Source organism: Streptomyces sp. NPDC058470, from assembly GCF_042721055.1.
Taxonomy (GTDB): Bacteria; Actinomycetota; Actinomycetes; order Streptomycetales; family Streptomycetaceae; genus Streptomyces.
The window spans coordinates 1-53,352 of record NZ_JBHXMF010000050.1 but is presented as its reverse complement, the minus strand read 5'-3'; the positions used below and the strand labels follow the sequence as shown (position 1 = coordinate 53,352).

General features: G+C 69.1%; 58 protein-coding genes and 12 pseudogenes (1 of these 70 only partly in view). 36 read left to right on the top strand and 34 right to left on the bottom strand.

Features of this window, described 5'->3' with window-relative positions:
- A protein-coding gene (locus ACFWP7_RS31130; protein ID WP_384388084.1) for an SRPBCC family protein crosses the window boundary here: on the bottom strand, positions 1 to 243 show its 5' portion. The gene continues 237 nt to the left of window position 1, outside the view; the window shows 243 of its 480 coding nt (coding positions 1-243); its start codon is at positions 241 to 243; the stop codon falls past the left edge of the window.
- Positions 244 to 422: 179 nt separating this feature from the next.
- On the opposite strand from ACFWP7_RS31130, the gene ACFWP7_RS31125 reads away from it, so the two are divergent.
- Positions 423 to 1,352: an SDR family oxidoreductase gene (locus ACFWP7_RS31125; RefSeq protein WP_384388081.1), complete on the top strand. Its 930-nt coding sequence runs from the start codon at positions 423 to 425 to the stop codon at positions 1,350 to 1,352.
- 377 nt (positions 1,353 to 1,729) lie between these two features.
- On the opposite strand, the gene ACFWP7_RS31120 is transcribed toward ACFWP7_RS31125, so the two are convergent.
- Positions 1,730 to 2,116 (bottom strand): DUF6479 family protein, encoded by a 387-nt coding sequence (locus tag ACFWP7_RS31120; RefSeq protein WP_384388078.1) that lies wholly within the window; start codon positions 2,114 to 2,116, stop codon positions 1,730 to 1,732.
- A gap of 225 nt (positions 2,117 to 2,341) precedes the next feature.
- Here ACFWP7_RS31120 and ctaD point away from each other — a divergent pair, with 225 nt between their 5' ends.
- Together ctaD and ACFWP7_RS31110 are read left to right on the top strand one after the other, a co-directional pair.
- The gene (ctaD, locus tag ACFWP7_RS31115) at positions 2,342 to 4,015 is read left to right on the top strand and encodes a cytochrome c oxidase subunit I (RefSeq protein ID WP_384388075.1); all 1,674 of its coding nucleotides are present in this window, start codon (positions 2,342 to 2,344) and stop codon (positions 4,013 to 4,015) included.
- A complete protein-coding gene (locus ACFWP7_RS31110; protein ID WP_384388071.1) occupies positions 4,012 to 4,413 on the top strand; it encodes a cytochrome c oxidase subunit 4 in 402 nt (133 codons plus the stop codon). Before ctaD ends, ACFWP7_RS31110 begins: the two co-directional genes overlap by 4 nt.
- Here the strand turns inward: ACFWP7_RS31110 and ACFWP7_RS31105 are convergent.
- The 4 genes and pseudogenes from ACFWP7_RS31105 to ACFWP7_RS31090 all read right to left on the bottom strand — a co-directional run.
- Positions 4,331 to 5,818 (bottom strand): cytochrome bc complex cytochrome b subunit, encoded by a 1,488-nt coding sequence (locus ACFWP7_RS31105; RefSeq protein ID WP_384388068.1) that lies wholly within the window; start codon positions 5,816 to 5,818, stop codon positions 4,331 to 4,333. The genes ACFWP7_RS31110 and ACFWP7_RS31105 overlap by 83 nt on opposite strands.
- Positions 5,819 to 6,210: 392 nt before the next feature.
- The gene (locus tag ACFWP7_RS31100; protein ID WP_384388065.1) at positions 6,211 to 7,062 is read right to left on the bottom strand and encodes a GAF and ANTAR domain-containing protein; all 852 of its coding nucleotides are present in this window, start codon (positions 7,060 to 7,062) and stop codon (positions 6,211 to 6,213) included.
- A gap of 93 nt (positions 7,063 to 7,155) precedes the next feature.
- Positions 7,156 to 7,509, bottom strand: coding sequence for a hypothetical protein (locus ACFWP7_RS31095; RefSeq protein ID WP_384388117.1), 354 nt, complete (start codon positions 7,507 to 7,509; stop codon positions 7,156 to 7,158).
- A 73-nt stretch (positions 7,510 to 7,582) separates the two neighbouring features.
- Positions 7,583 to 7,774: pseudogene (locus ACFWP7_RS31090) on the bottom strand (transcriptional regulator); the annotation flags it as partial.
- Positions 7,775 to 8,194: 420 nt separating this feature from the next.
- On the opposite strand from ACFWP7_RS31090, the gene ACFWP7_RS31085 reads away from it, so the two are divergent.
- Together ACFWP7_RS31085 and ACFWP7_RS31080 are read left to right on the top strand one after the other, a co-directional pair.
- Positions 8,195 to 8,671 carry an SRPBCC family protein gene (locus ACFWP7_RS31085; RefSeq protein WP_384388062.1) on the top strand — a complete coding sequence of 159 codons (477 nt, stop codon included), beginning with the start codon at positions 8,195 to 8,197 and terminating at the stop codon, positions 8,669 to 8,671.
- Between the two features lie 2,407 nt (positions 8,672 to 11,078).
- Positions 11,079 to 11,633, top strand: coding sequence for an isochorismatase family cysteine hydrolase (locus tag ACFWP7_RS31080; protein ID WP_384388058.1), 555 nt, complete (start codon positions 11,079 to 11,081; stop codon positions 11,631 to 11,633).
- Between the two features lie 34 nt (positions 11,634 to 11,667).
- Here ACFWP7_RS31080 and ACFWP7_RS31075 read toward each other — a convergent pair whose 3' ends face one another.
- The 3 genes from ACFWP7_RS31075 to ACFWP7_RS31065 all read right to left on the bottom strand — a co-directional run bounded on the left by ACFWP7_RS31075 (position 11,668) and on the right by ACFWP7_RS31065 (position 13,538).
- Complete coding sequence (locus ACFWP7_RS31075) at positions 11,668 to 11,880, bottom strand: hypothetical protein (RefSeq protein WP_384388055.1); 213 nt, start codon at positions 11,878 to 11,880, stop codon at positions 11,668 to 11,670.
- A gap of 572 nt (positions 11,881 to 12,452) precedes the next feature.
- On the bottom strand, positions 12,453 to 13,145 hold the full coding sequence (locus tag ACFWP7_RS31070) for a UdgX family uracil-DNA binding protein (RefSeq protein ID WP_384388052.1): 693 nt from the start codon (positions 13,143 to 13,145) through the stop codon (positions 12,453 to 12,455).
- A 12-nt stretch (positions 13,146 to 13,157) separates the two neighbouring features.
- The gene (locus ACFWP7_RS31065; RefSeq protein WP_384388049.1) at positions 13,158 to 13,538 is read right to left on the bottom strand and encodes a DUF6479 family protein; all 381 of its coding nucleotides are present in this window, start codon (positions 13,536 to 13,538) and stop codon (positions 13,158 to 13,160) included.
- Between the two features lie 290 nt (positions 13,539 to 13,828).
- Between ACFWP7_RS31065 and ACFWP7_RS31060 the strand changes: the two genes are divergently transcribed.
- The 6 genes and pseudogenes from ACFWP7_RS31060 (at position 13,829) to ACFWP7_RS31035 (ending at position 17,771) form a co-directional block, all read left to right on the top strand.
- On the top strand, positions 13,829 to 14,017 hold the full coding sequence (locus tag ACFWP7_RS31060; protein WP_384388046.1) for a malic enzyme-like NAD(P)-binding protein: 189 nt from the start codon (positions 13,829 to 13,831) through the stop codon (positions 14,015 to 14,017).
- A pseudogene (locus ACFWP7_RS31055) lies at positions 13,927 to 14,115 on the top strand (malic enzyme-like NAD(P)-binding protein); the annotation flags it as partial. The gene ACFWP7_RS31060 and the pseudogene ACFWP7_RS31055, both read left to right, overlap by 91 nt.
- Positions 14,116 to 14,248: 133 nt before the next feature.
- On the top strand, positions 14,249 to 14,488 hold the full coding sequence (locus ACFWP7_RS31050) for a hypothetical protein (protein WP_384388114.1): 240 nt from the start codon (positions 14,249 to 14,251) through the stop codon (positions 14,486 to 14,488).
- A gap of 314 nt (positions 14,489 to 14,802) precedes the next feature.
- Positions 14,803 to 15,915 carry an aromatic acid exporter family protein gene (locus ACFWP7_RS31045; RefSeq protein ID WP_384388043.1) on the top strand — a complete coding sequence of 371 codons (1,113 nt, stop codon included), beginning with the start codon at positions 14,803 to 14,805 and terminating at the stop codon, positions 15,913 to 15,915.
- Between the two features lie 630 nt (positions 15,916 to 16,545).
- Positions 16,546 to 16,956 carry a hypothetical protein gene (locus tag ACFWP7_RS31040; protein ID WP_384388040.1) on the top strand — a complete coding sequence of 137 codons (411 nt, stop codon included), beginning with the start codon at positions 16,546 to 16,548 and terminating at the stop codon, positions 16,954 to 16,956.
- Between the two features lie 86 nt (positions 16,957 to 17,042).
- Positions 17,043 to 17,771 carry a DUF6766 family protein gene (locus tag ACFWP7_RS31035; protein ID WP_384388037.1) on the top strand — a complete coding sequence of 243 codons (729 nt, stop codon included), beginning with the start codon at positions 17,043 to 17,045 and terminating at the stop codon, positions 17,769 to 17,771.
- On the opposite strand, the pseudogene ACFWP7_RS31030 reads toward ACFWP7_RS31035, so the two are convergent.
- The 3 genes and pseudogenes from ACFWP7_RS31030 to ACFWP7_RS31020 form a co-directional block, all read right to left on the bottom strand.
- Positions 17,693 to 18,169 (bottom strand): annotated as a pseudogene (locus tag ACFWP7_RS31030) (CocE/NonD family hydrolase C-terminal non-catalytic domain-containing protein); the annotation flags it as partial. The gene ACFWP7_RS31035 and the pseudogene ACFWP7_RS31030 overlap by 79 nt on opposite strands.
- Positions 18,170 to 18,725: 556 nt before the next feature.
- Positions 18,726 to 19,423: pseudogene (locus ACFWP7_RS31025) on the bottom strand (catalase); the annotation flags it as partial.
- A 213-nt stretch (positions 19,424 to 19,636) separates the two neighbouring features.
- Positions 19,637 to 20,008 (bottom strand): helix-turn-helix transcriptional regulator, encoded by a 372-nt coding sequence (locus ACFWP7_RS31020; protein WP_384388034.1) that lies wholly within the window; start codon positions 20,006 to 20,008, stop codon positions 19,637 to 19,639.
- Between the two features lie 134 nt (positions 20,009 to 20,142).
- Here ACFWP7_RS31020 and ACFWP7_RS31015 point away from each other — a divergent pair, with 134 nt between their 5' ends.
- From ACFWP7_RS31015 to ACFWP7_RS30995, 5 genes are all read left to right on the top strand, one after another.
- A complete protein-coding gene (locus ACFWP7_RS31015; protein ID WP_384388031.1) occupies positions 20,143 to 20,898 on the top strand; it encodes an STAS domain-containing protein in 756 nt (251 codons plus the stop codon).
- A 96-nt stretch (positions 20,899 to 20,994) separates the two neighbouring features.
- Entirely contained in the window at positions 20,995 to 21,756 is a 762-nt protein-coding gene (locus ACFWP7_RS31010; protein WP_384388028.1) for an LLM class flavin-dependent oxidoreductase, read from the top strand.
- Positions 21,757 to 21,802: 46 nt separating this feature from the next.
- Positions 21,803 to 22,084: a hypothetical protein gene (locus tag ACFWP7_RS31005; protein ID WP_384388024.1), complete on the top strand. Its 282-nt coding sequence runs from the start codon at positions 21,803 to 21,805 to the stop codon at positions 22,082 to 22,084.
- Positions 22,085 to 22,222: 138 nt separating this feature from the next.
- Positions 22,223 to 22,342, top strand: a complete 120-nt coding sequence (locus tag ACFWP7_RS31000; protein WP_384388021.1) for an LPFR motif small protein — start codon at positions 22,223 to 22,225, stop codon at positions 22,340 to 22,342.
- Between the two features lie 162 nt (positions 22,343 to 22,504).
- The gene (locus tag ACFWP7_RS30995) at positions 22,505 to 22,993 is read left to right on the top strand and encodes a flavin reductase family protein (RefSeq protein WP_384388018.1); all 489 of its coding nucleotides are present in this window, start codon (positions 22,505 to 22,507) and stop codon (positions 22,991 to 22,993) included.
- 558 nt (positions 22,994 to 23,551) lie between these two features.
- Here ACFWP7_RS30995 and ACFWP7_RS30990 read toward each other — a convergent pair.
- Complete coding sequence (locus ACFWP7_RS30990) at positions 23,552 to 23,788, bottom strand: hypothetical protein (protein ID WP_384388015.1); 237 nt, start codon at positions 23,786 to 23,788, stop codon at positions 23,552 to 23,554.
- A gap of 294 nt (positions 23,789 to 24,082) precedes the next feature.
- Here ACFWP7_RS30990 and ACFWP7_RS30985 point away from each other — a divergent pair.
- From ACFWP7_RS30985 to ACFWP7_RS30965, 5 genes and pseudogenes are all read left to right on the top strand, one after another.
- Positions 24,083 to 24,754, top strand: a pseudogene (locus ACFWP7_RS30985) (YihY/virulence factor BrkB family protein); the annotation flags it as partial.
- Positions 24,755 to 25,043: 289 nt separating this feature from the next.
- Positions 25,044 to 25,415: a phage holin family protein gene (locus tag ACFWP7_RS30980; RefSeq protein ID WP_384388013.1), complete on the top strand. Its 372-nt coding sequence runs from the start codon at positions 25,044 to 25,046 to the stop codon at positions 25,413 to 25,415.
- Positions 25,412 to 25,891, top strand: coding sequence for a DUF3618 domain-containing protein (locus ACFWP7_RS30975; protein WP_384388010.1), 480 nt, complete (start codon positions 25,412 to 25,414; stop codon positions 25,889 to 25,891). Before ACFWP7_RS30980 ends, ACFWP7_RS30975 begins: the two co-directional genes overlap by 4 nt.
- 5 nt (positions 25,892 to 25,896) lie before the next feature.
- The gene (locus ACFWP7_RS30970) at positions 25,897 to 26,163 is read left to right on the top strand and encodes a DUF4235 domain-containing protein (RefSeq protein ID WP_384388007.1); all 267 of its coding nucleotides are present in this window, start codon (positions 25,897 to 25,899) and stop codon (positions 26,161 to 26,163) included.
- A 241-nt stretch (positions 26,164 to 26,404) separates the two neighbouring features.
- Entirely contained in the window at positions 26,405 to 27,274 is an 870-nt protein-coding gene (locus ACFWP7_RS30965) for an alpha/beta fold hydrolase (protein WP_384388105.1), read from the top strand.
- 16 nt (positions 27,275 to 27,290) lie between these two features.
- On the opposite strand, the gene ACFWP7_RS30960 is transcribed toward ACFWP7_RS30965, so the two are convergent.
- Positions 27,291 to 27,599 carry a hypothetical protein gene (locus ACFWP7_RS30960; RefSeq protein WP_384388005.1) on the bottom strand — a complete coding sequence of 103 codons (309 nt, stop codon included), beginning with the start codon at positions 27,597 to 27,599 and terminating at the stop codon, positions 27,291 to 27,293.
- Positions 27,596 to 27,900, bottom strand: a pseudogene (locus ACFWP7_RS30955) (DUF6247 family protein). The gene ACFWP7_RS30960 and the pseudogene ACFWP7_RS30955 overlap by 4 nt, the downstream one beginning before the upstream one ends.
- A 137-nt stretch (positions 27,901 to 28,037) precedes the next feature.
- Between ACFWP7_RS30955 and ACFWP7_RS30950 the strand changes: the two are divergent.
- The gene (locus ACFWP7_RS30950) at positions 28,038 to 28,508 is read left to right on the top strand and encodes a hypothetical protein (protein ID WP_384388004.1); all 471 of its coding nucleotides are present in this window, start codon (positions 28,038 to 28,040) and stop codon (positions 28,506 to 28,508) included.
- A gap of 186 nt (positions 28,509 to 28,694) precedes the next feature.
- Here the strand turns inward: ACFWP7_RS30950 and ACFWP7_RS30945 are convergent, their stop codons facing one another.
- Entirely contained in the window at positions 28,695 to 29,423 is a 729-nt protein-coding gene (locus ACFWP7_RS30945) for a TetR/AcrR family transcriptional regulator (RefSeq protein WP_384388001.1), read from the bottom strand.
- 96 nt (positions 29,424 to 29,519) lie between these two features.
- Here ACFWP7_RS30945 and ACFWP7_RS30940 point away from each other — a divergent pair, with 96 nt between their 5' ends.
- A complete protein-coding gene (locus ACFWP7_RS30940) occupies positions 29,520 to 30,380 on the top strand; it encodes an SDR family oxidoreductase (protein ID WP_384387998.1) in 861 nt (286 codons plus the stop codon).
- Between the two features lie 25 nt (positions 30,381 to 30,405).
- On the opposite strand, the gene ACFWP7_RS30935 is transcribed toward ACFWP7_RS30940, so the two are convergent.
- From ACFWP7_RS30935 to ACFWP7_RS30895, 9 genes and pseudogenes are all read right to left on the bottom strand, one after another.
- Positions 30,406 to 31,250 (bottom strand): IS5 family transposase gene (locus ACFWP7_RS30935; RefSeq protein WP_384387995.1). Its coding sequence is split into 2 segments (ribosomal slippage): positions 30,406 to 30,899 and positions 30,899 to 31,250, totalling 846 coding nucleotides; the frame shifts between segments, so codons are not numbered across the junction.
- A gap of 72 nt (positions 31,251 to 31,322) precedes the next feature.
- Positions 31,323 to 31,820, bottom strand: a complete 498-nt coding sequence (locus tag ACFWP7_RS30930) for a transposase (protein WP_384387992.1) — start codon at positions 31,818 to 31,820, stop codon at positions 31,323 to 31,325.
- A 46-nt stretch (positions 31,821 to 31,866) separates the two neighbouring features.
- Positions 31,867 to 32,082, bottom strand: coding sequence for a winged helix-turn-helix domain-containing protein (locus ACFWP7_RS30925; RefSeq protein WP_384387990.1), 216 nt, complete (start codon positions 32,080 to 32,082; stop codon positions 31,867 to 31,869).
- Between the two features lie 197 nt (positions 32,083 to 32,279).
- Positions 32,280 to 32,480 (bottom strand): annotated as a pseudogene (locus ACFWP7_RS30920) (DNA-binding protein); the annotation flags it as partial.
- The gene (locus ACFWP7_RS30915) at positions 32,440 to 33,009 is read right to left on the bottom strand and encodes a GNAT family N-acetyltransferase (protein ID WP_384387988.1); all 570 of its coding nucleotides are present in this window, start codon (positions 33,007 to 33,009) and stop codon (positions 32,440 to 32,442) included. The pseudogene ACFWP7_RS30920 and the gene ACFWP7_RS30915, both read right to left, overlap by 41 nt.
- Positions 33,010 to 33,596: 587 nt before the next feature.
- Complete coding sequence (locus ACFWP7_RS30910; RefSeq protein ID WP_384387985.1) at positions 33,597 to 34,025, bottom strand: DUF4267 domain-containing protein; 429 nt, start codon at positions 34,023 to 34,025, stop codon at positions 33,597 to 33,599.
- Between the two features lie 306 nt (positions 34,026 to 34,331).
- Positions 34,332 to 34,718 (bottom strand): VOC family protein, encoded by a 387-nt coding sequence (locus tag ACFWP7_RS30905; protein WP_384387982.1) that lies wholly within the window; start codon positions 34,716 to 34,718, stop codon positions 34,332 to 34,334.
- 137 nt (positions 34,719 to 34,855) lie between these two features.
- Positions 34,856 to 35,206 carry an antibiotic biosynthesis monooxygenase family protein gene (locus ACFWP7_RS30900; protein WP_384387979.1) on the bottom strand — a complete coding sequence of 117 codons (351 nt, stop codon included), beginning with the start codon at positions 35,204 to 35,206 and terminating at the stop codon, positions 34,856 to 34,858.
- 74 nt (positions 35,207 to 35,280) lie between these two features.
- Entirely contained in the window at positions 35,281 to 35,727 is a 447-nt protein-coding gene (locus ACFWP7_RS30895; RefSeq protein WP_384387977.1) for an anthrone oxygenase family protein, read from the bottom strand.
- Between the two features lie 91 nt (positions 35,728 to 35,818).
- Here ACFWP7_RS30895 and ACFWP7_RS30890 point away from each other — a divergent pair, with 91 nt between their 5' ends.
- Complete coding sequence (locus ACFWP7_RS30890; RefSeq protein WP_384387975.1) at positions 35,819 to 36,397, top strand: TetR/AcrR family transcriptional regulator; 579 nt, start codon at positions 35,819 to 35,821, stop codon at positions 36,395 to 36,397.
- Positions 36,398 to 36,672: 275 nt separating this feature from the next.
- Here the strand turns inward: ACFWP7_RS30890 and ACFWP7_RS30885 are convergent, their stop codons facing one another.
- Positions 36,673 to 36,936, bottom strand: a complete 264-nt coding sequence (locus ACFWP7_RS30885; RefSeq protein WP_384387972.1) for a hypothetical protein — start codon at positions 36,934 to 36,936, stop codon at positions 36,673 to 36,675.
- A complete protein-coding gene (locus ACFWP7_RS30880) occupies positions 36,917 to 37,801 on the bottom strand; it encodes an SDR family oxidoreductase (protein WP_384387969.1) in 885 nt (294 codons plus the stop codon). The genes ACFWP7_RS30885 and ACFWP7_RS30880 overlap by 20 nt, the downstream gene beginning before the upstream one ends.
- 319 nt (positions 37,802 to 38,120) lie before the next feature.
- On the opposite strand from ACFWP7_RS30880, the gene ACFWP7_RS30875 reads away from it, so the two are divergent.
- From ACFWP7_RS30875 to ACFWP7_RS30840, 8 genes are all read left to right on the top strand, one after another.
- The gene (locus ACFWP7_RS30875) at positions 38,121 to 38,267 is read left to right on the top strand and encodes a hypothetical protein (protein WP_384387966.1); all 147 of its coding nucleotides are present in this window, start codon (positions 38,121 to 38,123) and stop codon (positions 38,265 to 38,267) included.
- A 360-nt stretch (positions 38,268 to 38,627) separates the two neighbouring features.
- On the top strand, positions 38,628 to 39,308 hold the full coding sequence (locus ACFWP7_RS30870; protein ID WP_384387964.1) for a HemK2/MTQ2 family protein methyltransferase: 681 nt from the start codon (positions 38,628 to 38,630) through the stop codon (positions 39,306 to 39,308).
- Entirely contained in the window at positions 39,292 to 39,618 is a 327-nt protein-coding gene (locus tag ACFWP7_RS30865) for a CDGSH iron-sulfur domain-containing protein (protein WP_384387961.1), read from the top strand. Before ACFWP7_RS30870 ends, ACFWP7_RS30865 begins: the two co-directional genes overlap by 17 nt.
- Complete coding sequence (locus tag ACFWP7_RS30860; protein WP_384387958.1) at positions 39,618 to 40,646, top strand: iron-containing redox enzyme family protein; 1,029 nt, start codon at positions 39,618 to 39,620, stop codon at positions 40,644 to 40,646. Before ACFWP7_RS30865 ends, ACFWP7_RS30860 begins: the two co-directional genes overlap by 1 nt.
- Positions 40,647 to 41,226: 580 nt before the next feature.
- Positions 41,227 to 41,685 carry a DUF5709 domain-containing protein gene (locus ACFWP7_RS30855; RefSeq protein WP_384387955.1) on the top strand — a complete coding sequence of 153 codons (459 nt, stop codon included), beginning with the start codon at positions 41,227 to 41,229 and terminating at the stop codon, positions 41,683 to 41,685.
- 67 nt (positions 41,686 to 41,752) lie between these two features.
- Positions 41,753 to 42,313 (top strand): 2Fe-2S iron-sulfur cluster-binding protein, encoded by a 561-nt coding sequence (locus tag ACFWP7_RS30850; RefSeq protein WP_384387953.1) that lies wholly within the window; start codon positions 41,753 to 41,755, stop codon positions 42,311 to 42,313.
- Complete coding sequence (locus ACFWP7_RS30845) at positions 42,310 to 43,305, top strand: FAD binding domain-containing protein (protein ID WP_384387950.1); 996 nt, start codon at positions 42,310 to 42,312, stop codon at positions 43,303 to 43,305. The genes ACFWP7_RS30850 and ACFWP7_RS30845 overlap by 4 nt, the downstream gene beginning before the upstream one ends.
- 35 nt (positions 43,306 to 43,340) lie before the next feature.
- Positions 43,341 to 45,437, top strand: a complete 2,097-nt coding sequence (locus tag ACFWP7_RS30840; RefSeq protein WP_384387947.1) for a xanthine dehydrogenase family protein molybdopterin-binding subunit — start codon at positions 43,341 to 43,343, stop codon at positions 45,435 to 45,437.
- A gap of 6 nt (positions 45,438 to 45,443) precedes the next feature.
- On the opposite strand, the pseudogene ACFWP7_RS30835 reads toward ACFWP7_RS30840, so the two are convergent.
- The 4 genes and pseudogenes from ACFWP7_RS30835 to ACFWP7_RS30820 form a co-directional block, all read right to left on the bottom strand.
- Positions 45,444 to 45,620, bottom strand: a pseudogene (locus ACFWP7_RS30835) (ATP-dependent DNA ligase); the annotation flags it as partial.
- Positions 45,621 to 45,742: 122 nt separating this feature from the next.
- Positions 45,743 to 46,117 (bottom strand): hypothetical protein, encoded by a 375-nt coding sequence (locus tag ACFWP7_RS30830; RefSeq protein ID WP_384387945.1) that lies wholly within the window; start codon positions 46,115 to 46,117, stop codon positions 45,743 to 45,745.
- A gap of 133 nt (positions 46,118 to 46,250) precedes the next feature.
- Complete coding sequence (locus tag ACFWP7_RS30825; RefSeq protein WP_384387942.1) at positions 46,251 to 46,472, bottom strand: hypothetical protein; 222 nt, start codon at positions 46,470 to 46,472, stop codon at positions 46,251 to 46,253.
- Positions 46,469 to 47,098 carry a DNA polymerase ligase N-terminal domain-containing protein gene (locus ACFWP7_RS30820; RefSeq protein ID WP_384387939.1) on the bottom strand — a complete coding sequence of 210 codons (630 nt, stop codon included), beginning with the start codon at positions 47,096 to 47,098 and terminating at the stop codon, positions 46,469 to 46,471. Before ACFWP7_RS30820 ends, ACFWP7_RS30825 begins: the two co-directional genes overlap by 4 nt.
- Before the next feature lie 181 nt (positions 47,099 to 47,279).
- Between ACFWP7_RS30820 and ACFWP7_RS30815 the strand changes: the two are divergent.
- Positions 47,280 to 47,833: pseudogene (locus ACFWP7_RS30815) on the top strand (isochorismatase family cysteine hydrolase).
- Positions 47,834 to 48,534: 701 nt separating this feature from the next.
- On the opposite strand, the pseudogene ACFWP7_RS30810 reads toward ACFWP7_RS30815, so the two are convergent.
- Positions 48,535 to 48,977 (bottom strand): annotated as a pseudogene (locus ACFWP7_RS30810) (uracil-DNA glycosylase family protein); the annotation flags it as partial.
- On the opposite strand from ACFWP7_RS30810, the pseudogene ACFWP7_RS30805 reads away from it, so the two are divergent.
- Positions 48,964 to 49,440 (top strand): annotated as a pseudogene (locus tag ACFWP7_RS30805) (Tn3 family transposase); the annotation flags it as partial. The pseudogenes ACFWP7_RS30810 and ACFWP7_RS30805 sit on opposite strands and share 14 nt — an antisense overlap.
- 70 nt (positions 49,441 to 49,510) lie before the next feature.
- Here the strand turns inward: ACFWP7_RS30805 and ACFWP7_RS30800 are convergent.
- Positions 49,511 to 49,969 (bottom strand): Lrp/AsnC family transcriptional regulator, encoded by a 459-nt coding sequence (locus tag ACFWP7_RS30800; RefSeq protein WP_384387936.1) that lies wholly within the window; start codon positions 49,967 to 49,969, stop codon positions 49,511 to 49,513.
- Between the two features lie 78 nt (positions 49,970 to 50,047).
- On the opposite strand from ACFWP7_RS30800, the gene ACFWP7_RS30795 reads away from it, so the two are divergent.
- Positions 50,048 to 51,220 (top strand): Glu/Leu/Phe/Val dehydrogenase dimerization domain-containing protein, encoded by a 1,173-nt coding sequence (locus ACFWP7_RS30795; RefSeq protein ID WP_384387933.1) that lies wholly within the window; start codon positions 50,048 to 50,050, stop codon positions 51,218 to 51,220.
- Between the two features lie 4 nt (positions 51,221 to 51,224).
- The gene (locus ACFWP7_RS30790) at positions 51,225 to 51,578 is read left to right on the top strand and encodes a VOC family protein (RefSeq protein ID WP_384387930.1); all 354 of its coding nucleotides are present in this window, start codon (positions 51,225 to 51,227) and stop codon (positions 51,576 to 51,578) included.
- Between the two features lie 124 nt (positions 51,579 to 51,702).
- On the opposite strand, the pseudogene ACFWP7_RS30785 reads toward ACFWP7_RS30790, so the two are convergent.
- Positions 51,703 to 51,989 (bottom strand): annotated as a pseudogene (locus ACFWP7_RS30785) (IS630 family transposase); the annotation flags it as partial.
- Between the last annotated feature and the right edge of the window lie 1,363 nt (positions 51,990 to 53,352).

Genomic DNA, 53,352 nt, shown 5'->3' with positions numbered 1-53,352 from the left:
GCTGTCCGCCTCCAGTTCAAGGACGGTGGTCGGTTCGCTGCGCCGTACGAGGGTCCGGTTGCGCAGGATGAGCGGGCCGATCTTGATCTCGTAGCGGAGGGCCGCCCCAAGCTCGGGCCACCGCCCCTCGTCCGGCTCTGACCGTGAGGTACCGACGACCCAGTCCTTGTAGCGTTCGGGGTCGGACAGGACTTTCCAAACGGCCCCAGGCGGCTTCTTGATCAGCTGGTGTCGCACGGCCATGGATCCTCCGCAGTTCGAAGTGTTGTATCCCTCGGTGCGCGTTCCCACGCTAGGCCGCGGTACGCACTCCCGCGCGGAGACAGATGCCATCCCGGTGCCCCCGGTCGCCGGAGCGCTACCCGCCGGTGACCGGGGCATCCTGGTACGGACACCGGCCTGTCCCGCGCTGTGGAGGTGCCATGCCCGGTACGAGTCCCCTTGCCGGCCGTACCGCGGTCGTGACCGGCGCTGCTCGTGGTCTCGGGGCCGAGATGGCCCGAGCGCTGGTGCGGCGCGGCGCGCGGGTGGCGCTGTTGGGGCTGGAGGAGGGGGAGCTGGCGAGGACGGCGGCCGCGCTGCCCCAAGGGGCCACCCATTGGTGGGCCGTCGACGTGAGTGATGCCGCAGCGATGGAGGAGACGGCCGTCGGCGTGCGGTCCCGGTTCGGTTCGCCCTCGGTGGTGATCGGTAACGCGGGCATTGCTGAAGCCGGCCCGTTCCTGGACTCCGATCCGCGGGTGTGGCGGCGGGTCGTCGAGATCAACGTGGTGGGCAGTGCGATGACGGCACGCGCCTTTCTGCCCGACCTGCTCCGGACCCAGGGCTACTACCTTCAGATGTCCTCTCTCGCGGCGCTCGCGCCGGCACCGCTCATGAGTGCCTACTGCGCCTCGAAATCGGCCGCTGAGTCCTTCGCGCAGGTACTGCGGGCCGAGGTGGCGCACCGGGGAGTCGGGGTGGGCGTGGCCTACCTGAGCTGGGCGGACACGGAGATGATCCGGGCGGGAGACACGTTCACTGCCCTACGTGCGCTGCGGTCGGCGCTGCCGTGGCCGGCCTCGCGGTCCTATCCGGCGCCGAAGTTCGCCGAACGCCTGGTACGTGGCGTTGAAAGCCGTTCCGCCGCGGTCTACGCCCAGCAGTGGGTGCGCGGGGTGCGGCTTGCACGTCCCCGGCTGCCGCCGCTGGTCGTGCTCCGCTCCCGCCGACTGATGCGATACCTGGAGAAGAACGGCGGTCTCATGGCGACCGGGCCCCTGGGCGCGGGCGGTGAGGCGGCGGTCGGCGGGCGCGCGGCCGGACCTTCCCGCCTGGGGCCGGTGCGCGAGGGGGGTGAGGCGGGCCGTTAGACGAGGAGGAAGAGGGCCACCGACTGTCCCGGTACTCGGCTACGAAGGAATCCGGTCGGACGTCGGCGCCGTTCCCATTCCCCATCCGTCAGATCACCCTGCCCCGTGCCCACATCAACGATCCGGGCGCGCGGCAGTCACATGATCGGCCGACAAGTCCTGGTCGACGTGGAGGACCACCTTGCCGCCGATCCGGCGGCTGAGCGGCGCGTCGATTGCTTCGGCGATGGCGCCATGAGTGTTCGAGTTCGATCTGGCAGTCGAGCCTGCGCGGGCAGCCCGTCCCGCTTCGGCAGGTAAGGAGTCGCGTCGTAGGCGGCAGACCCGGAGTCGTGGTCCTTGTCCGCGTTCTCGGATCAGCTCATCGGCTCACCTGGTCACTTCTTGCCGGATCCACCACTTCCGAAGGAACCGCTGGACCCGGGCTCCCACTTGGGGACCTCCTGGTCACGACCCCGTTTGCTCCCTGAGGGGTGCATGTTGCTCGGTCTGAGCCGCTCACTCTCGTCAGAGGCTACGGGAACCTCGTCCGGCTCCCGCACCTCACGCACCTCCCGTACGGGTCCGGACTCCGGCAGCGTGGGGTGTTCGTCCGATCGGGGCGGCTGCGGCTGCTGCCGCCGTACCTTCACACCCAGCCGAACCGCCCAGATCAACAGGCCCACGACGACGAGACCGCCGACAAAGGCACCGATGGTCCCGATCGCCGCGTCCGACGCGGCCAGGTAATGCAGGCCGCTATGTGTCCCGTTCTGTGTCGTCATGGGCGCCGAGTACCCGCTCGACAGGACGGTAAAAATCGCTGTCCCATCTCGTTCCTTGCTCCGAACGTCGCTGTCGTTCCGCATGAGCTCGTGGCATGGACAGATCTCGCGGGTCATGGCGGTACCGTCGCCGCCCGGAGCCCCGCTTCGGGCATCGGTGACACCGTCCGTTTCCCGGTGGACCACCGGGGCACCCGCCCGTGGCGCTTTCGCCGGAGGAGGAGCATGACCGCACTGTCGGAACGAAGCGACGACGCGCGGCAGGACGCACCAGGAGAACCGTCTCTGGGACGTGCGCTGCTCCGCTGGTCGTCGACAACCGATCACAAAGTGATCGGCCAGCTCTACATGGTCACGGCCTTCTGCTTCTTCCTGTTCGCCGGCCTGCTGGCCCTGGGTATGCGGGCCGAACTTGCCCGCCCCGGGCTGCAGTTCATGAACGAGCACACCTACAACCAACTCTTCACGGTCCACGGCACGATCATGATGTTGCTGTTCGCGACCCCCATGTTCGCCGGGTTCGCGAACGCCGTGATGCCGCTGCAGATCGGTGCTCCCGACGTCGCCTTTCCGCGCCTCAACGCCCTGTCCTACTGGATGTACCTGTTCGGTGGCCTGATGGTCGTGTCCGGGTTTCTGGTTCCCGGCGGCGCCGCGGCCTTCGGCTGGTTCGCCTACGCACCGCTCAACAGCGCCTACCACTCTCCCGGCGCGGGAGGCGATCTGTGGGTGATGGGGCTGGTGGTGACAGGCGTCTCGACCACCCTCGGCGCGGTCAACTTCATCACCACCATCCTGTGTCTGCGCGCGCCCGGAATGACGATGTTCCGGATGCCGATCTTCACTTGGAACATTCTGTTCACCTCGATCCTGGTGCTCCCCGCCTTTCCCGTCCTCACGGCGGCGCTTCTCGCCCTGGAGGCGGACCGCAAGTTCGGGGGGCACATCTTCGACGCGGCGAACGGCGGCGCCCTGCTGTGGCAGCATCTGTTCTGGTTCTTCGGGCATCCGGAGGTCTACATCGTGGCACTGCCGTTCTTCGGCATCATCTCGGAGATCCTGCCGGTGTTCTCCCGCAAACCGCTCTTCGGATACATGCCGCTGATCGGCGCGACCATCGCCATCACCATGCTGTCGTCGGTCGTATGGGCGCACCACATGTTCGCCACCGGGGCAGTACTGCTGCCGTTCTTCTCCCTCATGTCGTTCCTGATCGCGGTCCCCACCGGCATCAAGTTCTTCGCGTGGATCGGCACGATGCACAAGGGGTCCCTCTCGTTCGAGACCCCGATGTTGTGGGCGATGGGATTCCTGACGTCATTCCTGCTCGGCGGCCTCAGCGGCGTCCTGATCGCGTCCCCGCCGCTCGACTTCCACCTCACGGACTCGTACTTCATCGTGGCGCATCTGCACTATGTCCTGTTCGGCACCGTCGTCTTCGCGATGTTCGGCGGCTTCTACTTCTGGTGGCCCAAGTTCACCGGGAAAATGCTGGACGAGCGTCTCGGGAAGCTGCACTTCTGGCTGCTGTTCCCCGCCTTCCACCTGACGTTCCTGGTGCAGCACTGGCTGGGCGAGGCGGGGATGCCTCGCCGGTACGCGGACTACCTGGCCGCCGACGGATTCACCACCCTCAACACCCTCTCCTCCACCGGGGCGTTCCTGCTCGGGGTCTCCACCCTGCCTTTCCTGTACAACGTCTGGCACACGGCAAAATACGGGCACCGCGTGGAAGGGGATGACCCCTGGGGCTTCGGGCGCGGGCTGGAATGGGCGACGTCCTGTCCGCCGCCCCGCCACAACTTCGTTGCACTCCCCCGCGTGCGGTCCGAGTCACCGGCCTTCGACCTGCATCATCCCGCGATCGTCCAGCAGGCCAAGGCGGAGGGACTGCGATGAAGGTGGAAGCCCTGCTCTTCGGTGGCGTCGCGGCGTTCTTCGCCGGTGCCGCCGCCCTGTACGGCTGGTGGTCCGCCGACCCGGCCGGAACAGCGGCCCTGGCGGTCGCCTTCCTGATGGCCACGCTGGTCTCGTTCTTCTGCGCGATGCAGTACCGGCGCAAGGGGCGGCGGCCCCAGGACCGCCTCGACGCCGAAGTGGCCGACGGCTCGGGCCCCTTGGAGTTCTTCCCGCCGCAGAGCTCCTGGCCGCTGATCACGGCCCTGGGCTTCGCCGTCGTGTGCACGGGCGTGGTCTACGGGCTGTGGCTGTTCCTCATCGGCGTCGGTGTTCTCGCCCGGGGTGTTCTCGGGATGGTGTTCCAGTACGCGGACCGGGGCGCAGACGGGGCGGAGTGACGGGGGTGGGTGTCCTGGGCGCGCCCGGCCGGAACTTCTCGACAGGCCGATGGCCGCTCTCGTAGCCACCGTTCACGGACTGCAGTACGTCGCCCGACTCATCGCCCTTCGCCAGGCGCTCCCGCTCCGTCTCCAGGAGGGCACGGCACAGGGCCCGGGTGAGGACGAACGCGAGGACGGGTCCCGCCACGAAGGCGATCCGGAGCGCCCAGGTCAGCGTATTCACGGAGATCCGGAACGTCTGCGCCACGACGTCATTGCCGCCGGCCAGAAGCAACACGGCGTAGAAGACGATCCCGGCCACGCCCAGTCCGGTGCGGACGGGCCGCTCGCGCGGCCGGTCGCACAGATGGTGTTCCTGGTGCCACTCCCCCGTCAGCCGTTGCTCGACGAAGGGGTACGTGTACAGGGCAAGGAAGAACAGGCCGGGCAGGACGACCGCCGGAAGCAGCACGTTCCACATGACGGTGTGTCCGGCGATGTTCGTCTCCCAGGGCGGCACAAGCCGGAGGGCGCCCTCCAGGAAACCCACGTACCAGTCGGGCTGCGAGCCCGTCGACACCTGGTCGGGCCGATAGGGCCCGTACGTCCACACCGGGTTGATCTGGGCGAGAGCCGCGAGCACGGCCAGCACTCCGAAGACCATGAGCGACAAGCCGCCCGAGGTGGCCGTGAACTGGGGATAGAGGGGTTTGCCGACGACGTTGCCGTTGGACCTGCCCGGTCCGCGCCACTGTGTGTGCTTCAGATAGAACACGAGGATCAGATGCACGGTGACGAGCCCGATCAGGAGGCCGGGCAGGAGCAGGATGTGCATGCCGTACAGCCTGGGGACGATGTCGTGGCCGGGGAACTGACCCCCGAACACGAACATGCTCACGTACGTGCCAACGACCGGGATGGACGCCATGATGCCCTGAGCGATCCGCAGCCCCGTCCCGGAGAGCAGGTCGTCGGGCAGCGAGTAGCCCGCGAAGCCCTCGGCGAGGGCGAGCAGGAACAGCGTGACGCCGATGACCCAGTTGGCTTCACGCGGTCGGCGGAAGGCCCCGGTGAAGAAGATCCGGAGCAGGTGCAGCCCGATCGCGCCGACGAAGACGAGCGCCGCCCAGTGGTGCAGCTGTCGCACCAAAAGCCCACCGCGGACATCGAAGCTGATCCGGAGGGTTGAGTCGAAGGCTGCCGACATGCGGACGCCTCTCAACGGGACGTAACTCCCGGCGTACACCACTTCGCGCATGTCGGGCGTGAAGAACAAGGTCAGCCACACGCCTGTGATAACCAGGACGATCAGGCTGTACAGCGCCAATTCCCCCAGGAGGAACGACCAGTGGTCGGGGAATGCCTTGCGGAGAAGCTTTCCGGCACCGTCGTGCAACGGCAGCCGCGCGTCGATGGCGTGCACGAGACGTTCTCCGGGAGAACGCCCCGGACGGTGGTCTACGGGTTCCCTGCCAGACTTCCGGCCCACGGACGCCTCCTTCTGTCCCGTCTGCGCCACCCTGCTCTGCCCATGCCTTGCCTCCAGGTCTCGACGCGAGTACCCGGATCACGCGAAACACTCGCCCGGCCCGGGCACCGCACTCGTTCGGGCGCACGGCCGCCCAGCCCGATGATTCAGGAAGGCGGGCGCCGCGAACGGCAGTACCCACCGACGCGGGTCTCACAGCTCGCTCCGCGTCGGCCTGCGGCCGCCGAAGGCGTCCCGCGGCGACACCGCCGCTCAAATCCCGGACATGGAAGCCCGTCGCGCCCTGGGTGTCCAACCACTGTCCGCGTTCGCCGCCCTGCACGACCTCACGGGTAAACGGGGGGTTCACTCGGATTCGGCGGTTCGCCGTACTGGCGCACGAGGGTGGCACTCACGGCGCGAAGTGTGCTGCCGTGGCGGCGAGCGGTGCCCTTGAGGAAGGCGAGCGCCTCGTCGTAGGCGCAGTCGTGGCGCGCCATGGTGATGCCGGTCGCCCGGTCGATGAGGGCGCGGGTGGCCAGAACGGTCTGCAGCTCGTCGTTGAACGCCGGGGCGTCGGCCAGCCGCTGGGCCAGGGCGATGGCTCCCGTGGCCTGGGCGGCGATGGCCCGCAGGACGGTGCGGTCGGCGTCGGCGAACGCGTCCGGTGCGAAGGCGTAGAGGTTGATGGCGCCGGGCGTGCGGGTCCGGGCCGCGATCGGCAGGGAGAGAGAGGAGCGGGCTCCGTTGGCCGCGGCGTATGCGGGAAATTCGCCCCAGCGCCGGTCGGTAGGTGTGTCCTGGACGGAGATCTCCTGAGCGGTGCGCAGGGCCTGCAGACAGGGGCCGTCGTTCTGACCGTACTGTTCCTCGTCCAGTTGCCTGGCGCTCCTGCCGGAGCTTGTCACCGTCAGCAGGTGACCCTCCCGTTCCAGGGTGATCCCGCACCCGTTGCATCCCGGTGAGATGTCCAGCACGGTCTCGGCCAGTGTGGTGAGGAAGGCTTCCAGCGTCCTGGTGGTCAGAAGGAGCGCGGTGAGGTCCGGTACGGCGGGGTCGGGTGAGCCGGTCAGGGTTATCCCCTCGCGGAGCGTTCTCCGCTGGTCGGCATGACGGCATGCCGCTGGCGCCGGACTCCGGTCCCGGAAAGCTCCAGCGCCGTTCGGTCGTTCCGCCGAGGGCCCGGGCAGGAGAAGCAACCGGTGTTTCTTCCAACTGTTCCACCGCACGGACGGTCCCGGGCGGACAAAGCCGGTCGGACAGGGCCAGTCGGTGCGCGGCGAACGGCCGACTCAGCCCGTCGTGTCAGGAGGCCGGGCAACCGGCGTCGTACCGAGGACCTCCTGCGGGGCCAGAGCGCGCCCCAGCAACTGCTGCGCGACGGCCACGGGCGGTGTCCCGTTGCGCCAGGCGTAGTCCTGCGGTGCCCGTGAGGCGTCGGTGACGGTCAGGTCGTCACTCGCCGCGAGCATTCCGGTCGCTGTTTCCAGCACCGCTTTGGAGGAGATCACCGACTGGATCCGGGTCGAGATGTCCGAGGGGCGCAGTGGTTCGGGCCGCCAGCGCAGCATGGCACCGACCGCGACACCGGCCAGCGACGCCGCCACGGTGAGGTCTTCCGCGAGGATTTCGCGGGTGTCGCTCACGAGGAGGTTCAGCGCCGACCGGCTGATCGCGCACGGTGAGGGGAAGGGCGTAGACGCCGTGGACGCCGACATCGCCGGCGAGTCCGGTGTACTGCGGCCAGCGCTCGGCGCGGGTGTCGAGCCGTGGAGCGCGGACCGGTTCCCCGCTCCGCAGGGAGTCCACGCCCGGCCCCTCGCCCGTCCGGGCCTGCAACCTGTCCAGCGCCTCCGCCCGCCGGTCGGACGAGGCGACGGTGCGCAGCCGTCCGCGTGCGTCGACGAGCACCAGTCCCACCGTGTCGGCATCGGTGAGTTCGATACGGTGGCTCACCGGCCCGGCCTGATCGCTCCGAACGGCAATGGCGGCATCACCATCCGCCCACGCCCCGCTCCGACGGCGGTGGTCGAGGTACTCCTGACTTCCGAGTTCACCGCGCACATGAGTTTTCCGGCCGACGACATCGGCTACTTCGTGAGCAGAGTACGAGACAGAGCCCGCCTCGACACCGGGCAGATCGGAACATCCCTGGACACGGAACTGACCAGGATTCTGCGGCCCGTCCAGGAGTGCCAAAACCCCTGCGGCGACGCTGCCGCGATCTTCCCGTTCCCGATGACTTCATGTTGTGCATCCGGGTACCCGAGGACTTCCAGCCGCGCGGGCCCGCATGCCTGGCGCGGGCGGCCACCACCGAAGGAGGAGCGGATGAGCACGGTCAAGGAAGCCGTGGACGTCGATGTCCCCGTCCACACGGCCTACAACCAGTGGACCCAGTTCGAGCAGTTCCCGCACTTCATGGAGGGCGTGGAGAACGTCACGCAGCTCGACGACCGGCACAACCACTGGACCACCAAGATCGGCGGCGTGCGACGCGAGTTCGACACCGAGATCGTCGACCAGTTGCCGGACGAGCGCATCACCTGGCGCTCCATCGACGGCGACACCCGGCAGCAGGGGTCAGTACGTTTCGAGCCCTTGGACACCACACGCACCCGGGTCGAACTCACGATGGAGGTCGAGCCCACCGGAGTCGCCGAAAAGGGCGCGGACGTGCTGGGCGTGATCGATCGGCGGGTCAAGGGGGATCTGCGGCGGTTCAAGGACTACATCGAGGAAATCGGCGGTGAGACCGGCGCCTGGCGCGGGCGGATCCGGCCCGAGGACCCGGGCACGTCTCTCTGACAGCACGAGGGCTACGGTGTGGACGCCTCGCGTGTTCACAGTGGGGCGCCCCGTACGGCCAGAACATAGGCGGCCGTGCGGGGCGTCTTTCGTCCTGGCCGTACGCTCCACTTCGCCGTCCGCGCGAGGCTCGGAGCCCGGTCTCCGTCTACATCAGCCGGGACCAGCTCGATGATCCGGACCTCGATGCCCGCTGACCACGGAGTCCGTCACGCGACAAGCCGCGCTGCCACCGCGGATCGACCATCCGGGCGTGCTCCACCGGCTCGTCGGGACTGTGTGCGATGCCCGGGCTGACGGCCGGACGCCGAGTGTCTTGCCCGCCGCCGGGGCGATCCGGCGGACGCGCAGCAGGGTGCTGAGGGAACAGCCGCAGAAACCAACTCCGGCCAGGTCGAGATCCACACCTTCGACCAATCGGCGAGCGCCTGGCGCAGGGCGAGCTGCATCGACCTGTGCCGTGTCGATGTCATCCTGAACCTGGAGCCTGGTCGCCGAAGGGGGGTCGACGGCGTAAGCCACACGAGGACCTTCGGACCTCGTCCGCGAGGGCATGTCGTTTCAACGCCTGAAGGCCTGGGAGGCCTCCCCGACGACGGCGAGCCGACGTCGTCCGGCGCCGCTCGTCCTCCGGGACCGGAAGTACGGGCCTCTTGCCTGCGCTTCTTCCGGGGCATGATCCAGAGTTGTATCGCGGAGCAGTTCGGCGTCTCCCAGATGGACGTCTCCGACCGATCAGCAACTCCTGCGCCACACTTCGCCAGCGGGTGCCGACCGACGCCCTCTGGTGAGTAGTGGGCGGGGAAGGCATGGTCGGCCTCCCCGTGGGGCCGTTCCCGCGGCGGTCGGTGGCGGGCTCACCGCCGCACCCTCCTGGGAGCGGGTCACGGTTGGGGCGGAGTCCCGGGAATCTGGGTCGGCCCGTACTTGTCGAGGGTGTCCTCCAGGATCGCGCGGATGTCGGGCGGCAGATCGCCGTTGCGTCCCCAGATGAGGATCAGTTACGAATGACCAGCGCCGGCAGAGTCCCGAGGCGAGCGCAGGCAGAGCGAGGAATGCCGGGAGTGTCCGGCGCATCACTGCGGCGCATTTCGTCCTCCAGCTCAGGCGGCGAGTGCGTAGTTCCCGTTCCAGGCGCTCGTTCTGGCTGAGGTGGCTCTCTACCCGAGCCAGGATCTGCTGTTACTGGGGTGAGAGCCGGGATTCGTCCATGGTCGCTGCCTTCGCGAAATCGTTCTCCGACGTGTGTGCTGCGTGTTCCCGAATCGACGCATTCACGCCCGAGGGCCGCCGCCCGGGGCGTGCCGCTGGGCGAGCCGGTGGGTGTTGGGCCCGTGACGACGCCCGGTGGGCGGCTCGCCAGACCCGGCGCGGGAGTTAGGGCAGAAAGGCCTGGCCCCGCAGTTCGTCGAGCGCGGCGACGGGTAGCGCCGGCCGGTGCGGCCGCCCTTGTGGCGGTTTCGTGTCTCCCTCAAGGGCAGCTTGCGGCCGCGACCGGGGGCATCATCGTCCATGCCGTGCGCAATCTCTTGCGGGCTGCCGGACCGCGTCACGCCAGCCGGAGGCTCCGGCACGTCGGCGGAGCAGCGTGACCGGTTGGCCTTCCCGCCCGTGGGGGCATGACGGGTACGCGGAGTGGCAGGAACTGTGCGAGCCGGCCTGTGGACCTTCGTTCGGCGAAACGCCGCGCAGGCGTGGCACTGCCTGGTTCACCAGGCGGTGGCACAGTCCGGTGAGGCGACCCTTTCGACGGGCGAGACTGCTGTTGAGCTCGGTTCTGATGTCGGTGGCTGCTTCAGGATCCGCGATGCGCAAAAGGGCTGACAGCAGCCTTCTGGTGTCGGCCAGGAGACCTCCAGTTGTCGGCGCGAGTGCACGGTGGCGGCCCGCGCAGACAGCGGTCGGTCGGCGGTGCGCCGCGGAGGCACGGGCCAGCGAGCGGCGGAAATCCTGGGCTGGTTCGACATCGCCGGGACCTCCCGCTCCGGCCGCCTGCGGGTGGGGGTACGGGTGCGGCTTCCCGTCGCATCGGCATGCGGCGCCGGCCGCCCGCAGCAGCGCGGTGAGGGCGTCTACTGCTTCGGAGGAAAGGTCGGGCCCTCGGACGAACTCGGCCAACGTCCGTATCGTCGTCGCGATGTGCTCGGTGACCTGGTCCCCTACGAAATCCCATGTGGTCGCCGGAGGAGTGGGCGCGGCCCGGCGCCGCAGCCTGAGGCCCGGGTTGACGCGATAGCTCTCATCCGACCAGCGGCGCGCCCCCGCAGATCAGTGACCAGAGACGCGAGCCCCGGCACGACGCGCTCGCCGGGGACACATGGTGTCGCGAACCGGGTACCCCGCCCGCTCCGGCCCGACCCGCGCGACGGGACGCGGAGAAACCGTTCGACGGTGCAGGCTGGGAGACATGGCAAAGACCGCTCTGATCGTCATCGACATGATCAACACCTACGACCACGATGACGCCGATCTGCTCCTTCCTTCGGTGAGGGCATGTCTGCCGGCTGTCACCAGGCTGCTGGACCACGCGCGCAGGGCTGACGTCCCGGTTATCTACGTCAACGACAACTTCGGACAGTGGCGTTCCCACCACGGCGAACTCCTGGAGACCGCGCTCCGCGGACCACACGCTGACCTGGTGCGGGCTGTCGCCCCCGACGACGCGTCGCTGTTCGTCGTCAAGGCACGGCACTCGGCCTTCTACGAGACCCCGCTGAGCTATCTGCTCGGCCAGGAAGATGTCGACCACGTCGTGCTGTGCGGACAGGTCACCGAGCAGTGCGTGCTGTACTCGGCGCTCGACGCGCACATTCGGCACCTGAAGGTCACGGTGCCGCGCGACGCGGTCGCCCACATCTACCAGGACCTGGCCAAAGCCGCCCTGAGGATGATGGAACGCAACATGGCCGCGCACATCACGACCGCGGACGACGTCGGCTTCTCCGACACCACCAGCCGATAGCGGACGTTCGGGCCCGGCATCGCCCGGGGCGACGTCATACGGCCCCGTAGTCGTGGGCCGGCCCGCCCTTCCACCTCACCCACACCGGATCGTCGAGGATGTCCTCACCCAAGGACAGGCCTGCCCGCCGGACGAACTCGACAACATCGCCGTCACAGTGGGCGAGACCGGCGACCTCGTTCCGCACGACAACGGGCCGGCCGCCCTCCGCGAGCGCCGGGTGCACCACTATCGGCACCTCTGCCATGTCTCCAGCGTGCTATGCCGGGAGCCCGCCGTCGAATCGCGACAGCGATCCCAGCGGGCCTACGGCGGGCGAGGCCCGGAAACGGGTCCCCCACGCCTCGATCCACGAGGCGACGGCAGGTCGCAGGTGTTCTTGCAGTGCCTCGACAACCATGCATCGCACCGTCCGGCCAACTCGGATCGCGCCCGGAACACGTCACCGGACGCTGTCCGCACCGCACCGCACGGCAGAGCGAGAACCCTCCCCGACCTCGGTGTCCGGCGGCGGATCGAGGCGGGTCAGTCCTCGCCCCTGACGATGTTCCAATCCGGGCTGGCCTGCTCCTGCCGAGCCGGTCGGTCGGCCCTCGCCGGAAGGCAGGTTCGCGCACCCTTCCCCCGCCGACGACACGCCTTCGCCCAGCCCGTCTCCCGCCGCCGTGTAGTGATCTTCGTCCAGACATCCGCACTCACTGCGGTTCATCTTCTTTCTGCGTCCGGCCGGATGAGGGCCGGGCCTTCACGTACTGCCGTGTTTCGGCTACGGACCGCCTCCCCCTCAGCGGCGGCGGGAAACCCGGACACACGCTGCTCTCAACGGCCTTTCAAGGCCCTCGCGGCGACTTCCAGGTCCGCCACCAGACCCGCGTAGGCGGCTTCCCTGTCATCGGAGCGCAGCACGGCCGAAGGATGAAGTGTCGCCACCACCCAGCGCTCCGCCTCTTCGTCGCGCCTGTCCTCATCCGGCAGCGGGATGAGTGTTCCGCGGTCCCTGGTCACGCGGAACGAACGTCCGAGTAGCGCTTTCCCGGCCGTCGCGCCGAGGGCCACCACCACGTCCGGCCGGATCAGGTCCAGCTCGGCCTGGAGCCAGGGCCGGCAGGCGCTCAGCTCTCGCAGGTCGGGTGCCTTGTGGATACGGCGCTTGCCACCTTCGGCGAGGGTGAACTTGAAGTGCTTCACCGCGTTGGTGACATACGTGGTGTCCCGGTCGATACCAGCCTCTGCCAGGGCCTTGTCCAGCAGTCGGCCGGCCGGACCGACGAAGGGCTCGCCCCGCCTGTCCTCCTGGTCTCCGGGCTGCTCCCCGACGAGCACGATCCGCGCCGAGGACGTGCCCTGGCCGAAGACCGTCCGGGTGGCCTTCTCGAAGAGGGGGCAGCCTCGGCAGTCTGCCGCCGCCTGCCTGTACGTGGGGAGCCCGCCCCGCTCCGGCAGGTACGGAGTCGCGTCGTACGCGGCCGGCCCGGAGTCGTGGTCCTTGTGCGCGTTCCCGGATCGGCTCATCGGCTCACCTGGTCACTTTCTGCCGGACCCACCACTTCCGAAGGAACCGCTGGAGCCGGGCTCCCACTTGGGGGCGTCCTGGCCACCGGCCCGTTTGCTCCCCGAGGCGTGAAGATTGCTCGGCCTGAGCCGCTCACTCTCGTCAGCGGCATGGGGAACCTCGTCCGGCTCCCGCACTTCCCGCACTTCCCGTACGGGTCCGGACTCCGGCAGCGTGGGGTGTTCGTCCGGCCGGGGCGGTCGCGGTTGCTGCCGTCGCACCCTCACACCGAGCCGAACCGTCCACATCAGCAGGCCCACCACGACGAGACCGCCGACAAAGGCCCCGATCGTCCCCATCGCCGCCTGCGACGCCGCCAGGTACAGGTGTTGCAAACTGTTCTGTGTCGTCATGGACGTCGGGTACCCGATCGACAAAGCAATAAGTACCGTCCCCCCTCTCGTCCGTTGCTCCGACCGCCCCTGCCGTTCCGCGTGACCTGTGCCACTGGCGGGTCCCGCTGGTCACGGCGGTATCGTCACCGCCAAGGCCCCGCTCCGCCATCGGTGACGCCCGCCGTTTCCCATTCACGCTTCTGGTTCGTGGACGTCGAGGGACCGCTGGTGGACTCGCGTGACGGGCTCAGCAAGGAGCGGCGCGTCTACGCCCGCAAGACACTGGTGGGTCGTGGGACATCGCCGAGGTGGTCCGCCGGGTGGGGCCGACCGTACTGTTCGGCCTGTCCACCGCGAAGGGCGCCTTTACCGAGGAGATCGTCCGGCATATGGCGCCCATCGGTGAGTGGCGGAGATCTTCCCGCTCTCCAATCCGACCTCCCGCTCCGAGGAAGACCCCGCCGACCCCGCCCGCTGGATGGACGGCAGGGCCATGACCGCCACCCACTCGCCGTTCTCACCGCTGAAGATCGACGGCCGTGAGGCGCCGGTGGCGCAGGCGAACAACGTCTGCGTCTTTTCGGCCATCGGCCTCGGGGTGGCCGCTGCCGTTGCGACCAGGGCCACCGACCGGATGATGGTCGCCGCCGCGCGCCGTGGGCCGGTGCGCCGCGCGATCCGCGACGGGCGACGCCGGCTCCGCGCCACTGCTGCCACCGCTGCGGGGCATGCACGAGGCCGCCCGGGAGATCGCCGTGGCCACGGCGGTGGCGGCCGTCGAGGACGGCGTCGCACCGAAGGCGACCGAGGGCAAACTCCGGACTGCGGTCACCTGCGACCCAGTGGGCCCCGCGGTACGAACCCTGACCCGGCGCGCCGGGTCAGCTCTCGGACTGAGGCGACACGACGAGGCCCGCGACAAGGCTCGCGTGGGCGTCGGCCGGCTCCGCGCCGGAGACCCGGCATGACCTACCGCCCGGCGCCACACGACCTTTTGGAAGGGAGAACCGAAATGGTCGCCGCGCGGGAGCGATGACCGTGCCCTGCCGGAATCCTCCATGGGTCCCCCTGCGATGCGGCACAAACCCGGCGCCGGGCCGACCCGACCGGCGGCCCACGACGCGCTGTCCGCCCGCGCCCGGACATCGACCGACAGCACCAACCATGTCTGCCCTGCCAGTTGCCGGGGACTCGATAGGGGTTGCCGCCGTCGGGCGGTCCGATGACGACAGGAAACGAGGCGGGAGGCCGCACATTGTCACGTGAACCGGCTCGCGTACTGATGACGGACACCGCTGTGACGGCAGGTGCCGTGCGCCGCGCGGTGACGGCGCCGGGCCCAGAGCGCGACACCGCCGTACAGGCCCTCAAGGCGGCTGGCGCCGCGTTCTGTGCCTGGGCACTGGCGGGCTGGTGGTGGCATGCGCCGCTGGCTCTGCTCGCGCCGTGGACAGCCCTGGTCCTGGTCCACAGCACCGTCTACCGCTCGGTGCGCTCGGCGATCCAGCAGTTCGCCGGCGTCGCGCTCGGCACATTCACCGCCGCCGCGGCGGCGGCGCTCACCCACAACCCGACGGCCGCGATGGCGGTCACTCTGCCGCTCACCGTGCTGATGGGCACCTATCCCCGGCTTGAGGACCAGGGCTGGTACGTGCCGACGGCCGCGGTGTTCGTGCTCGCGTACGGTACGCCCGCACCCGTCGACATCGTCCACCGTCTGCTGGAGACCGTACTGGGGGCGGTGATCGGCCTCACGGTCAACGCCCTGATCCTGCCGCCCGACCACACCCGCGGACTGGTTCGGCTGCGGACGTGGATCCCGGACCAGTTCGCACAGCTGCTCCGCGACGTGGCCGACGGGGTCGAGAAGGGTTACGGCGTCAAGGAGGCCGAGGACTGGTACGGACGCGCGCTGCGGCTCCTGCCGGTCGTGGCCGATCTGCACGAGGCTCAGCACCGCTCAGAGGAGAGCCGGCTCCTCAACCCAGGCCGGCGGCTTCGCCGTTCCCCGCCCACCCCTCCGCCCGGTGACGACGTCTACCACTGGGACAGGGTCGCCGACCATGTGGTCGCCATGCTGCGTTCCCTCGCCGACACGGCCTACGAGAACTCACGGTTCGCCGCTCCCCCGTACTCCGCCCGACGTGACCTGGCAACGCTCCTCCAATCCGCTGCCCGTGCCTGTGAGGCTGACGAGCGCCACCTCATCGCGGGGGACGAACGAGCACCACAGGCCGAATCCGCACTCGAAGAAGCCGAGTCCGCGTCCGGCAGGCTCGCCGCCGGAGTCTCGGCGGCCAGCGAAGGGGGCACCGCGTCGCTGGGCGAGCTGGCGATCATCGCGACACGGCTGCTCGGAGAACTGGCCTCGGTCACCGCCGGCCACAAGGCGTGACCGGTGCCCGGCCGCGCCGGACGGCTCGCCCGTGGAACCCCCGCTTCGACCGAGCCACAACGGGAAGCCCGTACGGCACATTCAGCAACGGTGAAATGAGCGTCATGCGCCCCACAGACGAGCATCGCCACGAACGGGGCCCTGAGCGCGACCCAAAGACGGCCGCGGAGCAGTTCGTTGACGAGTTCGGGGAGGCCTAGACCGACCCGGAGCACCGACGCCGACCAGAGCGACGGCGCGGCGGGGCCGGAGACGCCACCACGCCCAACCAGCAGGCGCAGGAGCAGGCCGCCGACGAGGACTGAGCCGAGTGCGCGGCGGGAGGGCGAGATCTGCCACGGCCGGGAGACCCGCGCACGAAGACCGCGTCTACTCCCGCCGGGTCTGCCCGTTCGTCGACTCCGCAGTCCGCGGCAGGGCGTTCCTCAACACCGCCACACGACGTTCGACCACCCGGATTTCCGGCCGTCGCCACGCCCGACGGCCTCGCCCGGACGACGCAGAGGACCGTGCAGCCGGTTCCGCTTGCGAACAGGGAGGGGTGGTTGTCCCATGAGCGGGTAGACGCATTCCACTTATTGGACCGGGCGCTCCCCGGCCCGATCCAGCCCCGGCCGCGTGGGAGGAACGATGTCAGGACGGTGGTGCGGGGTGGGCATCGCGGTGGCAACGGCCCTCGCCACGGTCAGCGGGTGCGGCACGCTGGCCGAGCGGCGGGATGCCGCCGCCTCGGAGGTCACCCGGTTCGAGCGGGCGCTGGACGCGCAACAGCCTGAACGACTGTGCGCCGCGCTCGCGCCCTCCACCAGGGAGGAACTGGAACAGTCGGCGAAGCAACGGTGCGAGCAGGCGATCGGCGAGCAGGACCTGCCCTCGGCGGGTGCCGTGCGCGGCGTGGATGTGTACGGCGACCAGGCACGGGTCGTGTTTGAGCACGACACGGTGTTCCTGGCGCGTTTCTCCGCCGGGTGGAAGGTGACGGCCGCCGGGTGCCTGCCACGTTCGCAGCGGCCGTACCAGTGCGAGATCAAGGGCGGGTGACAGGCCATGAGGACGCTTTTCCTCGGAACGCTGCTGGTGATCGCCGTCGGCCTGGTCTACTTCACGACGTTGGGACTGATGTACCGATGAGCCCCGCATCGGGCCCGGGCAAGGCCACCCCACGGGGCCGACACCGTGTCCTGCGCTTGCTGCGCCACAACAGCCTCGGTCTGTTCTTCCTGATCGCCTTCCTGCTCGCCCTGGCAGGCCAGGCCGTGGCGGGCCACGCGGACTTCAACAACCAGCTCGTCACCGACGGCATGGCACCCGTCAGCCTCGGCGTCTACCTGACGACCTCGGATTTCGCCGTCGACGTCACGGAGAACTGGCAGTCGGAGTACCTGCAGTTCTTCCTCTACATCTTCGGCACTGTCTGGCTGCTGCAACGTGGCTCCCCGGAATCCAAGGAACTCGACAAGGCCGGCACCGAGTCGGACAAGGACCAGATGGTCGGCGAGTATGCCAAGGAGGGTTCCCCGCGCTGGGCCGCGGCGACGGACTGGCGCGGACTCGTCTACTCGCGCTCCCTGGGGTTCGTCATGGGAGGCATCTTCCTGCTGTCCTGGCTGGCCCAGTCGATCACCGGCGTCGCCGCCTACAACGAACAGCAGCTGCGGCAGCTCCAAGCCCCCATCAGCTGGGGCGCGTACCTGTCCTCCGCGGACTTCTGGAGCCGCACCCTGCAGAATTGGCAGTCCGAGCTGCTGGCTGTCGCCTCCATGGCCGTTCTCGCCATCTACCTGAGGCAACGCGGCTCACCGGAATCCAAGCCCGTCGGTGCGAGCCACGGCGCCACCGGCATCGAGGGGGGATGAGGTGTGACTCCAGCCGACAGCCGGTCAATCGCCCCTGGACGCTGAGCAGCGCCGGCTTCGGCGGCGGCCGGGCGAGGGACCAGTAGAGCGTGCGGAGAAGAGGGAGAGCCTGATGCGGTGGCCGACGGGAACGCCTGGCCACTCCGTTCAGCGGGATGGTGGCGTGGTAGCACCAGCCGGGTTAGTGGCTCCGGGGACTCCGCTCTGTCGCGGCGGGTGGGGTTCCGCAGGCCGTACCGGACACGGGTCGCGGCGCCGTCGGGGCTCACGTCGGGCAGGCACGCGGCCACCATGACGACCGGTTGGTTCACCGACAGATCGAAGTCCGCGCTCGGTGAGCCGACGATCTTTAGCCGTTCGGTGAGTGGCTCGCTGCCGAAGACGAGTGAACCCGCTTCCTCTCGCGCTGGTCCGCCTGCTTTCGAGTGCCCCGCTGACGGCGGCGCCCGGTTGCGTCTCCGCCAAGGTCGCCGGGCGAAGCGATCGCAGCGGTGAAGGCTTCGCCGAGCCGGAGACCGACTTCGCGGCCCGCGTACTCGCCTTCGACCGGATCAGCCTCCGCTTTCACCACGGGCTGGACCACGTGAAGGAGGTAGCCGGCCGACAGCACGAGAGCCCCGGCTCGCCGGGCCCCGGAGCTGGGTCGTGTCTCAGTACCCAGCGGTCTGCTCAGGTCGGCGCGCGTGTGTGCCTGCGGATGTACTCGCCTTCCAGAGCTGCCTCGCATCGCCCAATCGTCAACCGCCTCCGAGATCCAGCCAGTTGGCGTCCGCCGGGCGAAGCGTCGGAAGGCCCTCGGCGGCGCGCTCGAAGATGACCTGTGCCCGGCGCTGAGGCCAGGCGAGTAGTGGTCAAAACGGTGTGCGAGTCTGGCAGCGGCCCTGAGGCGCCAGACCGCTCACAGCAAGACCGGCGCCCGGCGCGGGAGCCGGCCCCTTTCGCAGCACGGCGCGTTCAACGGGTCACGACGTGCCGTTCGTCGGGTACGCAATGAGTCATGGTCAGGCCCTCCGCGTCGCGCGGCGGGTTCTTCCCGAGGTTAGCCAGTCGCTCGCGGTCCTCGTCCGTCAGGTCCTGGAAAGCCAGCGGCTCCAGTTCCGCCACGTCCCGAGGGCCGATTCCCAGACCTTCGCCGACCTTCAGGCCGAGGTCGTCCACAACCAGGAGGAAGTGCCAGACCATGCGCTCCTGTAACGGACGATCGCGCTGGGAGAGCAGGCCGACGAAATTGCGCATCAGGTCCTCGCGCTCCCACTCCTCCATGAGCAGGTAGCGCTGGCCCGTCTGCAGATAGTCGTTGGTACGCGGGATGCGCTTACGGGTGAGCCGTCCCCGGATCTCGGGGCCCTGTTCGTCGTGGGTCGGATAGGTGACCTCCCGGAGGCCGCCACGTAGGAAGGTTCGTAGTTGACGTCGGGGTTCTCGCCCTCGCCGTCGACGTGGTAGGTCATGAGGCCGTCGCGCTGGTTGGTGCGCACATCGGCGTTCTTGGTCTGGTTGACCGGCAGTTGGAGGTAGTCGGGGCCGACGCGGTGGCGCTGCGTGTCACTGTAGGAGAAGGTGCGGCCGACGAGCATCCTGTCGTCGGAGAAGTCCAGTCCGTCGACGAGGACACCCGTGCCGAAGGAGATCTGCTCGTTCTCGGCGAAAAACATCCGGGCGCCCTGGAAGCGGCCCTCGACAGGTACGAGCCCACCCCTCAGATTCCCGGAACCCCGCCCCCATTGTGATCCGCGGTTCGTTTGCGGCGACCCCAGCCCGGGGTCGGGCGGGGAGGCAACCCCACAGCCCACTCCCCTTGACCACCCAGCACCTGCCGGGCCCCTTGCCGCACGCTTCAAACAGCGGCGCGCGGTCGAGCCACCTCACCTGGCGGATTCGGAATCATGCTCGCGCGGCCGTACTGTCCGCGACCGCGGCGACCGTCCGTCACGCTGATCGTCGTGCCGCGTGAGGGCCGACAGCAGCACTTCGACCGTCATCCCCGCCTCGGCCGGATGCCGCAAGATGGTTCCCGGCTGGATCCGATACGCATTGGTCCGCCCCTCCCGCGTGCGGGTCAGATAGCCGTCCTCCTCCAGATCCGAAATGATCTTCTGTACGGCCCTCTGGGTGAGCCTGCACCGCGCGGCGATGTCACGGATGCGGATACGGCGATCCTCGGCGATCGCGGCCAGCACCCGGGCATGGCTGGTGAGAAACGTCCATCCCGCATGTGTCTCGGATACTCCACCCATGCACCCCAGCTTAGGGCGAAACATTCGCGCATTCAAAGGCGCGAACTATATTTCAGGTATCTCTTGACGTACCTCGTGCGCCGGATGAAACTTGTACCGGGAAAGGACAGACGAACGCTCCGGGAGCGACTGTCATGTCAGAACACGACCTCTCCGCGCCGCCCGGGAGCGGCAGCCCGGCTGTCTGTGCAACACCGCGCGTTCCAGCGGCGGTTGCCCTGTCGGCCCTCCTGGAGATCGTGACGCATCCGGCCGGGACCCGGACGGTCGTGACTGTCTCCGGCGAGATCGACATCGATACGGAACAGACGTTGCAGCACGCTCTGCGCCTGGCACTGGCCCGGTCGCCCGAAGGCGTGGACCTCGACCTGGCCGGAGTCGGCTTCTGCGACTGTTCCGGCCTCAATGTCCTGCTGCGCGTTCGCCGGCTCGCCCTGGCGGACGGCAAGACGCTCGGCGTGCGGGCTCTCAGTCCGTGGGTCGAGAGGCTGTTCACCCTTACCGACACGTCGTCGCTGTTCACTCACGCCCGTGCGCCCGTCAACGGGGTGGTCAACGCCTGGCACGAACATTCCGCTGCGACACACAACCCCGTGGAGGAGAACGAGGTGCCCGACGAGGCCGAGGAACTGCGCGTCGAGGTCGTGCAGCTCAAGCGCGCCATGCTGACCCGGCCGGTCATCGACCTGGCGCGCGGAGTCCTGATGGCCTCCTTCGGCCTCAGCCCCGACGACGCCTGGAGTGTCCTGGTCGATGTCTCCCAGCACACCAACACCAAACTCCACCAGCTCGCCGAAGAACTCGTCGACTCGGTCAACGGAGCGCCGCTGCCCGACCACCTGCAGGAGCGGATCACCAAGGCGGTCGCCGAGCTCTCACGCCCCGCGTAGAACGGACGCTTCCCGGTGCGCTGCGCGACCACCCGGAGCACGGCACGATCCACTGCGCAAGGAGCGCCATGACAGACTTCGAATACTTCCTGTCCTGTGAGAACACCGTCCCGCCGAGTCGGCGGAACGGGCCAGGACGGCGGAACAGGCCGGGATACCTCACTGTCGTTCTCGGACCACTACCACCCACCCCTGGAACGACAACCAGAGGCAGAGTCCTTCGTCCGGTCCGTGATCGACGCCCTCTCGCAAGCCGTCCCACTGCCCGTGCAGACCGCCGCGACCTGCCCCCTCACCCCTATACGCCTGGCCGCCGTCGCCCAGACGGCGGCCACCGACGCCGTACAACTGGATGACCGCTTCCGGCTCGGCATCAGCAGCGGCAAGGCGCTCAACGAACACATCCTCGGTGACGCCTGGCCCGAGGCCGACGTCCGCCTGGAGAAGCTGGAGGAAGCGGTGCAAGTGACGCGCGAGCTGCCCACCGGGGAACAGACCGGTCACCGGGGCAAGCACTACACCGTGGAGAACGCCCGACTGTATACAGTCCCGACGAACCCACCCCATCGACGTCTCCGCCTTCGGCCCGCACGCCGCCGAGGCCGCCGGCCGCATCGGAGACGGCTTCATCACCATGGCGCCGGACACCACCGCCATCGAACGGTTCCGACGCAGCGGCGGCTGAACCAAACCCGTTTCCACGGGACTCAAGGCCTGCCGGGCAGCCCCCAAGGACGAAGTCGTCCATACGACGCACCACCTCCGGGCCGACCAACAACTCCCCGGCGAACCCGACCCGCCCAACTCCTGCCCACCCCAGAGGCCCGGAACCCGCTGAGCCAGGTGCGGACACGATGACCGCGGCCCCGCCGTGCTGCTCGTCGCGTCCCTCACCGTCGGCGCGGTGCCCGGCTTCGCAACCGCCGTCGGACACGTAGTGTCCGGCCGGGCCGCCGCCTCACCGCACTGGACTCTCACCCGGGTGCTCCCTGGCCTCACCTCGACACTGCTGGCCCTCGGCCTCGCCGCGCTCGCCGTGACGCGCTCGAAGCTGCTGGGCGAGCGGCCATGGACGGCTCCGCTACGACGCCTGCAGTCCGGCCACATCGGCGACTACGTGGCCTGGATGCTGATGGGCACGACCCTGCTGACGGTGCTGGCCCTCCCGGGCATCCTCAACGGCTGAGCCGACGGGAGAAGCGGTGCGGGACCGACGCAGCGTCGAGCCGGGCCGGGACGCCCTTTCGCCACCGAGTACCTGATGCCCCGGCGGGTACTCGTCACTGACATCTACCCAAGACGTAGACAGATCCTGGAGGTCTCCATGCTCCGCGCCATCGCAGACGTGCTCCGCAGCATCGGCAGTGCGATCGCCACCGTCGTTACGCTGCCGTTCCGGGCACTCGCCCGGCTGTTCGGCGGAGCGTCGCGTTCCGCGCACTGACGACCTCCATCAGCGGGCCGGAAGCCACTTGGCGACGACTCCTGCCGAACTCCTCGCCGAACCGCCCAGTTCCGAGCACTGCGCGAGGACCGCAGTGCGAGATCGCTGAGACGGCCGAACATTTCCGCAGCATCCGATCCCTTGAGCCGGGAGCCACGTACCGTGACCGATCTCGATCCGTTCACCGACCTGCTCGACTGTCCGATGTACGTCGTCACCGCCGAGGCCGCCGGTGAGAGGTCCGGCTGCCTGGTCGGGTTCGGTTCGCAGTGCTCGATCCGGCCCGCCCGGTTCGTGGTCTGGTTGTCCAGGGCCAATCACACGTACGGCGTGGCTGAGCACGCCGAGCGGCTCACGGTCCATCTCCTCCACCGGGACCAGGACCGACTGGCCCGGCTCTTCGGCGGCGAGACCGGCGACCGGACTGACAAGTTCACCGACGTCCCCTGGCACCCGGGACCAGGCGGGTCCGTGATCCTCGATGAGGCACCCGCCTGGTTCGTCGGTCGCGTGGAAAGCCGGATCGACGGCGGCGACCACGTCGGATTCCTCCTCGCTCCGGAGGCGGCGGAGAACCTCGGAGGCAACCCAGGCCCTCCACTGTCCCTGAACGACGCCCGCGGCATCACCCCGGGCCATCCGGTGAACTGACCAGGGCTCCCGACGCGCCGGATCCCGTCCCGCGACTCCCACGCGGAACACGGATCGCCGCGCAACAGCCTGAACGACCCCTGAGCGAGCCGGCTCCGTTTCCTCTGCGGCCTACGGCCCGGGAGCGACGAGCGTCGTCGTGCGTTCTGGGCCCGTACGCATGGTGTCCGTCACCGCCGCAGGGCGGCCCATCCTCGGATTTGAGCGAACAGGTGGGGTTGCGTGGTCGATGAGGGGGACTCGCATGCTCACGAGAAGCCCTCCGCCACCATCGGAAGGCAGCCACGGTGGGCTCAGCGGGCCATCAAGAGGTTCTCATGGACAACCCACGAGACGAGGAACCCTACTCACGGGACCGTCCGCCCCGCTCTACCCGCCGGGGGGCCAGCCGCGCTGGGGGCGAAACCCATGGCTCCGGTGAAGCACCGCAGCCCTTGGCTGGTCGCCGCGCTCGTCATCGGGGTCATCGCGCTGATCGTCATCGGTATCGCCTTGTTTCCCTGACGGGAAGACACGAGGCAGGCTCTCTCTGCGATTGCCTCGCGGACAAGGTCCTGCTCAGGCTCCGTCCAGGCGCGAACGCAGAAGCCGCTTGCCGATGTCGGCACCCTTGCGACTGTCCGCCTGGGCCTTGCGGAAGAGATCCGCGACCTCGGTGTCCTTCTCGCGCTCCGCATCCGCGATGTACGTCTCCAACCGCAGCGCGTTGCTCAAGCACGCTTCCACATACCAGATCAGGTTGTAGTCCTTGTCCGGCGTTCCCGTGGCGCCACCGGTCTCCGTACTGCTGGTCATACGAGTCTCCTTCAGGTTCCGGGGCCTTGCCCCTGCGGTCCGGGGCGGGTACCCGCCCCGCCCCGGCGCACACTCCGGCAGGCCGCGTGCGTGGACGAGGCCCGCCTGGATACGCGGAGTGCAGGAACCTGAGTCCAGGCGGAAGGTGATACGCACCATGGGGAGCCGGAAGCAGGACGACGCCATGGGTGACGAGGTCTACCAGCCCGAAGAACTCGACGGCCGTGAGGTCGAGGGCGCCCTCGACCCTAAGGACACGCACACCGACCGGTGCAGGGCCCTACGAGGAGGACCGGCGTCGGTTCGGTCATGGCGATCGCCGGCATCGCGCTGGCCGTGTGGTCGGCCTCCGGCTACGTGGCGGCGTTCCTCCGCGCGGCGAACGCCGTCTACGACATGCCCGAAGGCCGGCCCGTGTGGAAGATCCTTCCCATCCCCGTAGCCCTGACGGTCGTACTGGTGGTTCTGGCGGTGATCAGCGCGTTGATCGTGGACTTCACCGGGGGCCTGGCCCGGCAGGCCGGCACGGCCCTCGGGGTCGGCGACGCCGCGCTGACGGTGCGGTCGATAGCGAAATGGCCCGCGCTGGTCGTCCTGGTCACGGTGATGATCGCGATCCTGTACTGGTCCAGCCCCCACGCGAAGGTGAAGGGCTTCCGGTGGATCGCGCCCGGCAGCTTCACCTCTCTGGGGATCTGGCCGGCCGCCTCCGCCGGGTTCGCCTTCTACGTCGCCAACTTCGCTTCCTACAACAGGACTTACGGAGCCATGGCTGGCGTCACCGTCTTCCTCCTCTGGCTGTGGATCACCAACCTGGCTCTTCTGCTGGGCCTGGAGATCGACGCCGAGACCGTACGCCAGCGAGCCGTCGCGGGGGGCCTGCCGCCGACGGCCGAGCCGTACACCCAGCCCCGCTCCACGCACACGTGGGACGAAGCGGACGTACGCAGGCCGAGTGAGGGATGAAGCATCCACGGCAGGCAGCGGGAAGACCGCCAGGTCCGGACTTGCTGCCCCGCGCGGGCATAGTGGTCCCGCCGTGGACGAGAACACCGAGCGGCCGCGCCCGAACCCTCAGGCCGCTCCCTAGCTCTGAACTCGCCCGTCCGGGGTACTCGCACGGTCATCGGACAGTCGGGCGCGTGCCTGCGGCCCGGCCCGCAGGCGCCCACAAGGAGAGGAGATGACCCCTGTGTCGAACACACAGCCACACGTCGCGGACTCCCGCAGTACGGACCGCTCAGTCCAGGAACCGATGAGCGAGCTGGTGCAGCGAGCCTCACACCAGCTGACCGAGCTGGTGCGGGGCGAACTGCGGCTGGCGCAGGCCGAGATGAAGGAAAAGGGTCAACGCTACGGCAAAGGCGGAGGTCTGTTCGGCGGCGCGGGCGTCGTCGGCTTCCTGATGCTGCAGGCGCTGGTCGCCACCGCGATCGCCGCGCTGGCGGTGCCGCTGCCGGTGTGGGCGGCGGCGCTGATCGTCGCGGCGGTTCTGGGCGTGATCGCCGGGGTGCTGGCTCGGAGTGGGAAGAAGCAGGTCGGCCGTGCCGCGCCGCCTCTGCCCGAGGAGACGATCGACAGCGTGAAGGCCGACGTGACCGAGATCAAGGAGAGTGTCCGGCGATGACTCAGCCGTCCGACAACCAACCCAGCGCTACCGGCCCCGAAGAATTCCGGAAGCAGGTCGAACAGGTCCGGACCGAACTCGGTCAGACGGTCGAAGCGCTGGCGGCCAAGGCCGACGTCAAGGCGCGCGCCAAGGAAGAAGTCGCCGAGGCGAAGGAGCAGGCCGCCGCGAAGGCCGGCGACCTCAAGGAGCAGGCCGCCGTCAAAGCCAGGGAACTGAAGGCGAAGGGCGCCGATTTGGCCCACCAGGCGCAGGACAAACTGCCCGACCCGGTCAGGGACAAAGCCGCCCAGGCTTCCGGGCAGGCCCACGCCGCGGCGGCCCAGGCCGGCCGCGTATGGCAGGAGAAGGCGCCCGAGCCGGTACGGCGGAAGGCGGCCCAGGGAGCGGGGCTGGCGCGGGACAACCGCACCGCGCTGCTGGCGGCGGCCGGCGTCGCCGTCGCGGTGTGGCTGACCTACCGCCGGAAGGGGTGAGCCGGGTGAAGGCATCGAAGATCGCCTACAAGCCCGTCGGCCTGGCACTCGGCGCCGTCAGCGGCATGGTCGCCGGAGCCATGTTCAAGCAGGCGTGGAAGGTGCTCGGCCACGACGCGGATGCCCCGGACGCCACCGACGAGGAACGCTCCTGGGGCGAAGTACTGCTCGCCGCCGTACTGCAAGGCGCGATCTTCGCCGCGGTCAAGGCATCCGTCGACCGCGCAGGCGCCGCCACCACCCGTCGCCTGACCGGAACCTGGCCCGGCTGAGGCCCAAGGGAAGGGGAGGGAAGCGCCGGAGGCCACGGAGCCCAACTCTCCCACCCTCTGATCGGCTGCCCCGGGCCACGGCCACGGTCCTTCGCCAGGGCCGCGCCTTCCGCGGCCGGGCTCCGGGACCCCGCGTCCGCCATGCGGGCGCATCTGTGACGAGACGTGCGCCCGTGCGGTGTCCACGAAAGCAGGGCAGCGCTGCCAGGGCGGTGACAACGCGGTAGGAGAGGGGTCGGTCTTGTTCGAGGGCTTCGAGACCAGGTGGGTTCAGCTCGATGAAGCGTCGGTCTTCGTCCGCCACGGCGGCGAGGGGCCGCCGGTGGTACTGCTCCACGGCCATCCCCGGACGTCCTCGACCTGGCACCGCGTAGCACCCCTTCTTGTCCGGAGCGGCTTCACCGTCGTCTGCCCCGACCTGAGGGGGTACGGCCGTTCCCGCGGTCCGGTTGCCACGAAGGACCACGCGGGACACTCCAAGCGAGCGGTCGCCGGTGACGTGGTCGCGGTCATGCGCGCGCTGGGCCATGACCGGTTCAGGCTGGCCGGGCACGACCGAGGAGGCGCCGTCGCGTTGCGTCTCGCGCTCGATCACCCCGGCGCGGTCTCGCGGGTGGCACTGCTCGACTGTCTTCCCCTCACCGAACACCTGACGCGCATCACGGCCGAGTTCGCCACGCGATGGTGGCACTGGTTCTTCTTCGCCCAGCCGAACATTCCCGAGCGGGTCATCAACGCGGACCCGGACAGCTGGTACCGCGGCGACCCGCACAGCATGGGCCAGGAGAACCACGACGAGTGGCGGGAGGCGACACGGAACCCCGCCGTGGTGCGCGCCATGCTGGAGGACTACCGGGCCGGCCTGACCATCGACAGACGGCACGAGGAGGAGGACCGGGACGCCGGCCACCTCATTCGCTGCCCGGCGCTGATCCTGTGGTCCCTCCGGGACGACCTTGAGCATCTCTACGGCGACCCCCTCGAGATCTGGCGCCGGTGGGCGGACGACGTCCGCGGCCACGGCATCGACTCCGGTCACCACATGGCCGAACAGGCACCGGACGCCCTCGCCGCCTCCCTGGCGGACTTCTTCGCTGACGAGCCCGAGTGAGAACCGGAGTCCTCGCTCAGCCGCCGGCCCGGTGGGCCGGCGCGGAGAGGTGGTCCAGGACCAGAGCCTGGTCCTCGCCGACGGCGGGGACTCTCCCGCGTCCAGGTAGGAGGCGGCGCTCACGCCCAGGTCGCGCCGGGCCCTCAACGAGCAGGCCTTGTCGAGCGCTGCGTTGACGCGCCGGCGCTGTGGCGGACCCGGCCTCGATGTCGCCCTGTTCGACATCCAGGACGTCCCAGACCATCTGCACCGCCTGCTCGGGCCGTGCGGCGAGCACCTTCGCGGCGGGCAGCGACAGCCGGACCGCGTGCGGCTGACTGCTCACCGGCGCCTGCTCCTGATCTCCTCCAGGTCGACGAAGGCGGTGTCGTCCTTGCCGGAGGCGAGGACGGCGTCGACCGCCGGGGCGGAGGCGACGCGGGCCTGCCAGACCTGGACGACCTCATACAGGGCGGCTAGGGAGAAGGTCCGGCGCGACTCTTCCAGCGCCGCCGTCCACTCCTGCTCGAAGGCGGGCACCCACCGGTCCGCACGCGGTCGGCGCGCAGCTGCGCAAGCAGTTCGGCCGGAGCCCCCGGGGCGAGTGCGTACGGCGTGACGGGTGCGTAGTCGGGCTGCACGCTCATCGGCTGTTCCACCCGGCGGGTCGTACCACCACGGTACGCACGCGGGGTGTCCGTGGATGCGGGCATGGACGGATCCCATCGCCAGGCCGACGCGCGCACTCTTCTCAATCGGCGAGAACTCGTGTTGTTCTACCGGCGTGGCCAGCATCCTCACGAGCGTGGTTGCAGTTGTCGGCACCTTGCTGGGCGTAGCGCTGAGCTATGTCATTCAGCGGAAGATCAGTCAGCGTGGAGAGTCATTCGCCCGGGAACACTGGCTACTGCAAGAACGTGTTGCCGCCTACAGCGCCTTCGCCGCTGCGCTGGCCACCCACCAACGTGGAGCCCTCGATCGGTGGCACCGCCAGGACGAGTCGCCGGACAGCCAGGAGGCCGTCGCAGCGCGGCTGGAATATCACCGCCACCGTTACGTCGCACGCCAAGAGCTGTTTCGGGTGCGCCTTCTCGCGCGTGATCCGGACCTCGTACAGCTGGCTGAAGACGCGCTGGAACGCGTAAAGGCCATCCCCAGAGCAGCTGACGGCCAGGAACGCCACGCTCGGCGTGACGTCGCCCTCGAAGCTATTACGGACTTCATGGAAGCCGCAGGGACGCAGATCGCCCCCTAGGTGTATTGACCACGAGCGTTGTCAACTGTGGGCGGCGGAGATGTGATCAAGGTTGGCGGCACGTTATGGGCAAGGGGGAGTCGGCCGGAGTCGCGTGGTCGCCCACTGTCTCATCCCGTGGACGCGGCTTCATCGCACGATCTCTCCTCGGGAGGTTCAACCTGCACGAGGGCGCCTGACGCGTGATCAGGCATGTTGCGCGCCGCCGTCCGCCGCCAGGCGCGTGAGCCACTCACGCAGCAGGCGCTGCTCGGCGTCGCTCAGGACATCGGCACCGTCGGGGAGGGCGGCGCGCAGCGCGCGGGCCGCCGCGGGGGGACCGGACTCCGAGGCGGGGACCACCGGCTCGGCGCGAGTGACAGCCGCGACCATGGACTCGCGCAGGATGGTCAACAGCGCCGGATTGCGGCGGTCCGCAGGGGTGGAGTGCCAGGTGGTGACCGCGCCCTGGCCGGTTGCCTGGATGATCTGGGCGGCCAGCTCCTCGTCGACCCGCAACCATCCCCTGGCCGCCAGTCGACGCACCCGCCCATGGAGGATCTGCAAGCCCGCGCGGTGTGCTGCGTCCGGTCCCCGGCCGATGGCCCTGTTCATCACCGCGAACAGCTCGGGGCGGGAGACCCCGAACTCGACCACCATGTCCCAGCCGCGGCGCAGCTCCTCCACCGGGTCCTGTGGGGCGGGGTCGAGCTGTGCGCGTTTTCTCTCCAGGAACTGCGCGTAGCCGTGCTCGGCGACGGCCTCGAGAAGCCCCTCCTTGTCGCCGAAGAGGCGGTAGATCGCCGGCGGCTGCATTCCGGCCGCGGCCGCGACCGCGCGGGTGCTCACCGCGTCAGGGCCGCCGTTCTCCAGCAGCTCGACGGCGGCCTCGACGATGCGGCGCCGAGGGCTGTCGGTTGAGTCGCGCGTTGCCATGAACCGATGGTACCGAGGATCTGGTTCCATCGGAATTTCCAGTGTTACCGTAACTGTGATTCCATCGGAAACAGGAAACAGTCTACGGAGAACTCAATGATCATCGTTACCGGAGCCACCGGAAAGCTCGGCCGCCGCACCGTCGAGCGCCTCCTGGAGCGCGTCCCCGCCGACCGCGTCGGCATCAGCGTCCGCGACCCTCGCAAGGCCCAGGACCTCGCCGACCGCGGCGTCCGCGTCCGGCAGGGCAGCTTCGACGACCCCACCTCGCTCGTACACTCCTTCGAGGGTGCCGAGCAACTGCTCCTCGTCTCCCTCGACCGCACAGGCCAGGAGTGCGTCAGAGGCCACCGGGCCGCCATCGACGCCGCCGTGCAGGCCGGCGTCGGCCGCATCCTCTACACCAGCCAGATGGGCGCCGCCCACGACGCCCGCTTCCAGGCATGCCGGGACCACGCCCAGACCGAGGACCTGCTGCACGCCACCGGGCTGCCCTGGACCGCGCTGCGCAACGGTTTCTACGCCTCCAGCGCCCTGCAGTTCCTGGAGTCCGCTCGCCACACCGGCGACATCGCCCTCCCTGCCGACGGCCCCGTCGCCTGGACCGGCCACGATGACCTCGCCGAGGCCACTGCGGTGATCCTCGCCGAGAAGGCTCGCTTCGAGGGGCCCACCCCGCCGCTCACAGGCCCGGCGGCGCTCGACTTCGAGACCATCGCCGAGATCGCGTCCGAGACCACCGGACGGCCCTTCACCCGCACCGTCGTCCCCGACGACGTCTTCCGAGAGCAGGTACTGGCGCACGGCGCCCCGGCCCCGATCGCCGACCTGATGCTGAGCATCTTCGCCGCGGCGCGGAATGGCGAGTTCACCGCTGTCGACTCGACGCTGGCCGAGCTGATCGGGCGAAAGCCCGCCACCTTCCGTACCCAGCTGGGGCGTGCCTGGGCCGAATAGATCCAGAGGGCGTCTGAAAAGCCGGTCAGCGGGCCGGTCTTGCGAGGCGGCGCACGAGGAGCATGGCCATGGAGAGGTAGATGGCGTTCTCCGAGCAGACGCGCAGGTACTCGTAGTCCTTTGACAGGCGGCGGCACCGTCCCAGCCAGGCAAATGTCCGCTCCACCACCCAACGGCGCGGGCCCACCGCGAAGAGGGGCACTGCCGGTGGCGGTGTCCCTACCCTCGCCCAGGTCGAGCGGAATCCTCCGTCGCGGCGCTGCACGACCTCGACGGTGATGCCGATGGCTTCCCGGGCCCAGGCGTGGAAGTCGGCGCCGCGGTAGCCCTGGTCCGCCCACACGTGTCGTAGGCGCGGAAAGGCATCGGCAGCCCGGGCGAACAGCACCACGGCACCATCACGGTCGCCGACGCCGGCCGGGCTCACGCAGGTGACCAGGACGGTGCCGCGGGTGTCGACGAGCAGGTGGCGCTTGATGCCGCTGACCTTCTTACCGCCGTCGTAGCCATGCAGGCCACCGGCTCACCGGCCCGAACACTCTGACTGTCCACAATGGCGGCACTGGGAGTGGGATCACGGCCGAGCTGCACCCGCTCGCGTTCACGCAACGCCGTCAACATCCGCTCCCACACGCCTTCTTGCTGCCATCGCCGCCAGTAGTGGTAGACCGTCTGCCACGGCGGCAGGTCATGCGGCAACAGTCTCCAGGCACAGCCGGTCCGCAGCCAGTACGCCAGCGCGTTGAGGATCTCCCGCCGGGCGTGTTTCGCCGGTCGTCCACCAGCCTTGACCGCCGGAACCAACGGACGGAGGATCTCCCACTCCGCATCGGACAGATCCGTCGAGTAACGGGTCCGCAGCCCGCACACCCCAGCCCCCGAAAATGCGCCACCACCCCGCTACCAGGCAACGTGCCCGCTGATCGGCTTTTCAGACGCCCTCTAGAGATCTTCAATGGCTGGGGTTACGGCGGTTGGAGGTCGAGGCCTGTCTTGGCGAGGAGGTCGATGAGGCCGGGTCGGTACTGCATCCGCTTCAGCCGCGTCTTCACCAGCGGTGAGCTGGTCGAGGTTGTGTTCGGTGAGGTTGGCCAGGGACCGTTTCAGGTGCGGCCACACGCCCTCGACCGGATTGAACTCAGGTGCGCACGCCGGGAGTTGGTAGACAGTCAGCCATAATCGGGCGGCGATCAGCTTCCGCATGGTGCGGCTGACGTGCGTGTTCAAGTTGTCCCAGACCAGCACGATCGGGCCGCCGAGCTGCTGGTGTGCGGCGTCGAGCAGAGCAGCGTAGTCGGTCTCGGTGAAGCCCTTGCGCCGACCTTTGGTGGGCCCACGGCCGAGGTGGATGCGGTAGATCAGCCGGGGCCGGTGGCCGGGCTTGGTGCAGATCATTCCCGCCATGGAGACGCGTTTGGTGCCTGCGGCGGTGACCCGCACGACGGGCGTGTGGCCTCGGCGGCCCAGGTTCGACCCTTGGGCGGCCTCAGCCCCTGGCCCGCTTCGTCTTCGAAGCAGAGCCAGGCGCCCAGGTCCGCCGCCGTTTTTTTATGACGGGCCACTCCTCGTCCTTCCAGGCGGTGATCTTCTCCTCATCGCGCTCGGTGGCCTTGCGGGAGGGGATGTGCACGCTCCAGCCGATGCGGTGCAGCAGCAGGTCCAGCCCGGCCAGGGGGTCCGCGACACCGAACCGGCGGCGCACGATCTCGGGGAACCGGGCCAGCGTCCAGCACGGGTCACTCCAGCCCGAAGCGGCGGGCCAGCATCCAACACGGTCTCCAGCACGCGGAGTTGTCCCGCATCGAGCTTGCAGCGGGCGCCGCCGGGTCCTTTGGAGGCCAGAGCCTGCCGCCCCCCTGAAGTCAACGCCCGCCGCCAGCGGTTCGCCGACATCCGGGTCACCCTGAACCGTCGGGCCACCTCCCGGTCAGTGGCCCCATCTTCGACCAGGGCAGCGGTTGCGAGCCGGACTTGCTCACGCCGAGCCCGTTCCTCGGCCGTCAATCCACCGTCATCGGGATACCTCGCTCTCTCGGCATAGCGCGGCCCACGAACGCCGTCAGGTGCCGTGCCCGGCCGCGTGGTGTAGGTCGTGAGCATCTCTGCGGGAGATCCGGTACAGCACACAGCGGCGAAGGGGCCCCTCGGGGACGCTCGGATCCTCGAAGTCGTCGGCCGGATCCCGGGTCAAGCCGATCCGGCGCATCACTGCCTGGGAACGCAGGTTGTGGACGGTCGTCGACGCCACCACTTCCGGCAGCCCGACGACCTCGAAGCCGAAAGCCAGGCAGGCCAGGGCGGCCTCAGTGGCGTAGCCGTGGCCCCACGCCGAACGCATCAACCGCCAACCGATATCCACCCCCGCGAACGGCATGTCCTCGCCCACCTCGTCCAAGCCGGCACGGCCGATGAACTCACCAGTCTCCCGTGCTTCGAGCGCCCACCACCCAAAACCTCGCTCGTCAAACTCTCCCTGCATGAGCGCCACCGCGGCATCGGTTTGCTCCCGCGTCAGCAGCTCCCCCAGGTGTTCTCGGACTTCAGGATCGGCGTTCATAGCCGCCCACGGTCCGAGGTCGGAGTCCCGCCACCGGCGGAGCAGAAGACGATCGGTGCGCAGCTCTGGCATGCCACTCAGCCAACCCGATCAAGATCAGGGTGTCGATCGAATATGTCGAAGCCTACGGTGCTCGTTAATGCCAGATCCGGGGTCGACGGCGCGCACGAAGTCGATGGCCTCGTCCGTCCTCACGAGCCAGGGCACCTTGGTGAAGCGGCCGGTGTGGTAGGTGCCGGCGACCGCGCCGGAGCGCGAGCGGCACGGCGAGCGGGGTTCGGCCCGGCAGCGCGGGCAGGGGTGGCGCTCGACGTCGTCCGCCTCGCTCGGGGAGGCTTCTTGAGGGGCCGTCATGGCACCGGATGCGGTCACAAACAATTCTCAGAAGCATCCCGAACCCGCCTTTGAGTGAGAACGAGTTCTGCGAACCGAACCGCCGGTTCGCGACCACCCGGACGCTGTCTTTGATCTTGCTCGGGCAAAGGGCCCCCCGTTTATGAGAATCGGGACGGGGGCGGGTTCGGCTCGACCGGCCGCCTCAGCCGTCAAGCCGACGCTTACTGGAAGAAGACCTTCTGCCTGGCCTTCCCCCGCGGGCGCTGACAGATAAGGGGTGGCCCGGCCATGAGACCGGGCCACCCCCGCTGGGCATGCAACTGTCAGGCGGCCTGCGCGGCGGGCGCTGGGGTGGGGGCCTTGTCGGCCTTGCGGGTCTCGCGGAGGATCAGCAGGCCGGTGATCGCGATCAGCGCCGAGGTCAGGCCGTGTATGCCGAACGCGGCGGCGAGGGAGCCGTGGTGGGCCAAGACGTTGATCATGTCGCCGAACGGTGCGACGGCCTCCATCAGCAGCACCCAGCCCAGAGCGCGGCGGTGGCCCGTCACCAGCAGGATGGCGATGACCAGGCCCATCGCGAATTCGCGGATGCCCTTCATGACAAGGAAGCCGCCGCCGTCGCCGGCGGGCCAGTCCGGCAGGCCGACACCCGGAGTAGACGTCTCGGGGGTCAGGATGAAGGACAGCCCGAGATAGAGGACGAACAGGGTGATGGCGGTGGCCAGCACGGTGTTGATGTTCTTCAGCGACATGGTTCTTCTCCTTGGACGTTCAGGCTCGGTGGGGCGGGGTTCAGCCGCGGACGCGGCGGATGTGGCGAGCGTGGCTGGGGCGGCCGGTGACGTGCCAGATGACGCGGACCGGTGCGGGCGGGGCGGACAAAACCGCTTCCTCGGGGGCGTCCATAGACCCGCACACCAGAAGCGCTTCGCGGTGCTGCCCTGCAGACGGGGAGAACGGACATTGACGTGGCTGACCGGCATCGCCGCATCGCCGCGGCTGCGAACGCAATCCCGCCATCACCAACGAGGGCGTGATCCGCTGAGCCGCCACCGGCCTCACGACCCGGCACCGCCCGGGGTGAGGATTTCCATGAGATGTCCGTCGGGGTCACGGAAGTAGGTACCCCTGCGGCCTTCGGTGCGCTCGCTGCGGTAGATCTGCCCATCCTCATGGCATGCGGGATCGGCGTAGTGGGTGATTCCACCGTCCTGGATACGGTCGAGGGCGGCGTCGAACTCTTCCTCGCTGACCATGAACGCGTAGTGGTGTGGCTCGAAGTCGTCCAGCTGGTCGTAGTCCAGGCTGACCTGGTTGGCCAGCGTGACCGGCGTGAAGTGCGCCGCCGGCGGATCGACACTCAGGCCGAGGATGCCAGCCAGGAACTGCGCCGAGGCTTCCGGGTCAAGGGCGGGGATGACGGTGTGATTCAGTTCCACGGCCATAGGAACTCCTTGTCGGGGCCATGCCATATTTGGCGGGTTGGTCGGCGGTCTTGGCAACCCGGCAGGGTGCGGATGCGTGACTGCCCGAGGGAGGGCGGGGCTTCTCCGGCCACCCTCCCCCGACTACGGCTGCCGTCTCACGCGTCGATCTGCTCGAAGATGTGCGGGTACGACACGATGTCGTCGGGGAACTCGGCCGCCATGCGCTGGAACTCCGGACTGCCGAACGCCGTGGCGAGCGCCTCGGTCGACTCCCAGACCGCGACGTTCATCAGAAGCTGACTGTCCGCCGTTCCCTTGTGCATCTCCAGGGAGACGAATCCCGGCTGAGCCTTCATGAACTCGGCCTGCCTCCGGAAGAGGGCCAGGAACGATTCGGTCCTCTCCTTCGGGACGAAGAAGGTGTTGGCCAGGACAATGGGCCCGGTCTTTTCCTTGAACTGCGCGAACATCGGCGTGTGCGGGTCGAGACTCTGCAGCTTGGCCATTTTCGGTACTTCCTCTCGCTATCGGTCAGTGGGTGTCGCGGGCACCGAAGCACTGGGCGTCTGATCCCACGGGCTCAGGCGAGGGCGGCGACGAGCAGGGCGAAGGCGGCGATGATGACGGCGACGCGGACGTAGTGGAAGCGGTCCCAGCGGTTCATCTGCTGCTTCCAGTCGGCGGGCCGGTTCTCGGGGGTCCACGTCTTGTTCCGGTTGTTGATCGGGACGAGCAGCAGGAGCGACATGATCACGCTGAGGATCAGAAGCGCGTCGGCGGTGACGACGAGGCCGGCGCCGTGGCGGTCCCCTCCGGCGACGGCCCAGAGCGCGACGAGGACGAGCGAGCCGATGTACCAGACCGGCATCAGGGCGCCGAGCATCCGGCCCCCGTGGGCGCGGCCGAGCTGGCCGCTGTCTTCGGGGAGGGCGTCGAGGATCCGGTTGATGACGAAGGCGACGGAGAACTCGACCCCCACCATCAGGCCGACGACCACGGTGGTGAAGACCTTGAATGCGTTGAGCATGCCGACTCCTCCAGGGATCTAGCGCCGCTAGCTGACGAGGCTACGCTAGTACTACTGCCGCTCGATTGTCTAGCGATGCTAGGATCGGGTTATGTCGGTACAGGAACGCAAGCAGCGTGAACGGGCGGACCGTGAGCGCCTCATCGTGGCGACGGCCCGCGAACTCGCCGAGCAGAAGGGCTGGGAAGCGGTCACCACTCGCCGGCTCGCGGAGCGCATCGAGTACAGCCAGCCCGTCCTCTACAGCCACTTCCGTGGCAAACAGGAGATCATCGGCGCCGTTGCCCTGGAGGGCGCCACCGAGATGGCCGCGGTGGTGCGGGCCGCGACCGCCGCCGCCGACGGCCCGCGCGCCCAGGTATACGCCCTCGCCCGCGCCTACCTCGACTTCGCCGAGCGGCATCCGGCGGTCTACGACGCCATGTTCCAGCTCGACGGCGGCCTGGCGTTCGCGGACGAGGACACCCCGGAACCTCTCAAGGACGCCTTCGCCGCCCTGCTGGAGAGCCTCGGCGAAGTCGCCGGGGACGGCGTCCACCCGGGGCTGTTCACCGAGGTGTTCTGGGCGTCCCTGCACGGTCTTGCGACCCTGACCCGGGCGGGACGGCTGCCGCCGGAGGACACCGAACAGAGGGTGGAACTCCTGGTGGACCGACTCGCCGTGCTCTGACACATCCATCCCGGCGGGCACGCAACCCGGGCCCTCGATCCCCGCCGCTGCCTGCACGCGGCATCGCTTCCGGTCATGCCCGCCCACATGGCGCAACCGCAGATAGCCGGCCCTGTACCCCAGACGGACACCCGCCCCGGAAGCTGCGACGCTCATTGCATGATCTGTCCGCGCTTGCCATGGCAGCACCGCGTTACGCCACCGTCCTCGCGCCCGACCGGCATCCAGATCAGACGACCGAGTTCAACCCTGCGCGAAGCTCTCCACCACGGCGGCTACGTGGCCTCCCTCCCCGCGACGCTTCGAACGCTGCCGCCGGAATGGGCATTTCCCGCTTCGAGTTCGGCGTTTCGCAGGCTCAGAGCCTGGATGGGGTTGGCGTACGCGGCGAAGGTTGCGCGCGCCTCCTGCTCGGCCGCGTGTTGCGAACGCAGCGTCCGGTCGGCCTTCTTGAGGCGGACGATGTCCGCCGTCAGAGTGTCCGTCTGCGGGCGGGGCAGGGACGTGCCGCCGGTGGCGTCAGGGCAGGGGCGTGCCACCAGTGGCGTTCATGATCTCCGCGGTGATGAAGCTCGCTCGCTGGGAGGCGAGGAAGACGTAGGCGGGGGCCATTTCGGCGGGCTGGGCAGGCCGACCCAGCGGCGCCTGCTTCCCGAACTCGGTGGTGTCAGGCATGGTCGCGGGAATCAGCGGTGTCCAGACCGGGCCGGGGGCCACCGCGTTCACGCGGATCCCGTCGGAGGCGAGCATCTGCGCCAAGCCCTGAGTGAACGTCACAATCGCGCCCTTGGTCATTGCGTAGTCGAGGAGGTGCGGGCTCGGCTTGTAGGCCTGCACCGACGTGGTGTTGATGACCGAGCCGCCCGCGGGGATGTGCGGCAGAGCCAGCTTGCACAGCCAGAACATGCCGTAGAGGTTCGTTCGCACCACCCGGTCGAACTGCTCGGTGGAGATGGCGCCGATGCCCTCGGACTGCGACATCTGGTACGCGGCGTTGTTGACCAGAATGTCGATGTGCCCAAACTCCGCCACCGCGCGTTCGACAAGCCGGCGGCACTCCTCCTCCTCACGGATGTCGCAGGGGACCGCGATCGCCTTACGGCCGGCCTCCTCAACGAGGCGAGCGGTCTCGCGGGCCTCCTCGGCTTCCTCGGGCAGGTAGGTGAACAAGACGTCCGCACCCTCGCGTGCGTAGGCGAGTGCGACGGCCCGCCCTATGCCCGAATCGCCGCCGGTCAGGACGGCCTTCCGGTCCGCCAGCTGCCCGCTGCCCTGATAGGAGTCCTCGCCGTGGTCCGGCGGCGGATCCATCGGGCCGGTCCACCCCGGATGCTGCTGGTCCTGCGACGGGAAGTCCGGCCGAGGATGACGCTCGACGGGGTTCTGGTGACCGGCGTCCGTCATGGGCATTGCCTTTCTCGTTCTTCGCTAGACCGCCGACCCCCTTCTCGGGCATGAACCAGCTCTTCGGGAGACCGTCGATCACGGGGGCTCGCGACCGATCCGTGGACGAGTGCATCTCGACGTGCCCTTCGAAGAAGACGTGCGGTGGTCAAGGCCACCGCGATGCAACGCCTACACCGGCCGACGGGCTTATTGATGTGTCATGGCTTCGGAGGTTCCCGAGTTCCCACAGGGACAGAATCCATGTCACGCCCGTCCCGCGGCTTCAGCGCCAGGTCAGGCAGCGAGGGCACGACCAGCGAATCACCGTGGTGCCCCGATGGCAGGGCCTGGGGACGACGCCACCGTCTCCCCGGCTCCGCAGTACGGCCTCCCGCCCGACGCGCTGGCCTCGCAGCGCCCGAACCGGGCAGAAGCCCACTCCAGAACCGAGCCGTGGATGATCGCGGCACCGAAGGCGTCATAGGTGCGCGACCGCACAGAGGGCGTTGCAAACAGCGGCGTCGCTCCCCCTGTCCTCGCGCGCCCGCCCCCGCTGTGGTCCGGACAAGGTGTGGATCACCGATTGGATCACCGGCTTCAGGGCACTCGGAGCACACCAGACCCTTGGTGCGGAAGGAGATCCGAGTTGCTCACGGGATGCCTGCGACGCCGAAGCCCTTGACGCGTAACGCATCACCACGGCCACTGCCTCGTCAGCCGCTCCTGATTGTCTCCGCCTGATCACCTGACGCCACGGGCCGAGTGGTGAGGGCTCCTGATGAGCGAAGGGTGGGACAGGAGTGAACCGAGTCGTCACACGAGGTGCTCACACACGGAGGTGCGCATGACCGCCGAAACGCTCCCGCTCCCTGCCCCGGCCCGTCTGATCACGCCGCCCGGCGTGTACCGGCCCCAGCACGACACCCGGCTCCTGGCGCGGGCACTGTACCGCGAGAGTCTGCCGCCCGGATCGGAGGTACTGGATCTGGGAACAGGGACCGGGGCCCTCGCCGTGGCGGCGGCGCGGCGGGGAGCGCGGGTGACGGCCGTGGACATCTCCTGGCGCGCGGTGCTGACCACACGTGTGAACGCGACGGTCTCCCGGCAGCGCGTCACCGTACGGCACGGCGATCTGACGGCCGCCGTCCCGGGCCACTCCTTCGATCTGGTCGTGAGCAATCCCCCGTACGTCCCCTCCCCCCTCGACCGCCTGCCCCGACGTGGCCCGGCGCGCTCCTGGGACGCGGGGCGCGACGGACGCGCGCTGATTAACCGGATCTGTGACGCAGCGCCCTTGGCCGTGCGGCGCTCCGGTGTCCTGCTCGTCGTGCACTCGGGCCTCTGCGACGCCGAAGCCACTCTCGAGCGGCTCGCGCAGGCCGGGATGGCGGCGACGGTCACCGATCGCGCGCTGATCCCGTTCGGACCGGTACTACGGTCCCGGCTGCCCTGGCTGCGCCGCGAGGGCCTACTGACCGACGAAGACCTGGAAGAAGTGGTGGTCATCCGTGCCGAACACGCCTGAGCGTCCGCGCCGTGTCAGGGTCGACCCCGACGGGCCGCTGCTCGTGGAGGGGCCGGTCGAGGTGGTCGCGGACGACGGCAGCGTCACCGTCTCACGACGGTTCACCGTCGCGGTCTGCACCTGCCGACGCAGCCGCACCTACCCCTGGTGCGACACCAGCCACCGCCGACGCGAGAAGCCGGGCGGTCGGGAGCCGGACGACCGGGAGCCGGATAGCCAGGAGCCCGGCGGCGGGACGTGCCACCCTCCGGCCGTCGCCGCTCAGACCGCCGCCGAGGAAACAGGGCCCCAGGCGAAAGGAACCGTGTGATGTCCGCCCACCGGGAGTCCCGGCTCAAGAGCCCGCCGCTGCCCCCGCCGCGCGGCGTGCTCTCCTCCGCCGTCATCTCCGCACTGCGCGACGGAGACGCGCCACCGCCGCAGGAGACAGCGAGTGCCGATCCCTACGGGGACGACGTACAGCTCGCCCTCTACGTCCTGTACGAACTCCACTACCAGGGCTTCGACGGCGTCCACGACAGCCGCGAGTGGGACCCGGACCTCCTGACCCTGCGCCGCACACTCGAACAACGCTTCCTCACCGCCCTGCGCGCCGACGTCCCGGGCCCGATGCCGGCACGGCAGGCCCTCGACGAACTGCTGGTCGAGCCCGTCGGCGACCCCGGCACGAGTGTCACGCACTACTTGCAGCGCGAGGGCGGACTGCACCAGCTCAGGGAGTATTCGGCGCTGCGCTCGCTCTACCACCTCAAGGAGGCGGATCCGCACGCCTGGGTCCTCCCCCGCCTGTACGGCCGTGCCAAAGCGGCGATGGTAGCGGTCGAGTTCGACGAGTTCGGCGCGGGGCGCGCGAACGACATCCATGCCCGGCTCTTCGCCGACCTCATGGAAGACCTCGGTCTGGAGACCGCCTACGGCCACTACCTCGACGCCGCCCCCGCCGAGGCACTCGCGACCGTCAATCTGATGTCCCTGCTCGGGCTGCACCGGGCGCTGCGCGGCGCGCTCGTCGGGCACTTCGCCACCGTCGAGGTGACGTCCTCACCGGGCTCACGCCGACTGGCCAAGGCCATGCGCCGCCTGGGCGTGGGCCCAGCCGCCGAACGGTTCTACGACGAACACGTCGAGGCGGACGCCGTCCACGAGCAAGTCGTACGCCACGACGTGATCGGCGGACTCCTGGAGAGCGAGCCCCGCCTCGAGCCCGACATCGTCTTCGGCGTCCAGGCGACCAGTCTGCTGGAGGACCGGCTCAGCACGGAACTCCTTCGGGCCTGGCACGACGGCCACAGCGCGCTCCGCACCACCTCCGAGGCGTTTGGGCCAACCATTCGGTGATGAGTGCGATTTCGATGTCGACGGGCGGAAGGCACCGGCAAACTAGCTCTGCCGACGCCGTCGACTCCAAGCAGGACGCCGAGCACGGCCGGGCTTCATCGCCTACGCCCCCACCCCAGCACGCGCTCCCCGGCAGTCCTCGTGGCCGCCCTGCTGCGGACCGAGCAGATGGCTGACTGCCCGGCCGGGTCTGTGCGGGCGCGCTCGTGGCCGCCACGGCTTTCGAGAAGGACACCGGGCGAGGGCGATCGGGCTTTGTGCGGCGATCGCCCGGCTCCTCGACGTCACGTGGACGGCGGCGGTTTCAGCTGCGCGCGACATGCTCCGGCGGCACCATCGGCTTCAACAAGCGGGAAGGGAGCCACATCCGTCCCGGCCAGGTTCCAGCGTCAGAGTCTTCACAGCCGAGCCCTTGCGGCCGTCCGCCCGGGCCTTGCGGAACAGATCCACGACCTCGGCGTCCCTGCCGCGCTCCGCATCCTCCCGCACACTCCACACTCCCAGGCGGAGAGGTGTGGACCGGGCCGACCTGGATACGCGGACTTAAGGCACCTAAATCCATCCGAAAGGTACACGCATCATGGGAAGTGGGAATTACAAGGATGTCGCGGGTGACGAGGTCTACCAGCCCGAAGGCCCCGAGGACCGTGAGGACGAGGGCATCCTCGATCCGGAGGACACGCTCATCGACCGGGGCAGCGACCCCTACGAGGAAGGCTGGTCACCGCCCGAGCGTCCGCTCGGGGTGGAGCACCAGGGCACGACCCCGCGTGAGCAGCGCGAGGGCGAGAGCCTGGACGAGAGGCTGACTGAGGAGCTTGCGGATCCGGCGCTGGAAGAGCCGGGCGGGGAGGGTGAGCCACTGGACAGCGAGGTGGGGGCGGGCCGGGCGGGCCGGCTGGTTTCCCCTGACGAGGGCGCACACGAGGACACCGAGAGCGGCCTGCTCGCCCGCGATGTGGGCGTCGACGGTGGCGCGGCCTCCGCGGAAGAGGCGGCCGTCCATCGAATCCCGGACGAGGACGACGTATCCCCGTAGCCCTGCTGACTTGCCTCCCCGAACGCCCCGTCCACCGGCCTGTACCCACATCCACCGGAGGTCTTCCATGCATGACGACCCCGCGCGCGGCACTTCCGCCCGGCGCGACCGGTACCACTCGGAGGTCACTCTGCGGGTGAACGACAAACCGCACACGCTCACCGTCGACCATCGTTCGGTGCTTCTGGATGTGCTCCGCGAGGACCTCGACCTCATCGGTGCCAAGAAGGGCTGTGACCATGGCCAGTGTGGCGCCTGCACGGTCCTGGTCGACGGCCGCCGTGCCAACAGCTGTCTGCTGCCCGCCGTCGCCCTCGACGGCGGCGACATCACGACCGTCGAGGGACTCGGCGGGGACGGCGAGGGACTCCATCCACTCCAGCGCGCTTTCCTGGACCGCGACGCCTTTCAGTGCGGCTACTGCACCCCGGGGCAGATCTGCAGCGCCGTCGGCGCGATTGCCGAGGCCGAGGCAGGTCATCCCTCCCACGTCACCGATCCGGGCGCCCCGTCCGGGCCACCCGTAACACTGAGCCGGGACGAGATTCGCGAGCGGCTCAGCGGCAACCTCTGCCGTTGCGGCGCCTACCCGAACATCGTGGAAGCCGTCGAGGACGTGATCCCATGAAGCCCTTCGCATACGTACGCGCCGACAGCGTCGAGGAGGCGGCCGACGCGTACGCCTCGCATCCCGGCGCCCGGTACCTCGGCGGCGGCACCAATCTCGTGGATCTGATGAAACTCGGCGTGGAACAGCCGACCACCCTCGTCGACGTCAGTCGGCTGCCCCTCGGCTCGGTGAAGGAGATGCCCGACGGCGCGCTGCGGATCGGGGCCACCGTCCGCAACAGCGACCTCGCGGCCCACCCCTTGGTCCGCGACCGCTATCCGGTGCTCTCACAGGCGCTCCTCGCGGGCGCCTCCGGGCAACTGCGCAACATCGCCACCACCGGCGGCAACCTTCTTCAGCGCACCCGCTGCCCCTATTTCCAGGACACCGGCAAGCCCTGCAACAAGCGGGAGCCGGGCAGCGGCTGCGGCGCCCTGGACGGCGTCCACCGAGACCACTCGGTGCTCGGGTACTCGCCGCAGTGCATCGCCACGAACCCCTCCGACATGGCCGTCGCGCTGGCCGCCCTCGACGCGTACATCGAACTGCACGGAACGGACGGCAAACGCGCCGTCCCCGTCGCCGAGTTCCACCGGCTGCCCGGTGACCACCCGGAGCGGGACACCGAGATCCGCCCCGGCGAACTCATCACCGCGGTCGTGCTGCCTGCCGCCACCGCCGGGCTGCCGTCCCTCTACCGCAAAGCCCGGGACCGCGCCTCGTACGCCTTCGCCCTCGCCTCCGTCGCGGCGGTGCTGCGGACGGGTGACGGTGTCGTCCAGCACGTCGGGATCGCTTTCGGCGCACTCGCCCACCGGCCCTGGCGCGCCCGGCGTACGGAGGAGGCACTACTGGGCTGCGCGCCCACGACCGCCACCTTCGAGCGCGCCGTGGACCTCGAACTCGCCGCCGCCCAGCCCTTGCACGACAACGCCTACAAGGTGCGCCTCGCCCGCAATCTCGCCCTGGATGCGCTGACCCGGCTGGCACCGCCGACCACCAGCACCTGACCGACCTTCCAGACCGGCACCACGAGGAGGACTCCATGACCTACACGCCCACCGCGCTGGGCGCGCCCGCCGAGCGCCGCGAGGGTCGGGACAAGGTCACCGGCCGCGCCCGTTACGCCGCCGAGCACACCGTCCCCGGTCGGGTGCACGCCTGGATCGTCCCCCCCGCGATCGCCCGTGGTTCGGTCCGCGCGATCGACACCAACGGCGCGCTGCGATCCCCCGGGGTCCTCGCGGTGCTCACCCACGAGAACGCTCCCAAGCTCGCCGACGGCGACGATCCCACGCTCGCCGTCCTGCAGAACTCCCGTGTGCCGCACCGCGGTTGGCCGATCGCCGTGGTCGTCGCCGAGACGCTGGAAGCCGCCCGAGCCGGGGCCGTAGCGGTCCGGGTCGAATACGACGCGCAGGACCATGACGTGACGCTCACGGACAGCCACCCCGGGGCGTACATCCCCGAGAAGGCCAACGGCGGATTCCCCGGGCTCCGGGAACGCGGCGACCCTGAGGGCGCGTTCGCGTCCGCCGCGGTCAGCGTCGACACCGCCTACCAGGTGCCACCACTGCACAACCACCCCATGGAGCCGCACGCGGCCACCGCCCGCTGGGACGACGGCCGACTCGTCGTGCATGACTCCAGCCAGGGCACCACAGTCGTACGCGCGACACTTGCCGCACTGTTCCGGCTCCCCGAGGACCGGGTCGTCGTCGGATCCGAACACGTCGGCGGCGGCTTCGGGTCCAAGGGGACGCCACGCCCGCACGTGGTGCTCGCGGCGATGGCGGCGCGCCAGACCGGACGCCCTGTCACGGTGGCCCTCCCCCGCCGCCTCATGCCCGCCCTCGTCGGCCATCGCGCACCCACCCTGCACCGGGTCCGCCTCGGCGCGGACGAACACGGCTCCCTCACCTCGCTCCTCCATGAGGTCACCACCCACACGTCCCGTATCAAGGAGTTCGTCGAGCAGGCCGCCGTACCGGCCCGCGTCATGTACGCCTCACTCAACAGCGGTACCAGCCACCGTGTCGTGCCGCTGGATGTTCCGAGCCCGTCCTGGATGCGCGCGCCCGGCGAGGCACCTGGCATGTACGCCCTGGAATCGGCCATGGACGAACTCGCGACCGCGCTCGGCATGGACCCGGTCGAACTGCGCATCGCGAACGAGCCGGACACCGAGCCGGACAGCGGCAAGCCCTTCAGTAGTCGGCACCTGGTCGAGTGTCTGCGCGAGGGTGCCCGGCTCTTCGACTGGGCGCACCGCGACCCCCGTCCAGGTTTGCGTTCTGCCGGTCCTCTGCTCGTGGGGTCGGGCGTGGCCGCCGCCGTCTACCCGGTGCTGATTCAGCCCTCCACCGCCACAGCGCAGGCGCTGCCGGACGGGAGCTTCACGGTGCGAGTCAACGCGACCGACATCGGCACCGGAGCCCGCACCGTCCTCGCGCAGATCGCCGCCGATGCGCTCGGCGTCCCGTTGGAACGAGTCCGTACCGAGATCGGGAACAGTGACCTTCCGTCGGCGCCACTGGCCGGCGGTTCCTCGGGCACAGCCTCGTGGGGCTGGGCGGTTCACGAGGCATGCACCCGGCTGCGCGCCGGTCTGGCGGAACACACGGGACAGCTGCCCGAGCCGGGTCTCACCGCGAGCGCCGACACAGAAGGGAGCGCGGACGCCGACAGCGGCTACGCGCGGCACGCCTTCGGCGCCCACTTCGCCGAAGTCAGCGTTGACACGGTCACCGGGGAGGTCCGGGTCCGCCGTCTGCTGGGCGTGTACGCCGCGGGGCACATCCTCAACGCCCGTACCGCCCGCTCGCAGTTCATCGGCGGTATGACGATGGGCCTCGGCATGGCCCTCACCGAGAACAGCACCATGGATGCCGCGTTCGGTGACTTCACCGAGGCGGACCTGGCCGCCTACCACGTTCCAGTCCACGCCGACGTACCCGCGGTCGAGGCCCACTGGATCGACGAGGACGATCCCCATCTCAACCCGATGGGCAGCAAGGGCGTCGGTGAGATCGGGATCGTCGGTACGGCGGCGGCCGTCGGCAATGCAGTCCATCACGCCACAGGTGTCCGGTACCGCGAACTGCCCTTGACGCCGGACCGGGTGCTGGCGGGCCTGTCGTGAGTACGTTCATCCCGCCGTGAGCGTGGAGGGACGTTCGCGGACGACGTCCCGTGCGGCCTTGTCGTCACGCAGCCCAAGGAAGCCCGGGTGGCGCAACATGCCGTCGCGGGTGCACTCGGTGAAGGCGGTCTGCGCGATGAGAGGCGGCTCGGCCCAGTGGGGGCGCGCTTCGCGGACACGGACGGCGGACGGCGGACGGCGGACGGCGCCACTGTGGTGCTCGGTTCATCGAGGAGGCTCCGGCCGGTCGAAGCTGGTGCCGACCTTGCCCGCGTAGCGGAGTCGCTCACGCTCGTAGTAGCCCATCAGTAGCGCACCCAGTCCGACCCGACTGTCGGCCGGTTCGGTGAAACCGCGATGACGAATTCCTGACCCAGCGAGCACTTGAGCTTGAGCCAGTCCTTTGAACGCCCTTGTTGATAGTGGCTGTTCGCCCGTTTGGCGATGAGCCCCTCCCAGCCTCGGGTGCAGGCGTTCGCCAGCAACTCGGCGCCGCCTTTGTTCCGGTGGGACGTCATCCGCAGTGGGGCGCGATAGGTCAGTGCGCGGCGAAGCAGGAACTTGCGGGTGCGCAGCGGCAGGGACCTCGTGTTCGAGTCCTCCAGTCGCAGCACATCGAAGGCGTAGTACGTCACTGCGACACGGGTCGCCTCGATGTCCCGACGCCTGGTCGGCCTCATGCGCTGTTGGAGGCGCGCGAATTCCGTGCGAATTCCGTGCGGTCACGCGAGAAGGCCACGACCTCGCCGTCGAGGGTAAAGTCCGTGCACCGCTGCGCGTCGAGCGCGTCGACGCGCTCGGGATATGTGGCGTTCAGGTGTCTGTCCGTACGGGAGAGCAGCGTGACGCCGTCTCCTCGCGGACGGCGAGAACACGGATGCCGTCAGGTTTCCGCTCGAAGATCCACTCTTCGGAGAAGTCCCGCCGGTCGCTGAGTGTGGCAAGCATCGGGCCCGCGGCCAGCTCCCGGCCCGGCCGTGCCTCGCGCAGCGGTCGGGCCTCCCGGGCGGGCAACATGCCCGGCAGGTCGCTCATCGTTCCTCAGCTCCTCGCCCTTCCGCGGCGACCTGGTGGAGCGTACGTCCGCTGCGCACCGAGCGGGCCCGGCGCGGATCGGGGGCCGCGCGGCCTGCCGTACGGGCGCTTTCGGCCTTGGCCTTCACCAGCAGCCAGGCCTCGCGCTCACCGCCCTCCTTTCCGCCCCGGAATCGGGTGAGCGCGTACTCGCCACGCAGTTTCAAGCCGTCGAGGCAGAAGGTGGCGTGTCCGCGTTCGAGCGCTTCATCGAAGGGAACGGGCCGGCCGCGCCGGTCATGGCTCAGCGGCCGGTAGGTGCCGTGGTCCCAGACGATGACGGTTCCACCGCCGTACTCGCCTTCAGGGATCACGCCCTCGAAGTTCTCGTACTCCAGCGGATGGTCCTCTGTGGGCACGGCGAGCCGCTTGTCCCGGGGGTCGGCGGACGGTCCCTTCGGTACAGACCAGGACTTCAGTACCTCACCGACTTGGAGTCGGAAGTCGAAGTGCATCGTGCTCGCGTCATGGATCTGCACCACGAAGCGTGGATCCCCGCCACCGGCGCCGGGCCGGCCCCGAGGTTCCCTGGTCAGGTCGAAGTCGCGCTTGCCGCGATACCTCCGCAGCGGGTCCTTGTCCGTCACGTCAAACCGACCTTTCCACGCCTTCCAGGGGACGCGAGCCCCAGCACGACGCGCTCGCCCCAGGCGCACGATGTCCCTGATCGAGTACCCGCGCGCTCCCGCCCGACCCCTGCGGCAGGTCCGGCAGCCTGCCGTCGACCGACCGGCCGCAGACAAGCCGTCGACTATGCGGGTGGAAGGCATGGCAAAGACCGCTCTGATCGTCATCGACATGATCAACACCTACGACCACGATGACGCCGATCTGCTGCTTCCTTCGGTGAGGGCATGTCTGCCGACTGTCACCAGGCTGGTGGACCACGCGCGCAGGGCTGACGTCCGGTTATCTACGTCAACGACAACTTCGGACAGTGGCGTTCCCATCACGGCGAACTCCTGGAGACCGCGCTCCGCGGACCACACGCTGACCTGGTGCGAGCCATCGTCCCGGACGAGACGTCGCTGTTCGTCGTCAAGGCACGGCACTCGGCCTTCTACGAGACCCCGCTGAACTATCTGCTCAGCCAGCAGGGCGTGGACCACACGGTCATGTGCGGGCAGGTCGCCGACCAGTGCGTCCTGTACTCGGCGCTTGATGCCCACATCCGACATCTGAGGGTGACGGTGCCTCGCGACGCGGTCGCCCATATCCATCAGGACCTGCCCGAGGCCGCCCTGAGGATGATGGAACGCAACATGGCCGCGCGCGTCACCACCGCTGACGACATCCGCTTTTTCGACACCACCGGCCGATAGCGGCCGGCCTCGATCCCGCCCGGCGTGATCTCATGCGGCCTCGTAGTCGTGGACCCGTCCACACTTCCACTCCACCCCCACCGGGTAGTCAAGAGTTTGCTCCCCCCAGAGGCAGACCGGCCCATCGGAGGAACCCAACGACTCATCGACGCACCGGGCGAGAGGCACGACTCGCGTTCCGCGCGACGACGGATCGGCCCCCTGCTCGACCGCCTTAGGAGGGCGCAGGTGTTCCTTCCAAGGCCTCGACAGCCGGGCACGGCGACACAAGGCCAACTCGGATTGCGCGCGGACCGCGCCACCGGCCCCTCAAGACGCACCGCACGGGAGTGCAAGAACTCGCCCGGGATTTCGGCATCCAAAGCGCGGTTCGAGGCGCCGGTCAGTCCTCGCCCCTGACGATGTTCCACTCTGTGCCCTGCTGGTCCTGTTGAGCGCCTCCGTCGACCCTCGCCGGCAGGGAGGTACGCACACCCTTCCCGCGCCGACGACGGGCTTTCGCCCAGCCCGTCTCCGGCTGGCGTGTAGTGATCTTCGTCCTGACATCCGCGGTCACTGCACCTCATCTTCTTTCTGCGTCCGGCCGGTTCGGGGCCGGTCCCTTCACGTACTGCCGTGTTTCGGCTACGAACCGGGTCCCCCTCAGCAGCGGCGAGAAACTCTGACACAGCACCGGGCGCTGCTCTCGACGGCCCCTTCGGCAAAGCTCTCGCGGCGACTTCCAGGTCTGCCACCAGGCCCGCGTACGCGGCTTCCCTGTCAGGGGGAGCCCAGCACGGCCGAAGGATGCAGCGTCGCCACCACACAGCTCTCCGCCTCCTCGTTGCGCCCATCCTCATCCGGCAGCGGGATCAGTGTTCGGCGGTCCCTGGTCACGCGGAACGAGCGTCCGAGCAGCGCTTTTTCCGGCCGTCGCACCGAGGGCCATCACCACGTCCGGCCGGATCAGGCGCTCGGCCCGGAGCCAGGGCCGGCAAGCGGTCAACTCCCGCAGGTCCGGCGCCTTGTGGATAGGGCGTTTGCCGCTTTCGGCGAGGGTGAAATTGAAATGCCGCACCGCGTTGGTGACATACGTACTGTCCCGATCGATCCCGGCCTCGGTCAGGGCCTTGTCCAGCAGTCGGCCGGCCCCCACCACGCTGGGGCAGGCGTTCGCCGAGTACGGACGGATCGCCCGGCCCGAACACCCGCTCCGCGTCCTCGACCCGATCGACGACACCCACCGCCGACAGATGAACCGGCAGCTCACCGTGCAGGAATCCCGGCACAAGCTGGCCCGCGACGTGTGTCACGGCAGGCGCGGCACCGTCCACCAGGCATATAGGGACGGAATGGAGGACCGGCTCAGCTCCCTCGGCCTGGTCCTCAACGCCGTGGTCCTCTGGACCAACAGGTACATCGACGCCGCCATCGCCCAGCTCCGCGCCAAGGGCCACGAGATCCGCGACGAGGGCATCGCTCGACCTTCCCCGCTCAAGCACCGCGACGTCAACGTGCTCGGCCGCTACAGCTTCCCCGCCTCTACCCCGACCGGCGGCAACCTGCGACCTTTACGCGAGCCGGTCGCGGTCGAGCTCGACGATGACGACGAGGGCGCCGACGAGTGAGCCGGCTATCCACGGGCACGGATCATCAGCACCGGGGCCGGCGAACGGGCGCAGGGCCCCGCCCGGCGGGTCAAGGTGTGAGGGGTGCGAGCACCTGATTGTGGGTGTGTTGGTAGATCACAGAGGTACGGAACCCGACGACTTCGCGGCGCTCGGTGAACTTGTCCATGAGGAAGCCATGGAGGTAGTCCACGCTGGGCACGGACACGTGCACGATCATGTCGTCGCCGCCGGTGACGACATACACCGTGCTGACCTCGGGCAGGCCGGCCGCATAGGTCTTGAACGCCTCGATGACCGCCCGGCTGAGAGGGCGGATCTGAAAGTGGACGAGCGCTTGGACGTGGCGGTTTAGGGCGGCCGAATCGACAGCGGCATGGTAGCCGGTGATGACTCCGCGGGCGCGCAGTGCGCGGATGCGTTCGAGGCAGGTCGAGGGGGCGATACCGAGGGTGCGGGCTAGGTCGCGGTTGGACTGCCGCGCATCGCGCTGCAGATGCCGGACAATCGCCGAATCAAGTTCGTCCATGCGGCGATTATGGCCCCGGGTACCGAACTCTATTCGGCCTATGGTCGTAACCTCTGTCGGAACGGCTAGCTTCATGCCATGACAGCCGCACTTAAGGAAGCTCTGGCCCACCACATCCCGGATCCTTCGCACGAGTTGGTGCAGATCGTGCGCGGCCGCCGCAGCGGCCTCGCGATCACCATCGCGATCCACTCGACCGCGCTCGGCCCGGCCGCCGGCGGGTGCCGGATCGCTCACTACCCCGACCCCGCTGCCGCCATCGCGGACGCGCTGCGGCTGTCGGCGGCGATGACCGAGAAGAATGCGCTGGCCGGTCTGGACCACGGAGGCGCGAAGGCGGTCGTCGCCCTCCCCACCACGACTCGGATAGCCGGCGCGGGGCGTACAGCGTTGCTCCACGACCTCGGCGACGCGATCGAATCACTCGGCGGCCGCTACATCGCAGGCCCGGACGTGGGAAGCAGCCCGGCCGACATGTCCGTGATCGGCGAACGCACCACGCATGTTTGCTGCCGGCCCGTCGAGGACGGCGGCAGCGGCGACTCCTCCCTCCACACCGCGCGCGGCACCCTCGCGGCACTGGGCGCGGTGGCCGACGAGGCCTTCGGCTCACCGGAGCTCGCCGGCCGGACCTTCGGGGTGATCGGCCTCGGTGCGGTCGGCGCCCACGTGGCCCAACTCCTGAACCGGGCTGGCGCGCGGCTCGTCGTGACGGACATCAACCCGGCCGCCCGCAGCCTGGCCGCGGAGCTGGGCGCGACCTGGATGGATCCGGACAACGCACTCGCGATGAAGGTCGACATCCTCGTACCGGCCGCGCTCGGAGGCCTACTGACCGCCAACACGGTGCCGCTGCTGCAGTGCGCCGCCGTCGCCGGCCCGGCCAACAATCAACTCGACGAACCGGCCACCGCCCGCCTCCTCGCCGCACGCGGAATCCTCTGGGCGCCGGACGTCGTCGTCGGCGCGGGAGGAGTCATCCACGCCACCGGTGTCGACCTGCGCAGGGAATCCGAGGAACAGCTAACCGAGCGTCTCTCCGCCATCGCCACCACGCTCCGGCAGGTCTTCCACATGGCCCGGACCCGCCGGACCACACCCGCGGACGCGGCCGCGGAACTCTCTGGGCAACTGGTTCGCCAGGGAGCCTCGCACCCGGCTCACGGTGCAGTGCTACCCCTCGTCCCATGGGCTGCCGGGCCGAGGAAGCCCGAGCCGCCGACATTCCACCCGACAACACAGGAGAGCTGACGACATGACGAACCGCTGGGTCGGAATGACCATCGACTGCGTCGACGTGGAACAGGTCGCAGGTTTCTGGTCCGCACTGCTGGACCGACCGAAAATGCCGTCCCGGCCCGGCTGGGTCTACCTCGGCCATCCCGGCGAAGCTCAGCCCCGCCTCAACTTCCAGCCCGTGACCGAGCCGAAGCACGGAAAGGTACGCCTGCACCTCGACGTCGCAGTCGACGACATCGACCAGGGCATCGACCAGGTCATCGCCCTCGGCGGCCGGTTCACCGGCGAACGGCACGACTACGACGAAGGCGTGGTCGTCGTGATGGCCGATCCCGAAGAGCACGAATTCTGCCTGGTCCAGTACTACTGACCCGCCCCACGCTCCGTCACGCGTTGAGGTCTCCACGCTTTCGGCAGGGACACGGACCCGGATTGGAGCGTCGAGCCAGCAAGAGGCGCCCGAATGGCGCTCTCGTCAGTGCGCGGGCAACCTGTCAGCCTGCGGGTTGAAGGGGGCGTTGAAGGGGGCGCCCTCCCCAGCGGGTGCCCCCCCCTTCGCTGCGGACGCGGGCGCGTTCTTTGCGCTGGGCGGCGAGGACATCGGGTGGCGGGTATTTGCCGCGCGCCGGCGCAGGTAGGCGTGCAGGGCCCGGGTCTGCACGGTGTGGTCGGGGTGGTGGGCGTTGGCGATGGTGAAATGCCTCAGCGGCCCGAAGTGTGCCCCGATCGGGTTCGCCCACGAGGCGCAGGTCGGGGTGAACCACAGCTCGACCCTGTTCTTCTCATGCATGGGGCGGAGGTCGCGGTGAAACTGACCAACGGCGGTATCTCGCAGCCTGGCCGGGAATTCGCCAAGCACCAGCGGCTGCACCTGGTCGACCGGCAGATGTTGGTGTGTGGGCGCCCGGCTCCCGTTCACCGTGGGAGCTACTGCGGGCCGTTCCGCCTCCTGGGAGGCCAACTCCCCTGAGCTGAGAGTCGTTTACTTCAGAGGCCCTTATCATCCTCAATTGGTCGACCGTCGAAATGTGACTTCCGAGGTGCCGCTGCACCCATGCTCCCAAGCAAGGTTGCCCCGCATTCGAATAAGCACTCCACCATCACGCACGCCCTGGACCGGCCCTACGCACGTCGGGACAAGATCCAGCACTGAGCCGACCACAACGACCCCCTTACCGCCGACCGGTTCAACCGGCGCCACAAATTCCTTGACGGCAACCCGGTGTTCCGCGTTCGGCCGCCCACCACCGTTGCCCTGAACAGGCGGGTAACCCTGTGTCCTCCGGTTCTCATCCCGTCGCCGCGTCTCACTCCTGGGCTCATGCGCCATCTCACGCTCGGGAACGGGCCATTGACCTGGTGAATCCCAGCCCCCTGCCCCCCTTGACCACGCGGTGGGCACCGTCGGCCGTCAGGTCCATCGCCTCGCAGACCTGCCGGTCGTCCCGCTGCTCGCTGTGGAAGAAACTCATCCGGTACGGCCAGCGCGACTCGTTCCACCGCGAGGCCCACTCCAGGATGTCGAAGGGACTGTCAGGCAGATCGGTACGGATGTCGCCGTGCCAGAACTGGGCGTCGTCCTCGTCGTGGGGGGGCGGGCGGCGAGTTGGAGCAGCCCCTCGTCGAGGTCCAGGCCCCGGTAGGTGATCCGCGGCAGGTCCCGGAGACTACGGAGGGCATGCGCTGCCAGTAACTGGCCGTCGCGCTGGGACTGGAGGCCATCCCGGCGAAGGTCGAAGGCGAAACGCCTGGTGGAGCGAGGATGGGCACTCCAGGTGCCGCCGGGAGTGTTCACCGCTCTCGCGGTGCCGGCCGTCCGAAACCGGCCGGGCGGCATCCGGCCGGGCGGCATCCGGCCGGGCGGCATCCGGCCGGGCGACCGCTCATGAGCATGGTCATCGACCACAGCACCATGGCTTCGTGCATGGCCGGCAGTGTTTCGTAGTCGCGCACCAGGCAGCGCGAGCGCATCAGCCAGCTGAGCGTCCGCTTCACCGCCCATCTGCGCGGCAGCACACGAACCCCGCTGTGTCATCGGTGCGTTTGACGATCTGAAAGGTGAGCCGGGGCTTCTCGCGGGCCCACGCGACCTAGGGCCTGTTTGAGATGTTGATCAAGGTCGTGAAACGATCTTCGGATGGCTC

Coding starts and splice junctions, on each gene's coding strand:
- ACFWP7_RS31125 (WP_384388081.1), top strand. CDS start 423: ATGCCCGGTACGAGTCCCCTTGCCGGCCGTACCGCGGTCGTGACCGGC.
- ACFWP7_RS31120 (WP_384388078.1), bottom strand. CDS start 2,116: ATGACGACACAGAACGGGACACATAGCGGCCTGCATTACCTGGCCGCG.
- ctaD (WP_384388075.1), top strand. CDS start 2,342: ATGACCGCACTGTCGGAACGAAGCGACGACGCGCGGCAGGACGCACCA.
- ACFWP7_RS31110 (WP_384388071.1), top strand. CDS start 4,012: ATGAAGGTGGAAGCCCTGCTCTTCGGTGGCGTCGCGGCGTTCTTCGCC.
- ACFWP7_RS31085 (WP_384388062.1), top strand. CDS start 8,195: ATGAGCACGGTCAAGGAAGCCGTGGACGTCGATGTCCCCGTCCACACG.
- ACFWP7_RS31080 (WP_384388058.1), top strand. CDS start 11,079: ATGGCAAAGACCGCTCTGATCGTCATCGACATGATCAACACCTACGAC.
- ACFWP7_RS31075 (WP_384388055.1), bottom strand. CDS start 11,880: ATGGCAGAGGTGCCGATAGTGGTGCACCCGGCGCTCGCGGAGGGCGGC.
- ACFWP7_RS31070 (WP_384388052.1), bottom strand. CDS start 13,145: ATGAGCCGATCCGGGAACGCGCACAAGGACCACGACTCCGGGCCGGCC.
- ACFWP7_RS31065 (WP_384388049.1), bottom strand. CDS start 13,538: ATGACGACACAGAACAGTTTGCAACACCTGTACCTGGCGGCGTCGCAG.
- ACFWP7_RS31050 (WP_384388114.1), top strand. CDS start 14,249: ATGCACGAGGCCGCCCGGGAGATCGCCGTGGCCACGGCGGTGGCGGCC.
- ACFWP7_RS31045 (WP_384388043.1), top strand. CDS start 14,803: ATGACGGACACCGCTGTGACGGCAGGTGCCGTGCGCCGCGCGGTGACG.
- ACFWP7_RS31040 (WP_384388040.1), top strand. CDS start 16,546: ATGTCAGGACGGTGGTGCGGGGTGGGCATCGCGGTGGCAACGGCCCTC.
- ACFWP7_RS31035 (WP_384388037.1), top strand. CDS start 17,043: ATGAGCCCCGCATCGGGCCCGGGCAAGGCCACCCCACGGGGCCGACAC.
- ACFWP7_RS31020 (WP_384388034.1), bottom strand. CDS start 20,008: ATGGGTGGAGTATCCGAGACACATGCGGGATGGACGTTTCTCACCAGC.
- ACFWP7_RS31015 (WP_384388031.1), top strand. CDS start 20,143: ATGTCAGAACACGACCTCTCCGCGCCGCCCGGGAGCGGCAGCCCGGCT.
- ACFWP7_RS31000 (WP_384388021.1), top strand. CDS start 22,223: ATGCTCCGCGCCATCGCAGACGTGCTCCGCAGCATCGGCAGTGCGATC.
- ACFWP7_RS30990 (WP_384388015.1), bottom strand. CDS start 23,788: ATGACCAGCAGTACGGAGACCGGTGGCGCCACGGGAACGCCGGACAAG.
- ACFWP7_RS30980 (WP_384388013.1), top strand. CDS start 25,044: ATGAGCGAGCTGGTGCAGCGAGCCTCACACCAGCTGACCGAGCTGGTG.
- ACFWP7_RS30975 (WP_384388010.1), top strand. CDS start 25,412: ATGACTCAGCCGTCCGACAACCAACCCAGCGCTACCGGCCCCGAAGAA.
- ACFWP7_RS30945 (WP_384388001.1), bottom strand. CDS start 29,423: ATGGCAACGCGCGACTCAACCGACAGCCCTCGGCGCCGCATCGTCGAG.
- ACFWP7_RS30940 (WP_384387998.1), top strand. CDS start 29,520: ATGATCATCGTTACCGGAGCCACCGGAAAGCTCGGCCGCCGCACCGTC.
- ACFWP7_RS30915 (WP_384387988.1), bottom strand. CDS start 33,009: ATGCCAGAGCTGCGCACCGATCGTCTTCTGCTCCGCCGGTGGCGGGAC.
- ACFWP7_RS30910 (WP_384387985.1), bottom strand. CDS start 34,025: ATGTCGCTGAAGAACATCAACACCGTGCTGGCCACCGCCATCACCCTG.
- ACFWP7_RS30905 (WP_384387982.1), bottom strand. CDS start 34,718: ATGGCCGTGGAACTGAATCACACCGTCATCCCCGCCCTTGACCCGGAA.
- ACFWP7_RS30900 (WP_384387979.1), bottom strand. CDS start 35,206: ATGGCCAAGCTGCAGAGTCTCGACCCGCACACGCCGATGTTCGCGCAG.
- ACFWP7_RS30895 (WP_384387977.1), bottom strand. CDS start 35,727: ATGCTCAACGCATTCAAGGTCTTCACCACCGTGGTCGTCGGCCTGATG.
- ACFWP7_RS30890 (WP_384387975.1), top strand. CDS start 35,819: ATGTCGGTACAGGAACGCAAGCAGCGTGAACGGGCGGACCGTGAGCGC.
- ACFWP7_RS30880 (WP_384387969.1), bottom strand. CDS start 37,801: ATGACGGACGCCGGTCACCAGAACCCCGTCGAGCGTCATCCTCGGCCG.
- ACFWP7_RS30875 (WP_384387966.1), top strand. CDS start 38,121: ATGGCAGGGCCTGGGGACGACGCCACCGTCTCCCCGGCTCCGCAGTAC.
- ACFWP7_RS30870 (WP_384387964.1), top strand. CDS start 38,628: ATGACCGCCGAAACGCTCCCGCTCCCTGCCCCGGCCCGTCTGATCACG.
- ACFWP7_RS30860 (WP_384387958.1), top strand. CDS start 39,618: ATGTCCGCCCACCGGGAGTCCCGGCTCAAGAGCCCGCCGCTGCCCCCG.
- ACFWP7_RS30855 (WP_384387955.1), top strand. CDS start 41,227: ATGGGAAGTGGGAATTACAAGGATGTCGCGGGTGACGAGGTCTACCAG.
- ACFWP7_RS30850 (WP_384387953.1), top strand. CDS start 41,753: ATGCATGACGACCCCGCGCGCGGCACTTCCGCCCGGCGCGACCGGTAC.
- ACFWP7_RS30845 (WP_384387950.1), top strand. CDS start 42,310: ATGAAGCCCTTCGCATACGTACGCGCCGACAGCGTCGAGGAGGCGGCC.
- ACFWP7_RS30840 (WP_384387947.1), top strand. CDS start 43,341: ATGACCTACACGCCCACCGCGCTGGGCGCGCCCGCCGAGCGCCGCGAG.
- ACFWP7_RS30830 (WP_384387945.1), bottom strand. CDS start 46,117: ATGAGGCCGACCAGGCGTCGGGACATCGAGGCGACCCGTGTCGCAGTG.
- ACFWP7_RS30825 (WP_384387942.1), bottom strand. CDS start 46,472: ATGAGCGACCTGCCGGGCATGTTGCCCGCCCGGGAGGCCCGACCGCTG.
- ACFWP7_RS30800 (WP_384387936.1), bottom strand. CDS start 49,969: ATGGACGAACTTGATTCGGCGATTGTCCGGCATCTGCAGCGCGATGCG.
- ACFWP7_RS30795 (WP_384387933.1), top strand. CDS start 50,048: ATGACAGCCGCACTTAAGGAAGCTCTGGCCCACCACATCCCGGATCCT.
- ACFWP7_RS30790 (WP_384387930.1), top strand. CDS start 51,225: ATGACGAACCGCTGGGTCGGAATGACCATCGACTGCGTCGACGTGGAA.